The following is a 55,003-nucleotide window of genomic DNA, read 5'->3' as shown; positions in this document are numbered from 1 at the left end:
GAGCGATGACACCCTGGCCGTCCTGGCCGCGCAGGAGGAGCGCCTGGTCTTCCGCCGGTTCGACAACGAGACCGCGCTGGAGCTGGGCGCCCACCTGCTCGCGGTGGCACGGGACCGCGCCCTTCCGGTGACGGTCTCCGTGCGCCGCGGCGACCAGCGGCTGTTCCACGCGTCGCTGCCGGGCACCTCGGCCGACAACGACGCGTGGATCGACCGCAAGAGCCGCGTCGTCGACCGCTACGGGCACAGCTCGTTCCTCGTCGGCGAACGGTTCCGCGCGAAGGGCACGACGTTCGAGGCCGGCTCCCGCCTCGATCCGGACCTGTACGCCGCGCACGGCGGCGTGTTCCCGGTGATCGTCGACGGTGTCGGCCCGGTCGGCACCGTCGGCGTCTCGGGACTGCCTCAGGCCGACGATCACGCGTTCGTCGTCGAGCAGCTGGAGACCTTCCTCGCTCGATTGTCCTAAGTAGACTATCCACGGAGTTGTCCACAGGTTGTTCACGTGTGGACAACTCCGTCCGCCGACGACAAAACCGGACGAGTTCCGGTGATTTCTTGACAAACTCCCTAGTGGTCTAGTCCAATCTCTGACGTGACGTGAACCACATCCGAGGGAGTCCCCATGCGCCGGAAATCCGTCGTCGGCATCGTTTTCCTCTTACTGGGCCTGCTGATGCCCGCCACGGCCCAGGCCGCGATCCCGGCCCACGCCCTGGTCGGCTACCTGCACACGAGCTTCGCGAACGGTTCCGGCTACACGCGGATCGCCGACGTCCCCGACGACTGGGACATCATCGACCTCGCCTTCGCCGAGCCTACTTCCGTGACCTCGGGCGAACTCCGGTTCGGCCTCTGCCCGGCAGCGGAATGCCCGAACGTCGAATCCGAGGCGGAGTTCATCGCCGGGATCAAGGCGCAGCGGGAAAAGGGCAAGAAGGTGGTCGTCTCGGTCGGCGGGCAGAACGGGCAGGTGCGGCTGACCACCCCCGCCGCGCGGGACGCGTTCGTCACTTCCGCGAGCGCGATCATCGACAAGTACGGCCTGGACGGCATCGACATCGACTTCGAGGGCCACTCGCTGTCGCTGGACGCGGGCGACTCCGACTTCAAGAACCCGAAGACTCCCGTGGTGGTCAACCTGATCTCCGCGCTGAAGACGTTGAAAGCCAAGTACGGCAACGACTTCGTGCTGACGATGGCGCCGGAGACGTTCTTCGTCCAACTCGGACACCAGTTCTACGGCCCGGGTCCGAACGGGAGCGCCGACCCGCGGTCCGGGGCGTACCTGCCGGTGATCCACGCGCTGCGGGACTCGCTGACGGTGCTGCACGTCCAGGACTACAACTCCGGCCCGATCATGGGCCTCGACGGCCAGTACCACACGATGGGGACCGCGGACTTCCACACGGCGATGACCGACATGGTGCTCGCCGGCTTCCCAGTCGCGGGCGACGCGGCGAACGTCTTCCCCGCGCTGAAGCCGGAGCAGGTCGCCATCGGCCTGCCGGCGGCGCCGTCCGCGGGCAACGGGCACACGACTCCGGCCGACGTGCGCGCGTCGCTGGACTGCCTGACGAAGGGAAGCGGCTGCGGCTCCTACAAGCCGCACGGCACCTTCCCGGCGCTGCGCGGGCTGATGACGTGGTCGATCAACTGGGACAAGTACAACGGCTGGGAGTTCTCGAAGAACTTCGCTTCCTACTTCGGCTGAGCTCCACCCCGAGACCGCTGTCCGTGAAGGCCTCCTTGAGGGACTCTGGGTCCCTCAAGGAGGCCTTCACGGACTTGCGCACAGGGCGGGTGTCCTGACTTTCAGGACAAGTGGTCTGGTAACGTGCGACGTCACATCATATATCAGATCGGACATGCCAGTGAGCTCCACTTCCCGGTTCGACGAGCGGAAACGGCGGCTGTCCGGGGTCGTGGCCATCCCGGTGACGCCGTTCGACGCGGGCGGCGCCGTGGATCCGGAGACCTACGCGAAGCTCGTGGACCGGGTGATCGCGGCCGGCGTCGAGGTAGTGACGCCGAACGGCAACACCGGCGAGTTCTACGCGCTGGACGAGACCGAGACGCGGCACTGTCTCGAAGTGACGGTCGAGGCCGCGGCCGGGCGGGCGAGTGTGGTCGCCGGCGTCGGGCACGATCTCCGGACCGCGATCGGCGCGGCGCGGCACGCGCGGGAGACCGGCGCCGGGCTGATCATGATCCATCAGCCGGTGCATCCGTACGTCTCGGCGGAGGGCTGGGTCGAGTACCACCGCGCCATCGCGGCGGCGGTCCCGGAACTGGGCGTCGTGCCGTACGTGCGCGACGCGCGGATCGAGGGCGAGCAGCTGGCCAGGCTCGGCGACGCCGCGGAGAACGTCATCGGGGTGAAGTACGCGGTGCCGGATCCGGTGCGGTTCGCCTCGGTGGCGCGGGACGCGGGGCTCGATCGCTTCACGTGGATCGCCGGGCTGGCGGAGCTGTCGGCGCCGGGCTACTTCGCCGTCGGCGCGACCGGGTTCACCTCGGGGCTGGTGAACGTCGCGCCGTCGCTCTCGCTGGAGATGTTCCGCGCGCTGCGGGACGGCGATTTCGGCGCCACGATGGCCTGCTGGGAGCGCGTCCGGCCCTTCGAGGAGCTTCGTGCCGCGGACGGGAACGCCCACAACGTGAGCGTGGTGAAGGAAGCGCTGGCGCGGCTGGGGTTGTGCCGCCGCGACGTCCGTCCGCCGAGCCGTCCGCTCACCACCGAAGAGCGGGAACGGGTCGAGGGCGCGCTGTGGCCGGGGTTACTCACGCGTTAACAAGGCGTCAGCGAGCCCTCGGAACGCGTCAGGGAGGCGTTGGCGGAGCGGCCGGGCCGGGTCGATCGGAGTTGTGCTGACGGGGCACTGACCGATCGACGCGGAGGTAACCGTGACGCTCAGCGAGCTCCTGCCCAGCCTCGGTTGCGAGGCCGCCGACCACCTCGAATCCGGGGTCTGGCCACGGAGCACCCGGCTCGGACCGGGCGGTGAACTGCTGTTCGCCGGCGCGCCGGTCTCGCACCTCGCCGCGAGGTTCGGGACCCCGGCGTACCTGATCGACGAGGACGAGGTCCGGCAGAACGCCCGCGCGTACCGCCAAGCCTTGCCGGACGCCGAGGTGGCGTACGCGAGCAAGGCGCTGTGCACCCGCGCGGTGCTGCGGTGGGTCGCCGAGGAGGGGCTTTCCCTCGACACCTGTTCGGCGGGCGAGATCGCGGTGGCGCGGTCGGTCGGCTTCCCCGCCGAGCGGATCCTGCTGCACGGCAACGCGAAGACCCCCGAGGACCTCAAGGCCGCGCTCTCCTACGGCGTCCGCCGGATCGTGGTGGACTCGCTCGACGAGGTCGAGCAGCTCGGCGCGCTGGCCACCGGCGCACAGCAGGTGCTGATCCGCGTGACCCCGGACGTCTCGGCGGGCACGCACGCGGCGATCACCACCGGCACCGAAGGGCAGAAGTTCGGCTTCTCACTCCGCGAGGAGGTCCGCGACAACCTCGGCCGGGCCGTCTCGGCCGTACTCGCGCAACCGGGGCTCCGCCTGGCCGGGCTGCACTGCCACATCGGCTCGCAGGTGTCCCGCGTGGACTTCTACGAACTGGCCGCCCGCAAGATGATCGGGGTGCTCGTCGCACTCCGTGAGAGCCACGGCGTCACGTTGCGGGAATTGGACCTCGGCGGCGGGCACGCCGTCCGCTATCTGCCCGGCGACACCGGTTTCGACATCGACGGATACGTGCGGCGGCTGCGGGTCGCGCTCGCCTACGAATGCGCGTCGCACGGCTTCCCGCCGCCGAAACTGACGATCGAACCGGGCCGCGCGATCGTCGGCCCGGCCGGGATCACCGTGTACCGGGTCTGCGCGGTAAAACGCGGTTCGCGCACTTTCGTCGCCGTCGACGGCGGGATGAGCGACAACGCGCGGCCCGCGCTCTACGGGGCGGCGTACACCGCGCGCCTGATCGGCAGGCGCAGCCGGGCGGCCCGCCGGCCGATGACGGTGGTCGGACGGCACTGCGAATCGGGCGACGTCCTCGCCGACGGGCTCACGCTCCCCGACGACGTCCACCCCGGCGATCTGCTCGCCGTCCCGTGCACCGGGGCATACCATCACTCGCTCGCGTCGAATTACAATCTCGTCGGCAGGCCCCCGCTCGTCGGCGTTTCCCGCGGCACGGCGACCCTCCTCGTGCGCCGCGAAACCGAGGAAGACCTGCTCAAACGCGATCTCGGCTGACCCCGGTTCCGAAAACCTCGGCACTCTCCCTGTCGGACGACCGATTCCTTCGCGTCACAGCGCCGGGAAAGAGAATCGCGACAAACAACTTAACGGCGGTAGCATTCTGGACATTGATCGATACGCTGCGCGACAAGAATCGCATGCCGAAACAAAGGGAGGGACGGCATGGGTGACGAACCACGCGCGCAGATGGAGCAGCGCACACCTAGAGGGTTGGACAATACCGATCGCACTCTGATCGCCCTACTGCAAGTCGACGGGCGGGCCTCGTTCACGGCACTCGCCAAAGCCGTCGGCTTGTCGGAGGGCGCCGTGCGGCAGCGCGTCCAGCGCCTGCTGCGGGACGAGACGATGCAGATCGTCGCGGTCACCGATCCGGCCAATGTCGGGCTCGGCCGTCAGGCGATGGTCGGGATCAGAGTCCAAGGCGATCCGCGAGCGGTCTCCGACCAGCTCTCCGGGTTGCCGGACGTCCATTACGTCGTGCTCACCGCGGGAGGCTACGACCTGCTCGCCGAGGTGGCCTGCCGGGACGACGAGCACCTCTTGAGTGTGTTGAACGACGACATCCGGCCCATCCCGGGAGTCGTCAGCACCGAAACGCTCGTTTACCTGAAACTCGCAAAACAGACATATGCCTGGGGCAATCTGACCCGGTGATCCACAGAAGGGGGGAGTCGTGAGTGTTCGCACGGAAAGAACACTCACGACACCTTGGCCCCCTAGACGCACCGCAGATACACGTCGGGAGTCCGCCGCCCGGAATCGAGACCGCGGAGGACTTTCGGCAGCCGCCCGCCGTACAGGACCCCGAGCCGCTGCGTCGCCCGCGTCAGCGCGACGTACAGCTCCGCCGCGCCGTTCGGGCCGCCGGCGAGGATCCGCTCCGGTCCCACCACCAGGACGGCGTCGTACTCCAGGCCCTTGGCCGCGGACGGCGTGATCGCGCCCGGCACGCCGGGCGGCCCGATGACGACCGACGTCCCCTCGCGCCCTGATTCCTCGCGGACGAATTCCGCGACGGCGTCCTCGACGTCGACCGTGTCCATTTCGGACAGTCGACGGGCCCACGGTGGCACGCCGCACGAACGCACCGATTCCGGCGGCACGACGTCCGGGGCGAAACTCGCCAGCACCGAGGCCGCCACCGCCATGATCTCCGACGGCGTCCGGTAGTTGACGGTCAGCTTCCGGTACACCCACCGGTCGGCGACGTACCGGGAGAGCATCTCGTCCCACGACCGAGCGCCGGACGGCGAGCGGCGCTGCGCGAGATCCCCGACGACGGTGAAAGACCGGCTGGGGCACCGCCTCATCAGCACTCGCCAGTCCATTTCGGACAGTTCCTGTGCCTCGTCGACCACGACGTGCCCGTAGGTCCATTCCCGATCGGCGGCGGCGCGTTCGGCCAGATCCCGCTCGTCGCGTTCGGCGAACCGCTCCGCGAGGTCCTCCGCCTTCAGGACGTCCATCGGGCGAAGCGCGAACTCGTAGTCGTCGTGATCCTCTTCGACCTCGACGATTTCCAGCACGCGCTCCGCGTATTCCCGCTGCGCGAGCTGTCGCCGTTCCTCGGCCCGCCGTTCGGCCGCGCGGTCCCAGCCGAGCAGTTCGACGGCCTCGTCCAGCAGCGGCACGTCGGACACCGTCCACGCGGCGGCGTCCGCGCGGAACAGCGCCGGATCGGCCCCTGCCGCCCTCAACCGCTCCGGCGAGGCGTAGAGGTCGGCGAGGAGCCGCCGCGGCGTCAGGACCGGCCAGAGGCGGTCGAGCACCGCACCGAGCGCCACGCTGCCCTCCAGATCGCGCCGGAGGTTCTTGAGCATCTCCGGACGGGTGTGCCGGTCGTCCTTCGGCAGCCAGCCCGCGCCGATCCGGTCGACGGCGCGTTCGGCGAGCGCGACGACCACCTCGCGTTCGAAAACGGACTTCGCCTCGTTGTGCAGCAGATCGCTGTCCCTGGCCACCTCGCGCGCGGCGGCCACGACCTCGGCGTCCAGCGGCACGGTGACGTCGTCGAGCTCGATCGGCTCCGGCCCGGCGGGCAGTTCCTGCCGGTCCGCCACCGCCGCCGCGAGCACGTCGAGGATCGCCAGCGAGCCCTTGAGCCGCTGCACCTCCGGCGGATCCTCGCGTTCGGCGCGCAGCCCGGCGACGAGGCCGCCGGGCGTCGTGAAGACGGCGGCGGTCTCGCCCGGGGACGGCAGGACCCGGCCGATGTGGTCGAGGAAGCCGCTGCTCGGCCCGACCACGAGCACGCCGCGGCGTTCCATCCGCTCCCGTTTCGTGTACAGCAGGTACGCCACCCGGTGCAGCGCCACCGCCGTCTTCCCGGTGCCCGGACCGCCCTCCACGACGACGACCCCCGCGTGGTCCAGGCGGATGATCTCGTCCTGCTCGGCCTGGATCGTCGCGACGATGTCCCGCATCCCCTCGCCGCGCGGCGCGTTGACCGCGGCCAGCAGCGCGACGTCACCCCGTTCCCCCGATTCCGGACGGCCGAAGACCTCGTCGGTGAAGTCGAGGACTTCACGGCCGAGCGTGCGGAATTGGCGGCGCCTCGACATTCCTTCCGGCGACGCGCCCGTCGCGCAGTAAAAGGCTCGCGACGCCGGCGCCCGCCAATCCAGCACCAGCGGTTCGTAGTCGTTCTCTTCGTCGAAAAGGCCGATGCGGCCGACGTAGGACCGGTCGCCCGAAAGGGCGTCCAAACGGCCGAAACAAAGGCCCTCGTCGGCGATCTTCAACCTCGCGATCTCGCGGGCTTTCGTCCCGACCGAGACTTCCCGGTCGGAAAGCGCGAAGCCTTCTCCCCGCAGCGCACCCGCGTACGCTTCGCCCACCCGCACGCGTTCCGCGTCCAGCCGCCCGTAGAGCGACGCGACGTACTCCCGTTCGGACCGCAATTCCTCGTCGTACCCCTGATTTGACAAGTTCCCCTCACAGCGGTTAGACTGACAACACAATTCGGCGCGCTGATCAAAGAATATGATCAGACGCCGATTTTTTATTGTCCACCCCTTGTCAAGAGGATCCCGCATTCCCCGGGAAACGATCGTGCGCGATAATGGGGACGGACATCCGCCATTACCGCGCACGATCCGCGGCACTCAGCCGAGCATGAACTCGCGCGGGTCCAGCGCCCTTCCCACCACGCGGACGTCACCCAGCCAGCCGTGGAACGCCTGCTCGACGATCGAGTCGTAGGCGTAGGCGCCGATCAGCCAGGAGCCACCGGGGTTCGCGATCCCCGCCGCGGCCGTCTTCGGATTCCGCAGCACCGGGCAGCCGTCGACGTAGAGCGTCGTCCGCCTGCCGTCGTTGACGGCGGCGACGTGGATCCATTCCTTCAGCGCCATTTCGTGTCCCCACGCGGTCGAGATCCCGTTCTGGTTCAGCGGGAACACTGCCCACTGGAACGCCGCACCGTCCGAAAGGGACAGTGTGGCCGACGGCTCGCCGGGATCGTCGCCGGTCTTGCCCGCCTTGCCGCCGGACCCCTGCCTGCCGAAGATCGCGGCCCAGGAGTGCTTGCCGTCCTTGAAATCCTCGGGCAGTTTCACGAACGCCTCGACGGTGTAACCGCGCGCGAACGTCTCCGCGTTCATCGGCGCGGAATCCGCCGTGCGCAGATACGCGCCGCGCGCCGGCTTCTTGCCGCCCTCGAACCGGAGACTCGACCTCGACGGCTGCCGTCCGGAGAACTCCCCGGAGTACCGCAGCGTTTCGGGGGCGCTGCCCGGCAGGGTCACCCGGACCAGGTCGTTACCCCGGCCGGAAAGGTCGCGGACCCCGTCGACGGCCGCGCCGTCCCGGCCTTCGAACCGCCAGTACGCCACGGTCCCGCGGATCAGCTGCCGGTCGGCTGGCCGCGCGGGCGGGGCCGCGACCGGCGCGAACCCGGCGAACCTCGACTCGAAGTCGATCTCCAGGCTGAAGTAGTCCGAGGGACCGGTGCGCTCGATCTCCCGCCGCTGCAGCTCGTTGAGCCGGGGTGCCTGATCCGCCAGCCACGGCGAGAACGTGCGGACGTCGATCACGTTCCGCGCGAGGTCGAACCGGTAGAGCCGGATCATCGCGCTGCCGCCGTAGTAGCGGTCCTGGTAGTTGGTGATGTGCAGGTGGACGTCGTGGCCCGCGTTGTTCCGCTTCACCGCGCGCCCGGGCGGCCAGTAGTGCCCGTTGAGGGTCAGGAAGATCTGGTCGTTCCCGGCGATCAGCTCGTCCCACACCTTCTGCCCGAACTCGGAAAGCTGCGCCTGACCGGCCTCGTCGGCCCATACCAATTCGTGGATGGTCAGGATCGCCGGGAGCCGCGGATTCCGCGCGAGCACCGACCGCGCCCACTCCAGCCCGCCCGCCGAGGGCCGCCAGTCGAGCGCGAGCAGTAGCCAGTCGCGTCCGCCTGCCCGGAAGACGTGATGGCTGTTGTAGCCGTCCGGGCTCGCCCCGCGGAAGGTCTTCGAGCCGCGCTGCCGCTGCGGGCCGAACGCGTCGAGGTACGGCGTGCGGCCGCGCTGGTCGTCGGTCGAGGACTTGATGTCGTGGTTGCCCGCGAGGGTGCTGTACGGGAACCGGCGCCGGTCCAGGTGCCCGAAGGACCGGCTGATCTGGTCGAACTCGCCCAGCTGCCCGTTCTCGGTGAGGTCGCCGAGATGTGCCAGGAAGACGATGTTCTCGTCGCCGCCGGTGACGTACCGCAGCGTGGCGTCCAAGGGCGCGGGGTCGCCGCGGTCGGCGTCGAACAGGTACTGGGTGTCGGGCAGGACCGCGAGGGTGAAGCATTCGTCGTCGGCGTCCGGGCCGTGGTGGCCGAAGGACGCGGAAGCCGCGGGGGCGCCGAGAGCGGACACCGCCGCACCGGCGCCGAGCAGGCCCGCGCCGCGCAGGAAGGTCCGTCTGGAGGAGTCGTTCACGGCCGCAACCTACGGTCGCGGAGGCAACGCGTCCCGAACCGCGGATGAACACTTGCCCCGCTCGGTAGCTTCGTCACGATGGGGAACGTCAACCGCTGGCCCGTGCTCGCCGGGGCCGGTGTGGTGGTGGCCGCGGCGACCTGGTGGATCGTGATCGAGATGCCGTCGGTGGACGACAAGGTGGTGCACGAGGCGCTGCCCTCGATCGACGAACATCTGCGCACGCACGCGTGGACCGGCGTGCTCGCCGGCTCCGGCCTCGCCGACGTCCGCTGGGTGTGCACCCAGAAGGTGATCGAAACCCGGCCGGACGGTGACCGGGTCAAGGTCGGCCTGGTCGCGGGCTGCGACGAGACCGCACGGGACGGCGCCGGGCTCGTCACGGGCAGCGGCTTCCGGCAACCGATGGTCTACGTCGTCGAGCGCGGGGAGCGGGGTTACCGCGTCCTGGACCGGCAACTCGCGAAGGACGGCGCGGGCTGCTCGCCTTCGGTCAAGGCCATGTTCTCGTGGCTCGGCGCCCGTCGCGTGCTCGACGGCGCGAGCCCGGACGACCCGAAATCGGTGTCGGCCGCCGCGTTCGGCCTGCCGGACGACACCCCGGTCCGCGCCTGGCGCTGATCAGCCGCGGTTGATCAGTTTCGGCACGACGAACCACATGCCGACGAACAGCGCGGCCGACACCACGCCCAGGACCGCCATCGCGATCGGGCCGTAGACGACCTTGGCGATGAGCGCGACGGTCGTGGTGATCGCGGCCGCGAGGCAGCCGAGTCCGATCAGGACGGAACGGTTGCCGTAGGTGAGGATCCGTTCGCGGTTCCCGGTGCGGAACAGCAGCCGGTGCCACGCGGCGGGCGCCGTCAGGAGCACCGTCGAGCCGACCGTCAGCACGACCGCCGTCAGGTGGACGGACTTCTCGAATCCGCTCGCCTCGTGGAATTCGTCGGTGAACACCACCGTGAGCAGGAAACCGAAGAGGATCTGGACGCCCGCCTGCGCGACCCGGAGTTCCTGCAGGAGCTCACTGACGTTGCGGGTCAGGCGTTCGTTCTTCGTCTCGCCGGTGTGCTCGGTCATGCGGCGGCTCCAGGACCATCGGTTGACGCCTGACCTTCTCGTGCCAGCCGAGCGAGGTCACCGCGACGACCACGACGGCGAGGCCCAGCCATTGCGTTCCGGACAGATGCGCGTCCAGGAACGATACGCCGATCACGGCCGCCGTGACGGGGAACGCGAGCTCCGCCAGCGTCGCCCTGGCGGCCGGTGTCGACCGGAGACCCAGGTAGTACAGGCTCAGCGCCAGCAGCCCGGGAACCAGCGCGAGCAGCCCGAGGCCGAGCGCGTTGTCCCAGCCGACCGCGAACCGGCCGCCTTGGTACGCCACGATGCCCGCCGCGACCGGGAGCCCGACGGTGAAGCGCAGCGTGGTGACCTCCTTGGGCGCCAGCTCGGTGGAAAGCAGCCTGCCGAGTACCGTGCCCGCCGCCCACAACGCGGCCGCGCCGATCGCCAGCAACGCCGCCTTCGCCGCGGCGAGCTGGATGTTCAGCGGATCCTTGAACGCGAGCAGCCAAGCGCCCAGCAGCGCCGGGATCGCGAAAAAGGCGTAGCCCGGACGGACTCGCTCACGGAGTACGAAGTATGCCGCCAGCACGGCGAAAACCGGCTGGAGCTTCTGCAGCACCAACGGCGTCACGGGGTCGCCCAGTTTGAAGGCGGCGGTGAACATCGCCGTCGCGAGCGCGGAGGAACCGCCACCGATCGCGAGCACGGCCAGCCATTCCCGCGGTCCGCACCGCCGCAGCGCGCGGAAAGCGCCGGGGATGAAGGGGCTCAGCACGAGCACCACGAGCAGGTGCTCCCAGAAGACGACCGTGGCCGCCGGGAGTGCTTCGGCGAGCGGGAGCCGCAAAAGCCCGTCGGTGCCCCAAAGCGCTGCTGCGACCGCGACCAGCCAAGTGCGATCCGGAGGGTTGCTACTCACTTTTCCTGCCCATAGTTTGAGAATGATCGCCCGACGGAGTGACGTGTCTGGCGTGTCCGATTCGTGCGGACTAGGCAAGGGGACATGCGCCCCGTCCCCGTACTCGTCTCAGTCCTGTCCGCGGCCGCCTTGGCCATGACCTCCGGCGCCGGGCCGGCCACCGCCGCCGCCTCCGGCCCCCGCGTCCACGTGATCACCGCCAAGAGCGGCCTCACGATCTACAAACCCGACCTCGTCCCGGCCGGCTCACGCGCGCACGTCTTCGGGTTGACCTCCAAGGCTTTCGGCACCTCGACCGCGGTCCTCGTGACCGGGCTGCTGCCGAACCGCGAATACGGCGCGCACGCGCACACGAAGCCGTGCGGCGCCACCGGCGACCTCGCCGGACCGCACTACCAGAACGTCCAAGACCCGGTGCAGCCGTCGGTGGATCCGGCCTACGCCAACCCCCAGAACGAGATCTGGCTCGACCTCACCACCGACGCCACCGGCCGCGGCGCCGCCGTGTCCAAAGTGGACTGGACGTTCGCCGACCGCCGGGCGAACTCGATCGTGATCCACGAAACGCATACGCACACCGACCCCGGCCACGCCGGGACCGCGGGGGCCCGGCTGGCCTGCGTGACGGTCGGGTTCTAGAAGCCCCAGGTACGTTCGGGCCGGATCCTGATCCGGACGTGGTACTCCCGGTCGAATTTCGGGACGTCGTAGTCGATCGCCGGATAGTGCTTCTCGTACTTTTCGAGGAAGCCCGGCTGTTCCGACGGGAGACCGTCCGGCAGGATCTCGGCCCGGCCGCCGACCACCAGGATCGAGCCGCCGTGCTCGTCGCTGTTGAAGTGGAGGCTGACCTCGGGGTTGGCTTCGATGTGCCGCGTCTTCGCCGTGTCCGGCTGGCTGAAGACGAGGAAATCCTCGCCGTCGAGCACGAACCACACCGGGCGGGGCGAAGGGCGGCCCTTCGGGCTGATCGTGGTCAGCCAGGCGACGCTCTCCTTCGCCCGGTCGGCCAGCCGCGGGTCGGGTTGATAGGTCATGAACCGAGCAACCACGACCCGGCGGCTTTTCTTCCGAGTCCGCTCAGCGAGACGCGACGAGTTTCGCGTAGCGCGTCCCGGCGCCGAGCAGCACCAGACCGGCGAGGAGGAAGGCGGCGACCCGGGCCAGGCCGTCGAGCGCGGAGAGGTCGAACAGGACCAGCTTCAGCACCGCCGCGCCGACCAGCACCAGGCCGATCACCCGCAGGCCGACCACCGAGACGCCGCGGATGAGCAGCACCAGCGCGGCGACCGTCCAGGACACCGTGATCACCACGTGGCCGAGCAGGAAACCCGAACGGCCGGGGACGGCCAGCAGCGCGCCGCACAGCACCATCGCGCCGGCGCCGTAGAGCGCGGCGATCCCGGCGAAGAGCCACGGCACCAGGTTCTCCGACGGCGCCTTGAACACCCCGAGCCGGTGCGCCACCCACGGAAGCGTGATCGCGACGGCCAGGATCGCGAAGCCCACCAGCAACGCGGCGGCGAGGCGGCCCGTCGGCCGGTCCCAGATCACGTAGAAGAGCGTCGGCTGGACGTCGAAGGCCAGCGCGACCAGGCCACCGATCACGGCGAAGACCAGCCCGCCGGCGAGCGCCACGTGCTTCTTCGTCCACAGCGCGACCAGGGCGAGCAAGACACCTTCACCGATCAGGATCGCCGAGCGGGCGCTGCCGTCGAAGAGCGTCATCGTCGTCTGCAAGGCCGCGAGGAGCCCGGTGGCACCCGCGAGTTCGCCGATCCAGCCGTCGAGCCACTGCCCGGCCGCCCACACCCCGAGCAGCACCAGCGTGACCGACGCGGTGACGAGCACCGCCGGGGTCTTCGGCAGGAACAGCGCGGCGAGCAGCGACGGCGCCGGGGCGACGGCGAGCAAGGCGAACGAGGCGGTGTCACCCGGGCGTTTGAGAGTGACGATCAGGGCGAGCGCGAGACCGACGGCGCCCGCGGCCAGCGCGGCGGCGGTGTTGGCAGCGCTGCCGCCGAAACCGGTGAACGCGGTGCTGAAGACCGACGCGACCAGCGGCGGGATCCCGGCGGCGACCGCGACCGACGGCCACGACTGGCGCAGCTGCACCGGCGTCGAAGCGAGCTGGACGGCCAGCAGGAACGCGACCAGTTCCGGGGTGAACCCCTGCGTGATGATCGGCGCGCAGACCACGCAGCCGAGCACGACGGCCACCGCGAGCAGCGACGACTTCCACCGCACGGCCAGCAGCAACCCGCCGACCGCGATCAGCAGACCGAGCGCGAGCCCGGCGTAGGCCGGGAGGTACTCGTACATCGTCGTCGCGGCGATGGCGTCGAGGTACAGCGCGCCGATCCCGGTCGCGGCGAGCGCGAACGCCCCCGTGCGACCGGCCGGGTTGCGGTGCAGCCTCAGGCCGATCCCGACCAGCGCGGCCCCGAGGACGGCGCCGCCGATCACCCGGGGCATCGGGCCGAACCAGCCGCGCTGGATGGCGAGCACGAGGAACAGCACGACGCCGAGCAACGTGACCGCGCCGCCGACCCAGGCCAGCAGCCTGCTCCCGGCGCCTTCCTTGCTCAGCTTCTCCGCGAGCGTGACCTTCGGGACGGGCTGGTAGTGCGGGCGATACGGCTGCTGCTGGTACTGCTGACGCTGTTGCTGCTGCCACTGCGCGTATTGGGCTTGCTGGTACTGGGCCTGGTACTGAGGGTGCTGTGGGTGCTGTGGGTGCGTGAAGTACCGCGGCGGCTGCGGCTGGTGCTGCGGCGGTGCCTGTGGTGGCACCGGCGGAATGGGCTGCTGCTGCGGTACCTGCTGCTCAGGCAGCTCTTGGGGCGCCTGCTCGGGCGCCTCTTCCTGCTTCGGCTCCGCCACGGACCGGGCGGTCCGCAGCTCCGTGCCGACCCGCGCGAGGCGGGCCCCAAGGTCGTCGATCTCCCCGGCGAGCCTGAGGAGCACATCCCCATCGGTGGTCATGGGGACAAGCATGGTTCCCGGAGGCCGCCGCGGGATCCGTAGCACTACTCAATCGAGATGACGATGTGGTCGCGACCTGCGAGATCATCGCGATCGAGCCCACACCCGGAGTGCCCTCAAGAGGTCGATGTACCGGAATCCCGGCCAGTTGGCTTCCGTGGATCTGCCGACGCGTCTCCGGCCTGAAGACCGGTCGACGGCACAGTCGGACCCGCTCACACCGGACTTCCGTTCGTATCGACCATCCACGGCTGAACCTTGAGTCTCACGCGACGGAGACCGGCCCACCTGCGAGTGACAGACACCACAGGCGACAATGGAGGGCGTGACCGCCACCCTGAGCAAGCCCAGCCTGAAGATCGGCCCCTACGAGGTCGATCCCCCGGTCGTGCTCGCCCCGATGGCCGGCATCACCAACGTCGCCTTCCGGCAGCTGTGCCAGGAGTACGGCGCGGGCATCTACGTCTGCGAGATGATCACCGCCCGCGCGGTGGTCGAGCGCCACCCCGGCACGATGCACATGATGACCTTCGGCGAGAACGAAAAGCCCAGGTCCATGCAGCTCTACGGGGTCGACCCCAAGACGATGGCCGAGGCCGTCCGCATCATCACCGGCGAGGGTCTCGCCGACCACATCGACAGCAACTTCGGCTGCCCGGTGGCGAAGGTGACGCGCAAGGGCGGCGGCGCGGCGCTGCCGTTCAAGCGCAAGCTGTTCGCCGACATCGTGCGCGAGTCGGCGAAGGCCGCGGCCGAGGCGGGCGTGCCGTTCACGGTCAAGTTCCGGGTCGGCATCGACGACGACCACCTGACCTACCTCGACGCCGGGCGCATCGCGGAGGCCGAGGGCGCGGCGGCGGTCAGCCTGCACGCGCGCACGGCCGCGCAGCGGTACTCCGGTCAGGCGGACTGGACGAAGATCGCGGCCCTCAAGGAAGCCGTCACCGGCATCCCGGTGCTGGGCAACGGCGACATCTTCTCCGCCGAGGACGCGCTGCGCATGGTCGACGAGACCGGCTGCGACGGCGTCGTGGTCGGACGCGGCTGCCTGGGCAGGCCGTGGCTGTTCGGCGAGCTGGAAGCCGCCTTCGCCGGGCGCCCCCAGCCCACCCCGCCGAACCTCGGAGAGGTCGCGGAGGTGCTGCGCCGCCACACCGAACTGCTCGTCGAGCACGACGGCCACGACAAGGCCATGCGCGACATCCGCAAGCACATGGCCTGGTACTTCATGGGCTTCCCGGTCGGCTCCGAACTGCGCCGCGGTTTCGCGATGCTGTCCAGCATGGACCAGCTCGACGATCTCATCGCCCGGCTCGACCACGACGCGCCCTTCCCCAGCGCCGCCACCGGGCCGCGCGGGCGGCAGGGTTCACCGGGCAAGGTCACGCTGCCGCACGGCTGGCTCGACGACCCGGACGACGACTGCGTCCCCGAGGCCGAGGACATGCACTCGGGCGGCTGAACCGAAAAACGCTCCCGCCGGACGGACCGGCGGGAGCGTTTTCGTTCACGACTCAGGTGCCCCTGGTCTTGTAGGCGAACTTCCACTGATTGGTATCCACCTCGAAGCACCGCATGGTGATCGTGTAGTACCTCGCCATGTTGCTCTGCTCGATCTGGCAACTGCTCAGACTGGAATACGGCCCGAGCTGACACCCCGGATTCCCGTCACAGACTCCGGCGACCGACACCGGCGCCCCTTCGGCCACGGCGAGATTCGCCGCCGTGACGGCGATTCCGCCCGCGAGCGCGACGGAAGCGGCGCCGGCGGCGAGCCGGCGCTTCCAGCTATTCGACATGTATTACCCCAGTTTTCCCCAGTGCGGCCGAAGATCGGTCGCGGAGGTCATTAGATGCGAATCGGACACTCGGCGTCAATCCCTTGCCGTCCGCCCGAAACCGGCGGCCCGTAGAGTCGGCGTCGTGATCGAGCAGCTGAGCGTTCCCACCGCGGCCGGTTCCTTCGACGCCATCGCGGCGGGCCCCGAAGACGGCCGCCCCGTCCTGTTGCTGCACGGGTTTCCCGAGGCCGCGGTGGAATGGGAGCACCAGGTCGCGACGCTCGGCGTGCTCGGATATCGCGCGGTGGCACCGGATCAGCGCGGCTACTCGCCGGGCGTCCGGCCGGAACAGGCGTCCGAATACGGGATCGACGATCTCGTCGGCGACGTCGTCGCGATCGCGGATCGTTTGGGGTGGAACGAATTCGATCTCGTCGGACACGACTGGGGCGGCGCCGTCGCGTGGTGGACGGCCGACGCGCATCCCGGGCGGCTCCGCAGTCTCGCCGTCATTTCGACGCCGCATCCCGCGGCCCTGGCCGAGGCCATGAAGACCGACGAGGACCAGCATCTCCGCTCGGCGTACATGACCGAGTGGCGCCAGACCCGCGTCACCGAACGGCGGATGCTCGAGAACAACGCCGACGCGCTGCGCCGCATCTTCGACTGGAAGGTGCCGCCGAGCAAGGTCGAGGAGTACGTCCAGCGCCTGTCCGAGCCGGGCGCCCTGACCGCCGCGCTCAACTGGTACCGAGCCGGCCGCCCCGGCGGGAAGATCGGGCACATCGAGGTCCCGACGCTCTACGTCTGGAGCACCGAGGACGCCGCGTTCGGGTCGACGGCCGCGATCGACACGGCGAACCGCGTCACCGGCCCGTACCGCTTCGAGATGATCGAGGACGCCTCGCACTGGGTGGTGGAAGAGGCGCCCGAGGCCGTCACTTCTTTGCTCGTGGAGCACCTTTCGTCCCACTAACAGGGGTAACTCTGGTCGCGGTACCGGTTACAGACAGCCTGCTGGTTCAGTGGGTCCGATGAACGACACGACCACACTCGACACCGAACGCATCGTCTACGTCACCGAAGACGGTGAACCGACCGGCGAAACCGCGCCCAAACTGGCCGCGCACCACGAGAACACCCGGCTGCACCTGGCGTTCTCGTGCTATCTGTTGCGCAGCAGCGACCAGGCCCTGCTCATCACCAGCCGCGCCGCGTCGAAGAAGGTGTGGCCCCGGGTCTGGACCAACAGTGTCTGCGGGCACCCCGCACCGGGTGAACCGATCGAAGAGGCCGTCCGGCGCCGGGCCGCCTTCGAACTCGGACTGCCCCGGCTGGACGGGCTCCGCTGCGTCCTTCCGGCGTACCGGTACAGCACACCGCCGTTCGAAGGCGTGGTCGAGAACGAGTTCTGCCCGGTCTTCGTCGCCTGGGTCGACGACGATCCGGCCCCGCATCCGGACGAGGTCGACGACTGGCGGTGGGTGAACTGGAACGATTACGCACTGTTGCTGAATGACGATGTGACTGACGTGAGTTACTGGGCGAAGGATCAGTTTTCCCAGCTCAAAGACTTCGAGCCGTTTTCGTCCTTACAGAACGGCACTTCGGTCCGTGACAATGGCGCGGAACCGTCGTCCACTTGAGCGATATTCACTTTGGCCCGTACCGATACCTCAAGACCCGCCTCCTATACGACGAAAACCAATTCGTGGCGGAGGTGAGCGTGGTAGCCGACGACGAGGCCGCGCTCCCACCGAGCGCGCCGGCCACCGATCTGCTCAGCCTGCACGAGTCGATCGCCGGGGTGCTCGCCACCCAGGGTGACTGGCGGCGCGCCTATCACCACCTCAAATCCGCCTTCGACCTCGCCCGCGCGGGCAGCCTGCGGGACACCCTGACGTCCAGCTACAACCGCCGCTACCTCGACCAGTGGCTGCACGGCCCGGCCGTCGACCACCGCGGCCCGCCCGGGATCGCGATCGCGCTGGTCGATCTCGACCTGTTCAAGGAAGTCAACGACACTTTCGGGCATCTGGTCGGCGACCGGGTGCTGCGCGAAGTGGCCGACCTGCTGCAGCAGGGACTTCCGCCGGAAGCGTTCTGCGCCCGCTACGGCGGCGAGGAATTCGCGCTGGTCATCCCGGATGTCGACGCCGCCCGGGCGGTGCGCATCGCCGACACCGCCCGCATCCGGGTGGCCCGCCATCCGTGGCGCCGGATCCGCCCCGGCCTTTCGGTGACGATCAGCGTCGGGCTCGCGCACGAAGGCCGGACGGAACCGGAACGCACGGTCGAACCGGAACGGCAGTTGCGCCATGCCGACGCATTGTTGTATATGGCGAAACGGGCCGGCCGGAACAAAGTGGCGTATCGGGACAAGGAATCTTCACGGACGATTCCCCGGTCGATGAACGCCGCCGACTCCACGGGCGCATAGCCACTCACTCGGGTAACACCGCCATCGGTCACACTCTGCGTGACGGTTTCTTCCCTTTTAACGCAGCTTTAACCGGAACCGCTCACCCGATCGCATGGACCGTTCGGCGCTTGTCGGTACCTTGGGTGAAGAAAATTCCGGGATGGTTGTCGTCACGAACCTGAGGTGTCCGTACGATAACGAAAGAGCTTCGACGCCCGTTGTGAAAGGAGACCGAGTGCCCGACGAGCACCACACCCCGGGGACCGGTCGCCACAGCCACACCGACAGGAATGCCGGTGAGCGCGGCCGCCGGAACCGACGCCGCTCGATGGAGACCCACGGCGGGATCAGCGTTTCCGACGTCGTCGCACGTCATACGGGTGAACGCCCGATCTTCGACCCCGGCGCCGAGGCTCCCGCTCCGCGCCGTCTCCGGCAGAGCGAACCGGCGCCGGAACCTCCGAGACCCGGCTCGCGCGCGAACCGGGCGGAACCGCCGGCGCCTCGCCGGTCCCGCCCGCCCGCCCCCGCCGACAACCCTCCTCCCGCGCCTCGTGCGGCCAAACCCGCCGCGCCGCCGGCTCCGGCCACGCCGCCCGCCGAGGCCCCGCGTCCGCCGCGCGCCCGCCAGCCGCGCCGTGCCGTGCAGGCGGCGCCCGGCCCCGAGGCTCCGACGCAGCGTCGCCCGCCGGTGGTGAGCCCGGGCGCGCAGCAGCCCCCGGTCCCGGCACCGCCGCGCCGCCCCCGCCGTCCCGCTCAGCGGCCGGTCCAGCAGGCACCGGTCCCGCAGCCGCCGTCCCCGCCGTCCGCATCGCCCTCGCCGTCGGGTGTCCCGCCGCGCTCCGAGATGGACCGGCTGACGATGACCGACGAGCTCGAAGCGATCGACGACGCGACGATCACCAAGCGCAAGATCGACCACACGCTCGCCCGGTTCTCCGCCGCGCACGACGAACTCGAAGCCGAAGAGGCCAAGAAGCGCGAGCGCCGCGAACGGCTCGCTTCCCGGCCCGCCGCGTTGCTGGAGCAGACCCGCACGGCATTGCAGCGGGTGGTCACGACCACCGATGCCGAGCCCGCCGCGCAGGCGCAGGAAGCCGACGCGGAATCGTCCCCGCAGACCCGCCTGCAGGAGAAGAAGGAACGCAAGATCAGGCAGGCGGCGAAGGCGGGCCGGATCACCGCCGCCGTGGTCGCCGCGCTCGTGTTCCTCTCCATCGGTTCGGCGTGGGGCGCCCAGACCTGGTTCGACGCGAAGTTCAACAACGTCGCCTCGCTCGACGAGGACTCGGCCGACATCCAGGACGCCGCGGGCCAGACCGGCGACGAGAACTTTCTGATGGTCGGCTCCGACAGCCGTGACGGCGCGGCCGCCGAAGACGGCGTCGGCGACGCGGAGGGCACCCCGGGCGCCCGTTCGGACACGGTCATGATCGCGCACGTCCCGGCCGACCGGCAGCGTGTCGTCATGGTGTCCTTCCCACGCGACCTCGAGATCAGCCGCCCCGAATGCAAGCGGTGGGACCCGGCGACATCGTCGTACTCGGACCAGACCTCGCCGGCGCAGAAGATCGCGAAGCTGAACACCGCCTACGCGGTCGGCGGCCCGCAGTGCGTCACGAAGGTCATCCAGCAGATCACCGGCATGAAGATGAACCACTTCGTCGGGATCGACTTCAACGGCTTCAAGGCCATGGTCGACGCCGTGCAGGGCGTCACCGTGTACAACGAGAAGCCGATCGACGACACCACGCTCGGCATGGTCATCCCGCAGGCGGGCGAGGTGCGGATCTCCGGCGACCAGGCGTTGAACTACGTCCGGGCGCGGCACGTCAAGGGCGACCCGACGTCCGACTACGGCCGGATCAAACGGCAGCAGGCCTTCCTCGGCGCGCTGCTGAAGACGGTGATGTCGAAGGACGTCATCCTGGACACCGGCAAGCTCAGCGGCTTCATCGACGCGTTCGCGAAGGCCACCTTCGGCGAGAACCTCGGCATCAACCAGATGATGACGCTGGCGAAGTCGATGAAGGGCATGGGCTCGGACAAGGTCAAGTTCCTCACCGTGCCCACCACCGAAGAAGCGAACAAGCGCGGCAACGAGGTCTTGGTGCAGAGCAGGGCGAAGGCCGTGTTCGACGCGCTGATCAACAACACGCCGCTGGAAGAGAAGACCCCGGCGCCTCCCGCGAGCGACACGGCGGCCGCTCCGACCAGCTCCGCCAAGTCCGGCGGCGCCAAGAAGAGCAGCAGCTCAGGCTGAGGATACGCCGAGGGATCATTCGTTAGTCCGGGTTCACGTCAGGTTCACTCTGGGATGCGGCTTTTGGACCCTCTTCCCCGTAGGGTTGGGCCATGCGTGAGGCTTACCATGTCGAACTCGAACAGCTCGCCGAGAACCTAGCGAGCATGTCGCTCCAGGTCGCCGACGCGATGGAGCGGGCGACCCGGGCGTTGCTCGAGGTCGATCTCGGACTCGCCGAGCAGGTCATCAGCGACGACGCGAAGGTCGACGACGCGCGCGCCGAATGTGAGGAGCAGGCGTACGCCCTGCTGGCCCTGCAGGCGCCCGTCGCGACCGACCTGCGGACCGTCCTCGCCGCGATCCACGCGGCGGAAAGCCTGGAGCGGATGGGCGATCTGGCGCTGCACGTGGCCAAGGCCGCGCGCCGCCGTCACCCCGACCCCGTGCTCCCCGAGGCCGTGCGGGGCGACTTCGCCAAGATGGGCGAGGTGGCCGTCAAGCTGGCCCGGCAGGCCGAGCAGGTCATCAAGTCCAAGGACGTCGAGGCCGCCCGCACGATCGAGTCGGACGACGACGAGGTCGACGAGATCCACAAGCACCTGTTCACGGTCATCATGGACCGGAACTGGGACCACGGCGTCGCCGCGGCCGTGGACGTCACCCTGCTGGGCCGCTTCTACGAGCGCTTCGCCGACCACGCCGTCTCGGTCGCGCGCCGGATGATCTTCGTGGTCACCGGCAAGATGCCCGGCTACGGCACCGAAGACCTCTGAGACCGAAGGGGCCTTTCACCGCATCGGATGCGGTGAAAGGCCCCTTCGGCACATCGGCGGCCCGGGTACTCGTGATCACCCGCAAGTACATGAAGGCCCCCTTCCCGGCGCCCAGCGCAAGGAAGGGGGCCTTCATGTACTTTGCCGAGACTCAGCCGAACCGGCCCGAGATGTAGTCCTCGGTGGCCTTTTCGTCCGGGTTCGAGAAGATCTTCTCGGTGTCGTTCAGCTCCACCAGGCGACCCGGCTGGCCGACGCCCGCGAGGTTGAAGAACGCGGTCTGGTCCGAGACGCGCGCCGCCTGCTGCATGTTGTGCGTCACGATGACGATCGTGTACTCCTTCTTGAGCTCACCGATCAGGTCCTCGATGGCGAGGGTCGAGATCGGGTCGAGCGCGGAGCACGGTTCGTCCATCAGCAGCACGTCCGGCCGCACGGCGATCGCCCGCGCGATGCAGAGCCGCTGCTGCTGACCACCGGAGAGGCCGCCGCCGGGCTTGTTCAGCCGGTCCTTGACCTCGTTCCACAGGTTCGCGCCGCGCAGGGCGCGCTCGGCGACCTCGTCGAGCTCCTTCTTGCCCTTGGTGCCACCGAGGCGAAGGCCGGCCACGACGTTGTCGCGGATCGACATCGTCGGGAACGGGTTGGGCCGCTGGAACACCATGCCGATCGTGCGGCGGACCTGCACCGGGTCGACCCCGGCGCCGTAGATGTCCTCGCCGTCGAGCAGCACCTCACCCTCGACGCGGGCGCCGGGGATGACCTCGTGCATGCGGTTCAGCGTGCGCAGCACCGTCGACTTGCCGCAGCCCGACGGGCCGATGAACGCGGTGACGTTCCGCGGCGGCACCGAGAGGGTGACGCCGTCCACGGCGTGGAATTTGCCGTAGTAGATGTCCACGTCTTTGACGTCGATTCGTTTGGCCATCTCAAACAGCTCACTTCTTCTTCGGGGCGACAAGACGGGCAAAGAGCATGGCGAGAAGGTTCACGATCGCGATGATCAGCACCAGGGTGAGCGCCGCACCCCAGATCCGGTCGAACGCGACGGTACCTTCGTCGAACGGGTTGCTGACCCGTTCGTTGTTCATCAGAAGCGGCAGCGCGGCCTGTTCGCCACCGAAGATGTCCCAGTTCACGTAGGCGGAGTAACCCACGAGGACCAGCAGCGGCGCGGTCTCGCCCATGACCCGGGCGAGCGCCATCATGATGCCGCCGATGATGCCGGACAGCGCGGTCGGCAGGACGATCTTCATGATCGTCTTCCACTTCGGCACGCCGAGCGCGTAGGAGGCTTCGCGCAGGTCGTCCGGGACGATCCGCAGCATCTCTTCCGACGAACGCACGACCACCGGGATCATCAGCAGCACCAGGGCGAGCGACACGGCGAAACCGCTGCGCGGGAGGCCGAACGTCGTGATCCACAGCGCGTAGATGAACAGCGCCGCGACGATCGAGGGGACACCGGAAAGGATGTCCACCATGAACGTCGTGACCTTCGCGAGCTTGCCGCGGCCGTACTCGACCAGGTAGATCGCGACCAGCATGCCGATCGGGACCGCGATGATCGCGCAGACCAGGCCCTGCAGCACCGAGCCGATGACGGCGTGCAGCACGCCGCCGCCGACCTCGTCCGACAGCACCGAGCCGAAGTCCTCGGTCCACCAGTTGCTGTAGGGGATCCGCTTGACGCCGTTGATGACCACCGTGGCGAGCAGCCACACCAGCGGCACGACGGCGATCAGGAACGACAGCCAGATCAGGACCGTCGCGATGCCGTTCTTGGCCTTCCGCGCCAGGCTGACCTGCTGGAAGGCGGGGGTGGTGGCAGGGGTCTTCTCGAGCGTGGTGGACATGCTCAGTCCCCCTTCTTGGCGATGATGGATCGCGCGGCGAAGTTGACGATGAACGTCAGCAGGAACAGCACCAGCCCGGCGGCGATGTACGCGCCCGCCGAGATCTCGTTGTTGAGTTCCGCGTAGTCCGCCGCGATCTTCGAGGCGAAGGTGGCGCCACCGTCGAAGAGGCTCCAGGTGAACTCGCGGCCCACCGCGCCGGTCAGGATGATCGCGAGCGCGATCGTCTCGCCGAGCGCGCGGCCGAGGCCGAGCATCGAGGCGCCGATGTAGCCCGCCTTGCCGAACGGCAGCACCGTGGTGCGGATGACCTCCCAGCGGGTGGCGCCCAGCGCCAGCGCGCCTTCGATGTGCGGGGTCGGGGTCCGCTCGAACACCTCACGCGACAGCGAGGTGATGATCGGCAGGATCATCACGGCGAGCACGATGCCCGCGGTGAAGATCGTGCCGCGCATGTCCGGCGAGACGTTGCCCGCCGCGAAGATCGGGATCCACGAGAAGGTTTCGTTGACCCACTGGGAGACGGGCTCGATCGTCGGCGCGAAGACCATCAGGCCCCACAGGCCGTAGATGATCGAGGGGACCGCGGCGAGCAGGTCGATCACGTAGGCGAAGGGCTTCGCCAGCCGCTTCGGCGCGTACTGGGTGAGGAAGAGGGCGATGCCGAGCGAGATCGGCATCGCGATGATCAGCGCCAGCAGCGCGGAGTAGACCGTGACCAGCAGCAGGCCCATGATGCCGAACCGCATGTTGTTCGGCTCGGTCTGCCAGACCTGGCTGGTCAGGAAGTTCACGTTGTCGGCCTGGAGCGCCGGGATGGCCTGCACCAGCAGGAACAGCCCGATCAGGCCGATCAGCGAGACGACGAAGACGCCGGCTCCGGTGGTCAGGAACTGGAAGATGCGATCACCGGGTCGCACCGTCCTGGAATTGGGGCTCGCGAGTGGCACCGAGGACTTCTCGGGCGGTGACGCGGCGGGTTGCTCCGAAATCGGGTCCTCCGTGAAGGTCTCGCGGACGCCAGAACGCCCACCGGGGTCGCCGGTGGGCGTTCTGGGCGAAGACGAATCGCTCATCGACTACTTCTGTCCAGCCTGTTTACTGATCAACCTGAGTGGTCGGCGACAGGGTCAGGCGATGGCCTTGACGGCGGTCAGCACCTTGTCCTGCAGGCTCTGCGGGATCGGCACGTAGCCCTTGTCCGAAAGCGGCTTCTGACCGTCGGTGGCGGCGACGTTCAGGAACGCCTTGACGGCCTTGGCGACCTCGGCGTCGGCGTACTTCGAGCAGACGATCTCGTAGGTGGCGAGCAGCAGCGGGTAGGCGCCGGCGACGTTGCTGGAGTAGATCGAGTCCAGGTCCAGCGCGAGGTCGTTGGTGCCCTCCTTCTTGAACTTCGCCGCGTCGAGGGACTTCGCGACGTTCGCCGCGTTGAGCTCGACACCGCCGGAGCCGCTGTCGATCAGGGCGGCGTTCAGGCCGTCCTTCGCGAAGGAGGCCTCGACGTAGGTGATGGCGCCGTCGGTGGCCTTGACCGCGCTGGCCACACCGTTGGACTTCTCGGCACCGTTACCGACGCCACCGGCGAACTTCTTGCCGTCGCCCTGGGTCCAGGCGCCCTTCGAGGCCGCCTTCAGGTACTTCTGGAAGTTGTCGGTGGTACCCGACTCGTCGGTGCGGGAGATGACCTGGATGGCCTTGTCGGGCAGGTTGACGCTCTCGTTGCCCTTGACCGCCTTGATGGCCGGGTCGTTCCACTTGGTGATGCCGCCGTTGAAGATCTTGGCGGTGACCTCGGGGGTCAGGGTCAGCTTGTCGACCCCGGAAACCTTGTACGCGACGGCGACCGGGCCGATGACGAGCGGGAGGTTCCACGCGTCGGAGGCGCAGCGGGCCTTCGCCTTGTCGGCTTCCTCGCCGGACTTGAGGGGCGAGTCCGAACCGGCGAAGTCGACCTGGTTCGCGTTGAACTGCTTGATGCCGGCGCCGGAACCGCTGGGGTTGTAGTTCACCTTCTGGCCGGAGCACTTGGCGGCGTACTGCTGCACGAAGATGTCGACCGCGGTCTTCTGCGCGGACGAGCCCTCGGCCGAAAGCGGGTTCTTGCCGCCGCATTCGACGTCGGCCGCGCCGCTGGGCGCGGAAGCGGCGCCCGTGCTGCCGGGCTTCGTCGCCGCCGGGTCGGATCCACAGGCGCCGAGCACGAGGGCGGCGGTGGCCACGATGCCGATCGCGCCCGCGGGCCGCATGATCTTCACTGCATTTCCTCCACTGGGAGACTTTCGCCGGATCGGTGGAACGGGAGCGTTCCTTCCGGACCCGGACATTAAGCACCGACAGTGGACAGGCGACCGTCTAAGGGTGAACGGCAAGTGAACAAGGCGGCCGATGTGAGCAGCGCGACTACTCCGAAAGTGGTCTGTGTCCCGGCCGTGACCTGCGCGTCTGCTCTCCGTGACCGGGCAAATGCCGCACGTGTGAACGTGGTTACCGAGCGTATTGGACGTCTACCTCGTACCGGGTGAAGCCGAGCTTCGAATAGACCGCGAGCGCGGGAACGTTGTCACCCTCGACGTACAAGATCACCTGTCCCAGCCCGCGATCGCGGAGGTACCGCAGGCCGGCGAGGGTGAGCGCCTTCCCGAGGCCGCCGCCCTGCGCGTCCGGGTCGATGCCGACGACGTAGACCTCGCCCGCGGGCTCGCCGCCGAACCGGCCGGGGACCGCCTCGTGGACCTTCGTCCAGTGGAAGCCGATGACCTTCCCGTCCTCTTCCGCGAGGAAGAAGCCCTCGGGGTCGAACCAGGCCTCCTTCTCGGTCGCCCGGACCTCGTCGGCGGTCAGCGCGCCCTGCTCGGGGTGCCAGTCGAAGGCACGCGCGTTGACGCGGACCATCGCTTCCTCGTCCTGTCCGGGAACGAACGTGCGCAGCGTGACGCCTTCGCGCGTCACGGGCTCCGGCCAGTCCGCCGCTTCGGCGTCGGCGTGCAGGATCAGCAGCTCACGGGCGCGCTCGAAACCCTCGGTCCCGGCGATGTGGACGGCGGCGGGATGGTCGCCGTGCGCCCAGACGCGCAGCGGCTTGCCATCGACGTGCTCGACGAGCGCCCTGGTGGCCGCCCTGCCATGACCGGACCGGCGGTGCGCGGGATGGACGAACAGTTCGGCGACCTGGTTGCCGTGCGAATCGCCATCGGTGTCCAGATGCGCGTACACGACCAGCTCGCCGTCGACGTGCCCCAGAAGGTGCTGCCCACCGGGGAAACCGGTGTCCTCCGGGCGGCCGTCGGCCTCGCGCACGGCGAGGAGGAAGTCGTGGATCTCTTCCGTTTCCGGTTCACCGGTCCAAGCCAGATCAAGCATGAAATCGACCCTACCCGGGAACCCGGCTTCCACCCGGACGTCTTGTCAGGCAGGAGAGGAAGGGACCTCAGTGCGCGGAAAGCTCGTTCGGCTCGTAGACGCTCGCGTCCGGGGCGAGGGCCTGCTGCTTGGCCGCGGCGCCCTTGGACGGCCGCTCGAACTTGTAGCCGACGTTGCGCACGGTCCCGATCATCTGCTCGTGCTCCGGCCCCAGCTTGGCGCGCAGGCGCCGGACGTGGACGTCGACCGTGCGCGTGCCGCCGAAGAAGTCGTAACCCCAGACCTCCTGCAGCAGCTGGGCGCGGGTGAACACCCGGCCGGCGTGCTGCGCGAGGTACTTGAGGAGCTCGAACTCCTTGTAGGTGAGTTCGAGGGTGCGCTTGCGGAGCTTCGCGGTGTAGGTCGCCTCGTCGATGACCAGTTCGCCGACCCGGAGCTCGGCGTCGACCTGCGCGGCTCCGCCGTCACGGGTGGTGACCAGCCGCAGCCGGGCGTCGACCTCGGCGGGACCGGCCGTCGGGAGCAGGATGTCGTCGGTGCGCCATTCCGCGCTGACCGCGACCAGCCCGCCCTCGCCGACGACGGCGATGACCGGCGTGGAGGCCTCGTCCTCACCGGCGCCCTTGAGCAGACGGCAGAGGCTCTTCGCGGAGGCGAGATCGGTGCGGGCGTCGAGGACGATGACGTCGCGGTGACCGGCGTCGAGGAGCGCGGTCACTTCCGGAGCGCGTACGCGTACGGTGTGGGGCAGCAGATCGAGGGCGGGCAGGACCGCGGTCGCATCGGGTTCCGCAGTCAACACCAGAAGGTCCAGGCTCATCGCCGCACCGCCCTAACTCGTAGTCGCCTCGTACGTGGCTACAGCCGGTGCTTAGTGAGAATAGCGGGTGAACAGCCGGAGACCTATCCCGTGCTGGATCGATCACACCTGGCCAAAGAGGTTCACGAAGGAGATTTGAAGCGATGGTGAGCAGGCCCGTGGCGCATGACGAACGGCCTCCCGCAGGCCGGTCCGCCAAGCGACCGAAGCGGCGTGGACGGGGCTGGCTCATCGCCCTCGCGGTGCTGCTGGTGCTGCTGGTCGGAGCCGATTTCGGGGCGGCGGCGTTCGCCGAGCACACGATCTCCCAGAAGACCCGCGAACAGCTCAAGCTGAAGAACGATCCGGCGGTCACGGTGCACGGTTTCCCGTTCCTGACCCAGGCGCTCTCCGGTGACTACAGTCACATCTCCATCAACGCCCAGGGCGTCGCCGTTCCGCCGAAGCTGAACGACGTCGACTTCAACGCCGACATGAGCGACGTCACGGCGCCGCTCTCGGATCTGACGTCCGGCAACACCAAGGCGATCACCATCGGCACGCTCAAGGGCGAGGTGATCATCAAGGCCGCCGACATCGCCCGGCAGGCGCCGCTGAACAAGATCGAGAACCTGAAGATCGAGCCGGTCACCGAGGACTACGTCCGCAACGGCGACAGCGGGCAGGGCGAGACGAAGCCCACGACGGCCACCAACGAGAACGGCGAGCCGGTGGACTCCTCCAGCGCCGGGATCCGGGTTTCGGGCAACGTGCAGATCGCCGGGCAGAAGGTGGAGATCTTCTGCTTCGCGATGATCGAACTGGACGGGCAGAAGATCCGCATCGAGCCGAAGCGGCTCCAGTTCGGGAATGACAAGGAGACCACCGTCGTTCCCCAGGCGGTGCAGGACGCGCTGCTGCCGAACTTCAACGCGACCATCGACACCGGCACGATGCCGTTCTCGGTGACCCCGACGTCGGTGCGCGTGAACAGCGGTTCGGTGACCATCAAGGGCGAAGGCAAGAACGTCGCCTTCAGCGGAGCGCAGCCGCAGGGTTGACGACACAGAGGTGAGAGCGCATGACCGGGGTGTGGGTGCTGCTGGGCGTCCTGGTGCTCGGCGGGGTGGCGGGCGCGCTGTTGCAGGCGCGCAACGGCCGCATCAGGGCCGCGAAGGCGTCTGACGTGGCCAAGTTGCCGGAGCGCGTCTCCGCCACCCTCGCGCCCGAAGGCGTCACCCTGGTCCAGATCTCCACCACGTTCTGCGCGCCGTGCCGCCACACCCGCGTGATCCTGTCGGCGCTCGCGGAGAAGACCGACGGCCTCACGCACGTCGATCTGGACGTCACCGAGACCCCCGAGGTCGCCCAGGCACTTTCGGTATTGCGGACTCCGACGACGCTCGCCTTGACGCCGGACGGCCGGGAGGTCTTCCGCGTCGGCGGCGTTCCCCGAGGTCAGGAGCTTCTCGAAGCCCTGAAACCCCATCTGGCGAAAGCCTGATCCCGAATTTTGGGAAGCGTCCCAAGGTGTGAACACGGTTCCCAACCTGAGGGAGCTCTGCGTACCCTCGCACCCGTGAACAGGCTGCCCCGAACCTTGCTGACCCAGCGCCGCGCAGTGGATCTGTGCCGCGTTCGCAGCAGCCTGTGTCCGGCCTGCTGATCGCGCCTTCGATGCCGCCGCGCGTGCCCTGTCCGGCACGTGTCTCTCTTCCCTCTCGTTCGCAGGAGGATCCATGTCCGCAGGACCGGCCGTCGACCCCCGTGGTCCGCGTTTCGCCGCCATCCTGACGACGATCGTGCTCGCGGTCGTGCTCATCACCCAGTGGTGGCCACTGCTCGCGGCGCAGGCGGTGGTGTTCGCGATCGGCGCCTTCGTCGGCCTGAAGCCGGCGCCGTATTCCCTGGTCTACCGCTACCTGGTGGCGCCGCGGCTGGGACCGGCGACCGAACGCGAAGACGCCGCCCCGCTGCGATTCGCGCAGGCCGTCGGTTTCGTGTTCGCCGTCATCGGCACCGTCGGCTTCGCGGCGGATCTGACCGCGCTCGGGTTCGTCGCGACGGCGTTCGCGCTGTTCGCGGCCTTCCTCAACGCGGCGTTCAACTTCTGTCTCGGTTGCGAGATGTACCTGCTCATCAAGCGTTTCAGCCCCAGCCCTCGCGCGTCCTAACCCAGAAAGAGAGTCAGCTCCATGAGCCGTGAAGACGTCCTGGTCACCACCCAGTGGGCCGAGGAGAACCTGGACACCCCGGGTGTCGTGTTCATCGAGGTCGACGAGGACACGACCGCGTACGACAACGGACACATCCGCGGTGCGGTGAAGTTCGACTGGCGCAAGGACCTGCAGGACGGCGTCCGCCGCGACTTCGTCAACAAGGAGGGCTTCGAGAAGCTGCTCTCCGAGAAGGGCGTCTCGAACGACGACCGCGTCGTCCTCTACGGCGGCAACAACAACTGGTTCGCGGCGTACGCGTACTGGTACTTCAAGCTCTACGGCCACGAGAACGTGCAGCTGCTCGACGGCGGCCGCAAGAAGTGGGAGCTCGACGGCCGCGAGCTGAACTCGGAAGAGGTCAAGCGCGAGGCCACCACGTACAAGGCCAAGGAGCAGGACCTGTCGATCCGCGCGTTCCGCGACGAGGTCGTCCAGGCCATCGGCGGCAGCAACTTCGTCGACGTGCGCTCGCCCGACGAGTTCTCCGGCAAGCTGCTCGCCCCGGCGCACCTGCCGCAGGAGCAGTCGCAGGTCCCGGGCCACATCCCGGGCGCGCTGAACGTCCCGTGGGCGAAGGTCGCCAACGAGGACGGCACCTTCAAGACCGAGGAAGAGATCAAGGAGCTGTACTCCGACGAGGGCCTCGACGAGTCGAAGTCCACGATCGCGTACTGCCGGATCGGTGAGCGTTCGTCCATCGCGTGGTTCGCGCTGCACGAGCTCCTCGGCTACGACGCCGTGAAGAACTACGACGGTTCATGGACGGAATACGGCTCGCTCGTCGGCGTGCCGGTCGAGTTGGGAGCTAAGTGATGGCTGACGACAGCTGCGGCGCACCGGTCCAGGAGGCCACGCCCGCCGATTACGACACCCGCGGCCAGGTCGTGCTGGCCGGCAAGGTGACCGGCGCGGAAGGGCCCGTCGGCGGCGCCTTCGTGCGGTTGCTGGACGGCGGCGGCGACTTCACCGGCGAGGTCGTCTCGTCGGCGGACGGCGACTTCCGCTTCTACGCGGCCCCCGGCGACTGGACGGTGCGCGCGCTGCACCGCTCCGGCAACGGCGAAGCGTCCGTGACCGCTCAGGGTCCCGGCGTCCACCAGCTCGCCATCTCGGTCGCCTGACGACCACAAGTACAGGAAGGCCCCCTTCATTGCGCCTAGCGCCGTGAAGGGGGCCTTCCTGTACTTGTGGGCACTGCCACGGACCCTCAGCGGGCCCGTCCGGGCAGGTAGCGACTAAAGTGCGTGGCGTGGAGATCCTGTTTACGACCCTGCTGGTGCTCGCCGGCGTCGCGATCACCTGGTTCGCCGTGTACGTCGTCTACCGGCTTTACGCGGACCAGCGCTGACCGATGACGGCTAGCGGCGACGAGGCCATCCAGGCCGCGGAAAAGCGCGCGGAAACCACGCGCGACCGGAACCTTCCCCAGTTCGACGACATGCCCATCCCGGGCGACACCGCGAACCTGCGCGAAGGCCCGAACCTCAACGACGCCTGCCTGGCGCTGCTGCCGCTCGTCGGCGTGTGGCGCGGCGAGGGCGAGGTCGACTACCCGACCATCGACGGCCCGTACCGGTTCGGCATGCAGCTGACCATCGCGCACGACGGCCGCCCCTTCCTCACGCACGAGGCCCGCGCCTGGCTCCTCGACGAAGAGGGCAAGGTCATCCGTCCCGCCGCGCGGGAGTCCGGTTTCTGGCGTCCGCAGGCCGACGACACGATCGAGCTGCTGCTGACCCACAACACCGGCATCGTCGAACTCTTCTACGGCAAGCCCCGCGGCAAGGCCTCGGTTCCGGCCTGGGAGCTGGGCACCGACGCGGTCGTCCGCACTTCGACGGCCAAGGACGTCACGGCCTCGCAGCGGCTCTACGGCATCGTCAACGGCGAACTCGGCTACGTCGAGGAGCGCGCCATGATGGGCCAGGAACTCCAGCCGCACACGTCGGCGCTGCTGCGTCGCGTGGTGGGCTGACCTTCTCCCGTGCGGTGGCGTGCCTACGGCGAGCACGCCGCCCTGCTCGACTGTGATTCCCTGGCGCAGACGATCGCCGCGCACGCCGCTGTCTCGTCGGCACGCCCGTCCGGGATCGCCGAACTCGTGCCCGGCGCCCGCAGCCTGCTCGTGGTGGAAACCCCGGGCTCGGGCGCCCTCGCCGCCGTCCGCGATCTTCTGTCCGACGCGGACCTGGAACATCCTCCCGAAAGCGAATCCCGCGAGATCACCCTCGACGTCACCTACGACGGCGAAGACCTCGAACTCGTCGCGCGGGACGCCGGACTGTCCACTGAGGACGTCGTCCGGTCGCACACCGGCGCCGTCTACACCGTGGCCTTCACCGGGTTCGCGCCCGGTTTCGGTTATCTGACAGGGCTTCCCGAACCGCTCCAGCAGCCAAGACTGCCGTCTCCGCGCACTCGCGTTCCCCCGGGTTCGGTCGGGATCGCGGGCGAGTTCACCGGCGTGTACCCGCGCGTCTCGCCCGGTGGCTGGCGGCTGATCGGCCACACCCGGACCGTCCTGTTCGATCCCCGAGCCGAACCACCCGCGCTGCTCGCGCCCGGCGACCGCGTGCGGTTCCGGAGCGCCGGATGAGGGCACTCGAAGTGGTCCGGCCGGGTCCGCTCGCGCTGGTCCAGGACCTCGGCAGGCCCGGCTACGCGCATCTCGGCGTCCCGCCGTCCGGCGCGCTGGACGTCCCGGCGCTGCGGCTGGCCAACCGGCTCGCCGGCAACGACGAGGACGCCGCGGGCGTCGAGTGCCTGCTCGGCGGGCTGAGCCTGCGAGCGACGGCTTCCTGCACGATCGCGGTGACCGGCCCCGCCGTCGACGTCGAAGTCGACGGGCGCGCGGTCGGCTCGCACGTGCCGGTGTGGCTGGCAGGCGGCCAGGTCGTGACGATCGGCGCGCCCGCCACCGGTTTGCGGTGCTATCTGGCGGTTTCCGGCGGGATCGCGGTGGACGCCGAACTCGGCAGCCGGTCGCGGGACGTCCTTTCGGAGATCGGACCCGCTCCGCTGCGAGCGGGCGACGTCCTCCCGCTCGGCACGCCGTCCCCGCCCGGAGGCGCCGATGTCGTCCTGCCCACGGTCGCTCCGGCGTCGTTGGTCGTGCAGGTCGATCCGGGCCCGCGGGCGCACTGGTTCGAGAACCTGGCGGCCGGGCTCGCGAAGACGTGGACGGTGACGGCGGAATCGAACCGGGTCGGCCTCCGGCTCGACGGACCAGCGTTGACTCGCGACGCCGGATACGCCGAGCAGGAGCTGCCGAGCGAAGGCCTGCTGACCGGCGCCGTCCAGGTTCCGCCGAACGGGTTGCCGGTGGTTTTCCTGGCGGATCATCCGACTACCGGTGGTTATCCGGTGGCGGCGGTGGTGAGACGGGCGTCACTCCCGGCGCTCGCGCAGGCCCGTCCCGGAACCCTTCTCCGCTTTCACTCGTCCACGAGGATGTGGAACAGGTAAAGGTCGACGGTGGCACAGGTGTCATCGACACGAATTCGGTCCCTTCGCAGCCCGAACTCCCGCAGTCGCTGCGGATCGCGCTGGCCACCGGCCAGATGCGGCGCCCGCTCGGCGACACGCTCCGCCCGCTTCTCGCGCTGTTCGCCGACGGCGAGTACCAGGTCTCGGGCCCCGAACGGCTGGCCGAAGACCGCTACCTGACCCCGAGCGCCGACTGGCCGCCCGCCGACGTCTCGCGGGTCGGCTACTACCGGACGGCGATCAAGAGCGGGCACCGTCCGGTCGCGGTCGTGCTGGAGACCGCCGACGGGGCGGTGATCCTCGACGGGCACCACAAGATCGCGGCCTATCGCGAAGAAGCGATCCTGCCGCACCTGCTGATCATCAGTCAGCTCAACTGATCGCGTATTCGCTCTCGTACGCGGCTGCCAGTTCTGCGTGGATCGCGCTGGAGTCGGCGAGCGTGACGCCGTCGAGCGTGTGCACCCTGGTCAGCTTGCGGACCGACGAGGCGAGGAACAGCCCTTCACCCGCGGTGAGGTCCGAGACCTTCAGCGGCTCGACCTTGACCGACCAGCCCGCCCGCTCGGCGCCGCGGAACAGCGCCGCCTGCGTGGTCCCCGGCAGGATGCCGATGGTCGCCGGAGGCGTGTAGAGCGTCTTGTCCTTGGCGAGGACGACCGTCGAAGTCGGCCCTTCGAAGACGGAACCGTCGGCGGCGGTGAAAATCACATCGCTCGCGCCGCGGCGGCCCGCCTCCCGCAGCGCGGCCATGTTGACGCCGTACGAAATCGACTTCGCGCCGAGCAGCAGCCACGGCGCGCGCTCGGCGAGATCGGGCTCGATACCGCGTTCGAGGGTGACAGCCGCGACGCCTTCGACGCGGGCCCGCAGGACCTTCTCGTCGATCTCCACACCGAGCGCGAACCCGAACGGCTTCGCCTCGGGGTCACCGTCGATTCCCCTGGTGTACACCAGTTTCAGCGCGATTTCGGCGGTGCCGGACCAGTTGTCGATGACGACCTGCGCGGCGCGTTCCCAGTCCGCGAGGACCGGCTCCGGCAGGTCGAGCATGGCCGCGGAACGGGCCAGCCGCTCGAGGTGCGGGCGAAGTTCGCGGGGGCGTCCGTCGACGACGAGAATCGTCTCGAACACGCCGTCACCGCGAAGCAATCCGAGGTCGTCCACCCGCAGGTGAGCGGCTTCGGGGTCGGCCAGGGTCCCGTCGAGGAAGGCAAGCACGCGCATGGGGACACGGTACTCACTAGCATGGGTTTCATGCCCTACCGCTCCCCCTTGCTCGACCTTCCCGGACCGATCGCGGCACCCGACGGGCATCCGGAGGAGGGGGTCCCTTGGCATTGGGGAGACCCCTTCGCCGAGCAACGGACGGCGGCGCGCGGCGCGGTCGTGATCGACCGTTCGCACCGCGAGATCCTGGCCGTGACCGGGGAAGAACGGTTGTCCTGGCTGCATTTGGTGATCTCGCAGCACGTCACCGGACTCGCCGACGGCACCGGTACCGAGGCGCTCGTGCTGGACAGCCAAGGCCGCGTCGACACCCACATGGTCGTCGCACATTCCGGCGGCACGGTGTGGCTGGACAGCGACAAGGGCGCGATGGCCTCCAGCGCGTTGCCTTCCGGCGGCAAGCAGACGTTGCGCGAGTACCTCGAAGCGATGAAATTCTGGTCCAAAGTGGACATCCGCGATGTGTCGGGGGACCTGGCGCTGCTGACCGTCCTCGGCCCCGACGCGGACCGGGTGCTGGACTCCGTGGGTGTGTCGCTGGGCTCGGACGCGTACTCCGTCGCGCCGATCCCCGGCGGTTTCGCGCGGCGGATGCCGTGGCCGGGGCGGCACAGCGTCGACCTCGCCGTGCCCCGCGCCGAGCTCGCCGACTGGTGGCGCCGCCTGACCGACGCGGGCGCGCGCCCGGCGGGCAGCTGGACCTTCGACGCGCTGCGGGTCGAGTCGCTGCGGCCGCGGGTCGGGATCGACACCGACGAGCGCACGATCCCGCACGAGGTGAACTGGGTCGACTCCGCCGCGCACGTGGCGAAGGGCTGCTACCGGGGACAAGAGACCGTCGCGAAGGTCCACAACGTCGGACGGCCGCCGAGGTACATGGCGCTGCTGCATCTGGACGGTTCGCCGGAGATCACGCCGGAAACCGGCGACCCGGTGGTCCTCGGCGGCCGCACGGTCGGGCGCGTGGGCAGCGTGGTGCAGCACCACGAGCTGGGACCGATCGCGCTGGCACTGGTCAAACGCTCGACGCGACCGGGCGCGGAACTGCTGGTCGGCGCCGAGGACCGCGTCGTGCAGGCGGCCATCGACCCGGACTCGGTGCCGGGTGAGGCTCCCGCTCCGGGCCGGGAGGCCGCACAACGACTGCGGGGCTGACCTGGGTTTTCTTGTGGCATGGCCGCTGCCTGGTCCGTGAAGGCCTCCTTGAGGGACTCTGGGTCCCTCAAGGAGGCCTTCACGGACTTCGGGGGCGTCACTTTCGCCTCGGCTGCCTCGGCTGTCACAACGGCGTCGCGTGAAGGCCCCCTTGCCTCGGCTAAGCGCTGGAAACTCGGCCCTCACTCCTCACCAAGTACATGAAGGCCCCCTTCCCCACGTCACATGCGGCGAAAAGTCCCCTTCACCCCGCACTACAGTTGTCCACAACCCCGCCCACCTGTGGACAACCCCGCCGACCAGCACTTTTCCACCCCCACCCCCGGTAGACTGGACTTGGGGCCGCCCCCGGGACGGGTGGGGGGCGCGCTCTGGAAGGGACCGAAAGTGCGGTAGCGCGGCGGAGGGTGTCGGTAGGGGCAGAGATCCTTGTGGTATCGCTCCCTGCGGAACATTTCGGCGTGAGCGCGATAAGCTACGCGCGTGATCGAAGTCCGGCCCGGTGGTCGCCGTCGTATCGACCGCGTGCTCGGCCCTGGGTATCTCAGCGACCTCGGCGAGCTGACTCTCTCCGTGCTGCGCGAGCGCCGTGACGAGGCCGCGCAGGAGGAGACAGACCTGTCGTACCTGCGGCGTCTGCTGCACGCGCGGATCGACATCGTGCGGGCCGAGCAGGAGCGCCGGAGTTCGGGCGGCGAGAGCAGTGTCGTCGAGCGGCTGGCCGCGATCCTGGCGGACAACGCGATCGGCCCGGCCACGGGTTCCGGCAGGCATCAGCGGCTGGAGCCGTCCCGCGCGGGCGAGCACCGGCGCTTCGCCGAGGCGCTCATCGGCGACACGGATCTTTCCGACGTCAGCACCCTCTCGGACGAGAAGCTGCTCAACGCGCTCAACCGGTACGCCGACGAAGAGGTCTCGGTCTCCTCGTACCGCCGCGAGGTGCAGGGCGTGATGGACACGATCAACGCCGAGATCGCGACCCGCTACCGCAAGGGCACGGCGTCCGTCGACGACCTGCTCGACACCGAACGCGGCGGATCCGAGTGACGAATCCCGTCCTGGTCGAGGTCGTCCGATCCGGCTTCGTCGAAAGCACGCACCGCGGCGCGCTCGTGATCACGGCCCCGGACGGGTCGGTCCGGTTCTCCGCGGGCGACATCGAGCGCCCGGTCTACCCGCGCTCGTCCAACAAACCGCTCCAGGCCGTCGGGATGCTGCGCGCCGGCCTCACGATCGACGACGAGGACCTCGCGCTGGGCTGCGGATCGCACAACGGCGAGCCCGGCCACGTCGACGGCGCCTTGTCGATGCTTTCCCGCGCGGGCCTGACCGAGGACGCGCTGGCCTGCCCGCCCGCCTTCCCGCTGCACGAGCCGAGCATGCTGGCCGTCGCCGCGGCGGGGAAACGCCGCGCCGCGATGAACTGCTCCGGCAAGCACGCCGCGATGCTCACGACCTGCGCCCAGCTCGGCTGGCCGACCGAGGACTACGTGTCCACGGCGCATCCGCTGCAGAAGATGATCGAAGCCACCGTCGCCGACCTCACCAGCGAGAAGATCGAGACGGTCGGAGTCGACGGCTGCGGAGCCCCGCTGTTCGCGTTCTCCCTCACCGGCCTCGCCCGTTCCTTCGGCAGGCTGGTCACCGCGATGGGCGGACCGGATCGCCGGGTCGCGGACGCCGTCCGCGCGCATCCCTGGCAGGTCGCGGGCACCGGCCGCGAGGACACCGTGCTGATGCGGAGTGTGGAAGGCCTGCTCTCGAAGGGCGGCGCCGAGGGCGTGCACGCGTTCGCCCTCCCGGACGGCACCGCGCTCGCGCTGAAGATCGACGACGGCGCCGCGCGGGCACGGATCCCGTTGCTGCTCGCGACCCTGCGTCATCTCGGCATCGACCCGGGTGACGAGGCGGGCGGCCTCGCGCGCGACGCGGTCTCGGGCGGCGGGAAACCGGTCGGCGAGCTGCGGGTCACCGCGGGACTCTTCGGCTAGTTCGCGCGTTCCCGCGCGGCCAGGTCTCCCCAGAAGTCCCGCAGGTCGGCGAACAGTTCCGCCAGCTCGTCGACGTTGCCGGTGCGGAGCGCGTCGAGGATGTCGTGCACCTCTTCAGCGGTCGTGTCGGCCTGCAGGATCGAGTCGGCGAAGAGCTGGACGAGTCCGCCGTAGTCGAGTTCGACCGCGGAGCCGGGGTGGAAGCTGTCGAGCCAGCGTCGCGTTTCGAGCAGCACCCGGCCGGGTGCTGAGTCACCGAAGGTCGCTTCGAGCAGGTCACCGACCTCGCGGGCGCGATGCCGCGCGTCGGCGATGGAGACCCGCCAAGACACCTCGCGCTCGGGGTCGTGGCGCCCCTTGCCGAGTTTGACCCGGCGCATCCCGGGGTCGAACAGCACGAACCACGGAAGCGGGACGGTCCACGTCGTCGAGAGCGTGTGCGACGCCGAAGCGGACAGATCGCCGATGGCGGACTTCGCCCGCGAGCGGATCATGTCGAGCGAAGCGCCCCCGGCGTCGAGCACCGCGTTCTTCAACGCCGGATGCGCGTCGCCGAGGAAGGTCACCAGCGCGGCGGCCGAGCGGGCGCGGATCTCCATCGGGCAGATCAGCGGTCCCGGACCGGCGTCGCCGTGCTCACCCTCCGACACGTCTTCGGGGTCCAGGACGAGCACGTCGGTGACGAGGCTGGGCGCGGCCCTGCCGTCCGCGAGTTCGGCGGGCAACAGCCGTCCGACGTGCTGTGACTTGAGCCACAGTGCCTGCTCGCGCGTCCCCGCGGCCGAACGATCGAGCCGGGCCGCTTCGACGGCCTCGAGCAGGCGTTCGTCCGGCGGGTCCCCCAGCGCGAGCAGGGGCTCATAGACGCGGAGATAAGCCGCGAACGGACGGGGCACAGGAGCATCGTGGCACGCCGACCTGCGACTATCGCCACCGACCGGCCGGTAACCGGCGTTCGGTGAACACTGTCGCCACCGGCACACCGTGCCACGTCGCATCCAACCCCCCAGACACGGTACGGTGTCAGCAGGAAATAATTGTCGAGACGATGCGGGGCCGCCGATTCCCCCGGCCGCCCCGCCCCTGTGCGAGGGGGTCGAGCCATGGGGCGCGGCCGGGCTAAGGCCAAGCAGACGAAGGTGGCGCGCGAGCTCAAGTACAGCTCGCACGAAACCGACTTCGATGCTTTGCAGCGCGAGCTGTCCAGTAGTTCCTCGGAAGACAGGCACGAGGACGACAAGCGGTACGACGACGACCCGTACGACGGGTACGACGAATACCGCCGCTGAGCAACGCGTGACACGCGAGGGTGGATCCGGGTTCTTCCCGGTGACCACCCTCGCGTGTCGCGTGCTGCCCAAAATATGGAGAGAGGTGCCATGTCTGACGTAGCGCGAGTAGGTGTCATCGGAGCCGGGCTCATGGGCTCGGGCATCGCCGAGGTGCACGCACGAGCCGGTCTGGACGTGATCGTCACCGAGGTGAATCAGCCCGCGCTGGATTCCGGGCGGGCGCGGATCGAGAAGTCGCTGCAACGCGGCGTCAAGAACGGGAAGCTCTCGCAGGAAGACGCCGACGCGGCGCTCGGTCGGCTCCGCTTCACCACCGAGATCGGCGAGTTCGCCGACCGCGACCTCGTCATCGAGGCCATCCTGGAACAGGAGCAGGCCAAGGTCGAGGTGTTCCGGTCGCTGGACAAGATCGTCGAGCGTGAGGACGCGGTGTTCGCGTCCAACACCTCGTCGATCCCGATCATGAAGCTCGGGATGGCGACCGACCGCCCGCAGCAGGTGGTCGGCATCCACTTCTTCAACCCGGTCCCGGTGCTGCCGCTCGTCGAGCTGGTGCCCTCGCTGCTGACCAGCGAAGACACCGCCCGCCGTGCGGAAGAGCACGCGACGACGGCGTTGAGCAAGACGGTGATCCGGTCGCAGGACCGCGCCGGGTTCATCGTGAACTCGCTGCTCGTGCCGTATCTGCTTTCGGCGATCCGGATGATCGAGTCGGGCTTCGCGTCGGCGGAGGACATCGACCGCGGCATGGAGCTGGGCACCGCGCACCCGATGGGCCCGCTGCGGCTGTCGGACTTGATCGGCCTGGACACCATCAAGGCGATCGCGGACTCGATGTACGCCGAGTTCAAGGAGCCGCTGTACTCCTCGCCGCCGCTGCTGCTGCGCATGGTCGACGCCGGCCTGCTCGGCAAGAAGACCGGCCGCGGGTTCTACAGCTACTCCTGACCCACCCTTTTCCTGCGCGTTCAGTCCTCTGGCAATGGCGGATCGCGGATCTTCGGTGGCGCGTTCAGCCGGCGAAGCGGCACACCTAGACTTGGAGGCGTGGGACAGGGGCAGCTGCGCGCGGGTCTGGTCGGGGCGGGTCCATGGGCGAAGACGGTGCACGCACCGGGTCTCGCCGATCACCCCGGAACCACGTTGAGCACGGTCTGGACCAGGCGTCCCGAAGCCGCGAAAGAGCTGGCTGACGCACACGGCGCCCAGGCCGTCGACAGCTTCGAGGAGCTGCTCGACCAGGTCGACGCTGTCGCGTTCGCCGTGCCGCCCGCCATTCAGGCGGAGCTGGCGGTCAAGGCGGCCGAAGCGGGCAAGCACCTGATCCTGGAGAAGCCGATCGCCGCGGATCTCGACGGCGCGAAGCGGCTCGCGGACGCTGTCGAAGCCGCCGGCGTAGCCGCGCTCGTGGTCCTGACCTTGCGTTTCTCACCGATGACCCGCGAATGGCTCGACGGCATCAAGGAGACCGGCGGCTGGCGGGGCGGCGGGGCGCGGTGGCTTTCGGGCGCGCTGCTCGGCGGGCAGTACCAGTCCTCGGCGTGGCGGCACGACTCCGGAGCGCTCGCCGACATCGGCCCGCACGCTTTCGACTTGCTGGACGCGGCGCTCGGTGAGATCACCGAGGTGCTCGCCGCCGACCGGACCGATGACGATCTGTGGCAGTTCCTGTTCGCCCACGCGGGTGGCGCGACCAGTACGGCGACCCTGTCGCTGCGGCTGCCGATCCAGCCGACGGTCGTCGAAGTGGCCGTTTACGGCGAGCACGGCTATCGCACTCTGGGCCGGAAACCGGGGTCGGCCGGAGAGTCGTACACCGCGCTCCTGGACGATTTCGCCGCGATGGCGGCGAGCGGGACGACGTCCCACCCGTGTGACGTGCGTCGCGGGCTGCACCTCCAGAAGCTGATCGAACGCGCACGCGAGCTCGCCGGACACGGCAAGTAGTACACAGGTCACTCACAAGGCTTTTCCTTGTGCGATAACGCCTTCTTCCGGTTACTTCGCGGCCATCCACAGAGTTGTCCACAGGTTCCTTTGTGGACGGTCCCCAGCATGGGAAACCCTTTTCCGCTACCGGAAAAGATCACCTCTTAGAGAGCTCGCTCCGCCATGCCGAGCCGATCTTGTGATGCGAAGGTGATCTTGGGCGCTCCGGAAAGGAAGGCCATGGGTGAGCTGCTCCGCGCTTTCGGCGCGATGATCCCGTTGGCGATCACCGCGTTTCCGTACGCATTGCTCGGCTGGCCGCTGCTCGCGGCGCACCGGTGGCGAAGACAAGCCGACCGCTTCACCGCGTCCGCGACCGCCGCCGTGGACATGACCCTCGCGTTGACCTGCTTCCTGGTGTTGTGCCTGGTCACGATGCCGGTGACCGGCGCACAGGGCAGCAGGCTGAACCTCTTGCCCGGCACCGACCTGCGCCTCGCGCTGAACGACGGCGCCAATCTCTGGCAGGCACTGGGCAACTTGCTCCTGCTGAGCCCGCTCGGCGCCCTGCTCCCGGTGCGTTCCCGCCGTCTGCGGTCGCTGATCCGGATCGCGCTGGGCGCGCTGGCCCTCTCGGTGCTGGTGGAGGGTACGCAATATCTGATACAAGCGGGCCGGGTCACCTCCGCCGACGACGTCCTGCTGAACACGCTGGGCGCGGTGGCGGGAGCCGCGTTGAGCAAACGGCTTTGGCACCGCCTGGACGTCCGGCCGCCGGTGAAGATCCCGGCGCAGGTCCGGCGGGTGTGCGACGCGCCCGTCCGGATGCGGGTCCCGAGGTCGGTGTGGGACGAGCGGTATTCGAGCATCGCGCATCCGCAGCGGCGGTAAACCGCTTGCCCCTCGTGCGAAGGTAGGTGCGAAAGCCCTTCCGACAGAGAAGAGGGATGCCTCATGCCTGACGCCTTCAGCGGCGTCGGCACGAGCTAGCCGGCGCCTACGCCAGCTCCAGCACGCACGCGGGTCTTCCCGTGTGTCTCTTCTTCTTGCCCGAAAGGCTTTCCACCAGTGCATTCCGAGACCATTCGTGCTCTCCAGTCCTACATCCGCACCACCGCGGCCAAGTTCCGCGAGACCGAGCGGATCGGGCCGTTCCTGGCCACGTACTACGTCGAGGCCGCCAGCCCGTTCCTCAACTACGCGATCCCCGACGACGGCGCCGTCCCCACGCACGACGACATCGCCGGACTCACGAAGGCGTTCCGCGAGCGCGGGCTCGTGCCTCGTCTGGAGTTCCTGACCGAAGCCGTTCCCGCGGCCGAAGCCGTGCTCGTCGAGTGCGGTTACACGCTGGAACGCCGGGTTCCGCTGATGATCTGCACGCCGGAGCAGGTCGTCGCCCAGCCGGACCCGGCCGGGATCAGCCTGGTCGCCCCGAAGACCGCCGGCGAGCTCCGGAAGATGATCCGGGCGCAGAACCTGGCGTTCGGGGAAACCGACCCCGATCAGCACCTCGACCCTTCGCCGGATCAGCTGAGCGGCGAGACCATGTCGGTGATGGCTGTCGACGAAAACGGCGACGTCGTCGGCGGCGGGGTCGCGACCGCGATCGTCGACGGCGCGACCGAGGTCGCGGGCATCGGCGTGCTGGAGCGGTACCGGAGCCGCGGGATCGCGGCGGCGATGACGGAGTACCTGACGCGGGAGGCTCACTCCCGCGGCGGCCGGTCGGTGTTCCTGACACCGGGCGCCGGGCAGGCGGAACGCGTCTACGGCCGGGTCGGTTTCAAGACCGCGGCCGAATGCGTGCACCTGTCAGTCGTCTGAATAGCCGCCGCGGCGTGACTTCTTGACCTCGCCGCGGCGCTTCTTCGAGGCCAGGCGGCGTTCCTTCGAACCTCGTGACGGTTTGGTGGGACGCCGCTTGGCGGCGGGTGGCGCCGACGCGTCCAGCAGCAACATCACCAGCCGGGCCCGCGCGGCTTCCCGGTTCATCAGCTGGGATCGGTGTTCGGACGCGGCGATCGTGACGACGCCTTCGACCAGACGCGACGAAAGCCGGTCCAGCATCCGGGCCCGGAGATGGTCCGGGACGGACGCCGAACCGGCCACGTCGAAGGACAGTTCGACCCGCGAGTCCGTGGTGTTCACGCCCTGCCCACCCGGACCCGACGACCGGGAGAACCGTTCGCTCAATTCGGCGCCCGGGATCACGAACCGGGTGCCGACCACCACGTCATCAGCCACGGATCCAGTGTGACATCCGGGCCCAAGCCGTTAAATCAGAAGCGAGGGTGGTCGCCCGACAGCACGGCACGCGGGCCGTCCGGGTCCTCCGCGGGCTGCACGTCGCCGAGGATCCACGCCGGCACGTGCCGCGCGGTCAGCATCGCGAGCGCGCGGTCGACGTCGTCGGGGCCGACGATCGCGACCATGCCGACGCCCATGTTGAACGTCTTCTCCAGTTCGGCGCGCTCGACCTTGCCGCGGTGACCGACCAGCGCGAACACCGGCGCCGGGGTCCAGGTGCCGCGTTCGAGCCGCGCGACCAGGCCGCGCGGCATGACCCGGGCGAGGTTCTGCTCCAGCCCGCCGCCCGTGACGTGCGCGAACGTGCGGACTTCGGCCTCGGCGGCCAGCGCGAGGCAGTCCTTCGCGTAGATCCTGGTCGGCTCCAGCAGCTCCTCGCCCAGCGAGCGGCCGAACTCCTCGACGTGCCCGTCGAGCGGCATGCGCGCGATGTCCAGCAGCACGTGCCGGGCGAGCGAGTAGCCGTTGGAGTGCAGGCCGGACGAACCGAGCGCGAGGACGACGTCGCCGGGGCGGACCCGCTCCGGGCCGAGCACCTTCGACGCTTCGACGACGCCGATGCCGGTGCCGGAGAGGTCGTAGTCGTGCTCGCCCATCAGGCCGGGGTGCTCCGCGGTCTCGCCGCCGAGCAGCGCGCAACCCGCCTGGACGCAGCCTTCGGCGATGCCGCCGACCAGCGCCGCGATCTTCTCCGGCACGACCTTGCCGACGGCGATGTAGTCCTGCATGAACAGCGGCTCGGCGCCGGTGACGACCAGGTCGTCGACGACCATCGCGACCAGGTCGATGCCGACGGTGTCGTGCTTGTCGAGCGCCTGCGCGACGGCGATCTTGGTGCCGACCCCGTCGGTCGACGAGGCCAGCACCGGCTCTTTCCACTTGTCCAGCTTCAGGGAGAACAGCCCGGCGAAACCGCCGACCCCACCCATCACCTCGGGCCTGGTGGCCCTCTCGGCGTGTGGTTTGAGCAGCTCGACGGCTTTGTCACCGGCGTCGATGCTGACGCCGGCGGCGGCGTACGTGGCGCTCGTGGACTCGCTCACGGAAGCGGACTCCAACTCTTGGAAGAAAGGACTAGGGACGCCGGATGGCGTCTTCAGCACCGTACCCGGCAGGGCTGACGGGCTTCGCCGCGCCATTGACCGAGTCCAGGCTCTCCAGCAGGTGCTTCCCGATCAGCGCGTCCTCGGGGAGCGCGATCGGGTACTCGCCGGAGAAGCAGGCGGTGCACAACCGCGACTTCGGCTGCTCCGAAGCCGCGACCAGTCCGTCCAGGGAGATGTAGCCCAAGGTGTCCGCGCCGATCGAGCGGCGGATGCCGTCGAGGTCGACGCCGTTGGCCACCAGTTCGGCGCGGGACGCGAAGTCGATCCCGTAGAAACACGGCCAGCGGACGGGCGGCGAGGCGATCCGGACGTGCACTTCGAGCGCGCCCGCCTCCCGCAGCATGCGGACCAGCGCGCGCTGGGTGTTGCCGCGGACGATGGAATCGTCGACCACGACCAGCCGCTTGCCGCGGATGACGTCGCGCAGCGGGTTCAGCTTCAGCCGGATGCCCAGCTGGCGGATGGTCTGCGACGGCTGGATGAAGGTGCGCCCGACGTAGGCGTTCTTCACCAGGCCGGTGCCGTAGGGAATGCCGGAACCCTGCGCGTAACCGATGGCGGCCGGGGTGCCGGATTCGGGCACCGGCATGACCAGGTCGGCGTCGGCCGGATGTTCGGCGGCGAGTTTGCGGCCGATCTCGACGCGGGTCGCGTGCACGCTGCGCCCGGCGATCGAGGTGTCGGGGCGCGCGAGGTAGACGTACTCGAAGACACAGCCCTTGGGCTCGGGGTTCGCGAACCGTGAGGAGCGCAGGCCCTCGGCGTCGATCGCGATGAGCTCGCCGGGCTCGACCTCGCGGACGAACGACGCGCCGCAGATGTCCAGCGCGGCCGTCTCGCTCGCGACCACCCAGCCGCGTTCGAGCCTGCCGAGCACCAGCGGGTGGACGCCGTGCGGGTCGCGCGCGGCGTACAAGGTGGACTCGTCGGCGAAGACCAGGCAGAACGCGCCCTTGAGGGTGGGCAGCAGTTCGAGCGCGGCGGCTTCGATGCCCTTGTCGGCGGCGTTGGCCGCGAGCAGCCCGCACACCAGGTCGGAGTCGCTGGAAGAACCGGTCAGGCCGGCGTGCGGCTTGAGACCGGCTTCGACCGTGCGATCACGCAGCTCGGCGGTGTTGACCAGGTTGCCGTTGTGCGCGAAGGACAGTCCGCTGCCGGTGGCGGTGGTGCGGAAGATCGGCTGCGCGTTCTCCCAGATGGTCGCGCCGGTGGTCGAGTAGCGGCAGTGCCCGACGGCGATGTGTCCCTGCAGTGACTGCAGGACCTGCTCGTCGAACACCTGGCTGACCAGGCCGAGATCCTTGAAGACGACGATCTGCGAACCGTCGGAGACCGAGATTCCGGCCGCTTCCTGGCCGCGGTGCTGAAGTGCGTAGAGCCCGTAGTAGGTCAGCTTCGCGACCTCTTCTCCGGGCGCCCAGACACCGAAGACACCGCATTCCTCGCGGGGTTCCGGATCGGGCTGGTCGGTCACGGGCTGTCCGGCGGGGGACGGGTCGGAAACCACCGAGGTGCTCCCAGGGAGGAAAGAGGGCAGGCCGCCACCAGTGTAAACGGTGAGCCGGAGATCAACGCGCCGCGCGACGTGGCACTGGACACGCTTCGAGCTGGGGTTGCAACGTGACCGTGAGTGACGGGCAGGTGTCAAGGCCCGGCACTCACGACCCCCGACCAGCCGACCGCTCCCCCTCGACAGAGGCGGTCGACTGTGCTTAGGAGGATTTCAGCTCGCAGCGAGCCACTTGGAGGTGCCGCCGCGGCCGGGAACCCAGCATCCCTTGGACGCGGTCTCCGGAAGGTACAGCGAGCCGGGTGTCCGCTCGTCCGGCAGCGCGAGCAGTGCCGTCAGCACCGTCGCGGCGTCGCCGGCGGACCGCCACAGCCAGACGTCGGGTTCGAGGATGTCCTCCTCGGTACCCGGCATGCGGGTCGCGACGACGTCGTCCTCGGCGTTGAGCCGGACCACGTCCACCACGTTGTCGTGGACCCGGACGCCGACCACGGCGATGACCTCGCCGTTCGCGTCGCACGGGTGCACGAACTGGTATCCGCGGTGGATCAGTTCCTGCAGGCCGCTTTCGATGTCGGTGATTTCCGCGGTGATGGTGTCACCTGAGAACGTCATCGAATTCGCCGTCCTTGGCGCCCGCGAGGAACGCGGCCATCTCGGCCTGCGTGTAGATCAGCGCCGGCCCGGCCGGGAAGCGCGAGTTGCGCATCGCGATCTCGCCGGAGGCGAGCGGTGCCACCTCGACGCAGTTGCCGATGGCGTTGCTGTAGCTCGCTTTGCGCCACTGCGCACCGGTAAGACGATCGGCCGGGATGCCGTTGTCGAACTGTTCAGCCATGGTCCCCACCTTCCCCGACGAGAGAACTTCGGGCGATGCATCTGCATGTGCATTTGCCTGTGATCCCAAAGTTAGCACGTGTGACTGCAACGGTAAATGCACGTGCAGAAGTTTCTGCAGAATTCGCGTGCAGTGATGACTCAGGCCCTCTTTCGTACCACCAAAGCGTGATCGCCACAGCCACCATCGAGTGACCAACTACTGTTCGTGGCGGGATTTTCGGGCGCACACAAGAAAAACCCAGCCGTCACCGGGACGGCGGGTAACCCCACAACGGTGAGTGACTCAGATTTCCGCGCGGCGCTTCATCAGCATCTGGCGGCTGCGGTCCGGCGTCTCCGCGTCGACCGCGAGCATGTCCAGCGCCCGGCTGTACCGCTCGATCTCGTCGCGCTTGTCGATGTAGTGCGCGCCGGTCAGGTACTCGGTGTAGGCGATGTTCGGCAATTCCTCTTCCGCGAACCTGAGCAGCGAGAACGCGCTGTCGGCGGAATACCCGCTCCGGTCGAACGGGAGGATCTGCACCGAGATGTTCGGCTGCTGGATCATCTCCAGCAGGTAGTCGAGCTGGCCCTTGAGGATCTCGCGGTCGCCGATCGGCCGGTGGAGCACCGACTCGTCGAGCACCAGCCACAACCGCGGCGCGTCCGGCCGCGAGAGCATCTTCTGCCGCCGCATCCGCAGCGCGACCCGGCGGTCGATCTGCTCGTTGACCATGTCCTTGCGGCCGTGGCTCATGATCGCCCGCGCGTAGTCCTCGGTCTGCAGCAGGCCCGTGACGTACAGCGGCTCCCAGACCTGGATCCGGGCCGCGGCCTCTTCGAGCCCGACGAGGTCGTTGAACCAGCTCGGCATCAGGTCGCCGTAGCGGCGCCACCAACCCGGCTCGTTCGACTCCTTGACCATGTCGAGGAACTGTTGCCGCTCACCGGGATCGGTCATCCCGTACATCGTCAGCAGATCGGCGACGTCGCGTTCCTTGAAGCCGACGCGGCCGAGTTCGAGACGGCTGATCTTCGACTCGGAGCCGCGGATGCTGTAGCCGGCCTCCTGGCGCGTGATGCCCGCGTCCTCGCGCATCCGCCGGAGCTGGGACCCCAGGATCATCCGCCGCGCGGTGGGACCCAGGGACTGCTCACCGCCGGACGGGGTGACCGCGTTCATCGACCGGGGACCTTTCGTACGACAACACTCGCCAGGGGAACAAGCCGATTACTGAAAGTACACGTTTGGGCCTCGACACGACAGGCATGGCTCGGTTTACCGGTCGCGTACGTGGTTCTACTCTACGTAGAGCCCGAGACTTCCGACACAGTTTTGTGAGGTTCAAGATGCCCGACGCCCCGACGCGGACGGAACGAGTGCCAGTGGGTGTCGACCCGACCCGGGCCAGCATCGCCCGGGTGTACGACGCCTTCCTGCTCGGCAAGGACAACTACGAGATCGACCGGGAGGTCCTGCACAAGGTCCAGCAGGCCGCTCCCGAAGCGCAGGATCTGGCGACCGAGAACCGCGGCTTCCTGATCCGGGCGTGCCGGTTCATCGCCAGCCAGACGGGCATCACCCAGTTCCTCGACCTGGGATCCGGCCTGCCGACGGCGGAGAACACGCACCAGGTGGTCCAGCGGATCAACCCGGAGATCAAGGTCGTCTACGTCGACAACGACCCGGTCGTCCTCGCGCACGGGCGCGCGCTGCTCGAGGAGAACGAGAACACCCACTTCGTCTCGGACGACATCTTCGAGCCGGAGCGGATCCTGGAGAACCCGGACATCCTCAGGCACATCGACTTCACCCAGCCGATCGCGTTGCTGCAGCTGGGCACCCTGCACCACTTCAGCGGGGACAAGGACCAGCCCGCCAAGATCATGAAGAAGTACATCGACGCGCTGCCGTCGGGTTCGTACGTGGCGATCTCGCACTTCTCCGACCCGGAGGACGAGTTGTCCCAGGTCGCCCGCAAGATGGAGGACTTCTTCATCCACAGCCCGATGGGCTCGGGCACCTTCCGCACCAAGGCCGAGATCGAGGAGCTGTTCCACGACCTCGAGATGGTCGAGCCCGGCGTCGAGCTGTGCGTCGACTGGTGGCCGGACGGCCCGCGGATCAAGGAGCTCAACGCGGCTCAGCGGACCATCTCGGGTGGCATCGGCCGCAAGGCTTAAGACCGCCCTCCGGCGTGTCATGAAAGGGTCTTTCAGGACGTTTCTTGTCCTGAAAGACCCTTTCATGACATCCGAAAACACCTTCAGAGGCGAACCAGCGGCAGCCAGCGGGCCAGATCGGCCCTGCTCCCGGAGGCGGTGACCCGCCCCGACCCGACGGCGTCGGCCCAGCCGAGCCGCCCGGTCGCCAGTTCCAGCCACGTGCGCGGATCCGTCTCGACGACGTTCGGCGGCGTCCCGCGCGTATGGCGCAATCCTTCGACACACTGCACAGCCGCGAACGGCGGCACCCGCACTTCGACACTCTTCCCCGGGGCGTCCGAGGCCAGCGTCCGCAGGCTCAGCCGCACCGCCGCGGCCAGCTCGGACCTGGCCGGATCCGGACCGGATCCGCTCAACCAGGGGGAAATCGCCGTGATCGCGGCACGTAACTCAGCGGGGTCGACCGAACGCGAAGAGGCCATGGGAGAACAGTAGAGTGAGCGCGAACAAACCTTCAGGCACCCGGAACGTGGGGATGGCGATGGCGCAGCGGGACGAGGCGGATCGGTTGGCGTCGAGCCCGGCGGGCAAGCGGAAACCGGGCAAGCCGAAGATCACCGAAGAGATGCGCGCGAACGCCAAGGCCAACCCCAACAGCTGGCTTTATGTCATCGACGAGGCCTTCGACCCCGACGGCCCGGTGCCGTCCTGGGCGGTCGTCGGCGCGTACCCGGTGAACGGCGGCGGCGAGATCGTCGAGGACTTCCATCCCAACGACCGCTACCGGCCCTCGCCCAAGGCGCTCGGCTTCCCGGAGCCCCGCAACGAGCTCGAACAGCTCCTCCAGCTGGTGCGCACGAACCACCGCCCGGCCGCCGACCTGCCGCGCGTCTTCCTCGACTCGACGCTGTTCGTCTACGCCCTTTCGCCGGTCCAGCGCACGGTGATCGGCTTCCACAACATCGACGGCCAGGTGCTGGTGCCGGCGTACACGGCCAAGACGCTGGTCCCGCGCGAATGGCCGCACGCCCGCGCGGTGCTGGGCCGGGACATGGTCCCGCTGCTCGCCGGGCACCCCGTGACGCTCAATCCCCACGATCGGCTCACCGCGATCATCCCCTCGGAGCACCTCGACAAAGCCCTTTCGGACGAGCGTCGTTAGGACCCGATTAACCCACTCGGCCCAATTTATTCAGGCCGAAAGCAACTCTTTCGGGTGATGTTCGAGTCGCTGATTCCCTTTTCCCGAGGGATCGTGACGACGTGATGAGTCGCAGAGTGTGTTCGAAAGGCTGGGGGGCCGTCCTCGCGGCGGGGGTTCTGCTGCTCGCGCAGACCCCCGCCGTCGCACGTGAAAGCGGGCCCAGATACGACGGGGCCGAGGAGCATTACGCCGGTTCTCAGATCGCGCTGAACGAAGGTGCCGGCGTGTCGGCGGGGCCGCTGTACGGCGGCGAAGCCCAGACACTCGGCCACGACGTCAGCGGGCATCAAGGCGACGTCGACTGGCCCGCCGCGGCCCGGACCGGCGCGAAGTTCGCCTACGTGAAGGCGACCGAGGGAACCGGCTTCGTCAATCCGCGGTTTCCCCAGCAGTACAACGGTTCCTACGACGTAGGCATGATCCGCGGCGCGTACCACTTCGCGCGTCCCGACGTCTCGGACGGCGCCTCGCAGGCGCACTATTTCGTCGACCACGGCGGCGGCTGGTCCGGCGACGGCAAGACGCTGCCGGGCGCGCTCGACGTCGAGTACAACCCGTACGGCGAAACCTGTTACGGCAAGACGCCCGGGCAGATGGTGGAGTGGATGGCGTCGTTCGCCACGGCCTATCTGCACCGCACCGGGCGGCATCCGGCGATCTACACGTCGACGAGCTGGTGGAAGCGCTGCACCGGAAACAGCAACGTGTTCTCGCAGAACCCGCTCTGGATCGCGCGCTACAACACGGAGATCGGGGAGCTGCCCGCGAGCTGGAAGACGCAGACCATCTGGCAGTTCTCGAACAAGGGTGACCTGCCCGGCGATCAGAACTGGTTCAACGGCGCGCAAGATCGCGTGCGCGCCTTGTCGCTTGGCTGACACCCGGCGCCGGCCGGGGGTTACAAGATCACAGAACACCGTCAACATGGAAATGAAAATCACCCACGCGTAGTACCAATTTCACGGAAGTTAGTGACAAACCCGGCACCCGTCGTCAACAATCGTGCCCGGACGGCTACCACCTGCAAGTTAGCCGTCCTCAGCGAGGGTTATCCGTGAAGGGATTGTCGTATGCGCACTTCCCGAAGAATCGCCATCGCCGTCGGCTCCGCGCTGCTCCTGCTCAGCAGCGCGGTCCAGGCGTCGGCCGCCCCGTCCCCCGAGGTCATGTCGATCGAACAGGACCTTCAGCAGAACGACCACACGATCGGATCGCAGATCCGGCGCGTGGAAGGCGACACCTCCACCCCCGAGTCCAAGGAGAAGGCGGCCCGGCCGCAGCCCGAGGCCGGCGTGCTCGCGACGGTCGCGGGCATGGACGTCGCCAGCTACCAGGGCAATGTCGACTGGGCCAGCTGGTGGAACCAGGGCAAGCGCTTCGTGTGGACGAAGGCCACCGAAGGCACGAGCTACAAGAACCCGTACTTCGCGCAGCAGTACAACGGTTCGTACAACCAGGGCTTCATCCGCGGCGCGTACCACTTCGCCCTGCCGAACGTCTCCGGCGGCGCGGCGCAGGCGGACTACTTCGTCAACAACGGCGGAGGCTGGTCCAAGGACGGCAAGACACTGCCGGGCGCGCTGGACATCGAGTACAACCCGTACGGCGCCACCTGCTACGGCCTGAGCCAGTCGGCCATGGGGGCGTGGATCCGGGCGTTCCACGACCGCTACCAGCAGCGCACCGGCCGCTGGCCCGTCATCTACACCTCGACGAACTGGTGGAGCACCTGCGTCGGCTCGACGCAGAACTTCGGCGGCACGGTCCCGCTGTGGATCGCGCGGTACGCGTCTTCCGTGGGCGCGCTGCCCTACGGCTGGGGTTTCTACACCGTGTGGCAGTACACCTCCAGCCCGCTCGACCAGAACACCTTCAACGGCGCCTACGACCGCTTGCAGGCACTGGCCAACGGCTGAGCTGCGCATTCCGTGAAGAAGCGGCTCCCCGCCTCGGCGGGGAGCCGCTTCGGCGCGCGGGGTACCTTCCGGGGCAGAATGCCCCGAAACCCCTGGCACGGGCGGATCCGGAACCAGCGCTGACCGCCGGTCGTCTGATCTGAAGCCTCAGGCCCCAGTACGGAAGGCGAGACCGATGACCTACCCACCCCAGCCAGGCCAGCCCTACGGCCAGGACCCCCAGGGACAGCAGCCCGGTGGCTGGGACCAGACCCAGCAGTACGGTCAGCCTCAGCAGTACGGACAGCAGCCGCAGCAGGGCTGGGATCAGACCCAGCAGTACCAGCAGCAGCCGCAACAGCAGGGCTGGGACCAGACCCAGCAATACCCGCAGCAGCCGCAGCAAGGCTGGGACCCCAACGCGCAGCAGCAGGGCTGGGACCCGAACAACCCGGGCTACCCGCAGGGTTACGGCGGCCCGCCCACGCCGCCGAAGAAGAGCAAGACCGGCCTGATCATCGGGATCGTGATCGGCGTGGTCGTGCTGATCGCCTTCGGTGTCACCGGGTTCGTCGCGCCGGGCTTCCTGCTCTCCAAGGACGAAGGCAACAACACGGCCGCGCCGCCGCCCTCGTCCGCGCCCGAGCAGGCGCCGACCTCCGCTCCGAAGAGCAGCCCGAAGTCGAGCGCGCCCAAGAGCAGCCCGAAGAGCACCGAAAGCGGTGGCACGGGCTCCGAAGGCAACCCGAAGGGCGTCCAGAACCTCAAGGACTTCCTGGCGAAGGTGAGCGCGGGCGACAAGGCCGGCGCGATCTCGCTGGTCTGCGAGGACATGAAGGCGACCATGGGCGACTCGATCGACATCATGGCCCCGGCGCCGTCGCAGCTGGAGGTCACCTCGACCGCAGGCATCGGCGACGGGTTCGTCACCGGCGACATCGAGGGCACGGTCAAGGGCAAGAAGGTCAGCGGGTCGGGGATCTCCAAGGACGACAACCCGGACAAGTCCTTCTGCGTCCGCAACTTCTTCGTATTCTGAGCGAATGAAGCGGTTGCTCCGGTCCCCGACGCTCCGCTCCCCGTTGCTCTGGACGTTCGTCGCTTCGCTCGTCCTCCTGCTGGCCGTGGGCGGCTGGTTGCTGACCGATCCGGCGACCAGCCGCAGCGAGGCGCTGAAGACCGGCGGTATCGCCGGCGGCGCCATCGTCGCGCTCTACGCGTTGTGGCTCAACGACCGGCGGCGCCGGGTCGAGGAGCGACGGCAGGAGGTCGAGCGGCAGCGGCAGGAACTCGAACTGCGGCGAGCCGACCAGGACCGGGACCGGATCTCGGACGAACGGTTCGCGAAGGCCGTCGAACTGCTCGGGCACGACGCCGACCAGGTGCGGGTGGGGGCGATGCACGCGCTGGCGGGGCTGGCCCGCGGGCGGGCGGTCTACCGGCAGACCGTGCTGGACATCCTGTGCTCGTACCTGCGGCGGCCGTTCGAACATCCGCGGTACGACGAAACCGCGAAACCGGGCAGGGACGATTCGGCGGTGAAGGCGACCGCGGAGCAGGACCAGGAACTCCAAGTGCGGCAGACCGCGCAGCGGTTGATCGGCGAACTGCTCCCGGCCGCGGATTCCGAGGACACGCCCGCGTACGACCTCGATCTGACCGGCGCGGTGCTGGAGTATTTCGACCTGTCGGAGCGGAAGGTCGGCAAGCTGCTGCTCCGGTACGCCGGTCTGTACAGCAGCACCAACCTATCCGGTTGCGTGTTCCGCGGACCGGTGTACCTGACCGGAGCGGGAGCGGTCACGAAGAAGCGGATCGGCTTCTTCCGGTGCAACGAAGCCAAGTTCGAGCAGCGCGCGTGGTTCAGCGGGGTGCGGTTCTCCGAAGACGCCGAGTTGCGCGGGACGGTGTTCGCGGGCGAGACCTCCTTCAAGGACAGCGTCTTCGCGAAGAACGCCGTGTTCGCCGGCGCGAAATTCGGGAAGACGCTGGATCTGCATCGCGCGCGGTTCGAGAGCTTCGCGGATCTGGGTTTTGGTGAGCCGCCCGGCACGGTGTCGCTGTACAACACGATGGTGGAACCGTCGAGGGACCACGCGCTCCCGGCGGGCTGGTCCGTCGAGACCCTGCCCGACGGCCGGACCCGGCTCGTGATGAAGGACTGATGAGACGACTGATCAGGTCACCGCTGCTGTGGACGTTGCTGTCCTCGGTCGCGGTGCTCGTCGGGGTCACCGCCTGGCTGCTCACGGATCGCGCGACGAGCCGCGGGGACGCGCTCAAGACCGGCGCCCTCGCCGGGGGCGCGATCGCCGCGCTCTACGGACTTTGGCTCAACGACAGGCGGAGGCGCACCGAGGAGGACCGGCACGAGATCGAACGCAGCCGGATCTCCGACGAACGTTTCGCCAAGTCGATCGAACTGCTGGGCAACGAAGCCGACCAGGTCCGGGTCGGGGCGATGCATTCGCTCGCGGGGCTGGCGAGGACGCGTCCGGAGTACCGGCAGACGGTGCTCGACGTGTTGTGCGCCTACCTGCGGCGGCCGTTCGAGCACCCGAAATTCGACATCGCAGCGGGCAAGCAGATCGAATGGAGCGACGAGGAGAAGGCGGCTGCGGAACGCGAGCGGCTGGTCCGGCGCGCGGCCGAACGGCTGATCCGAGACATCCTTCCCCACGCCGGGACCACCGGGCCGACGCTTTCGCTCAACCTCAGCGACGCCCGGCTCGACAAGCTCGGGCTGCTCGGCAGGCGGGTCGGCTGGTTCGGCGCGGACCGCTGCGAGGTGCTGACGTATCTCGACCTCACCGACGCCCAGCTCTCCGGGAAGTTCCTGCTGGAGAACGTGACGATCCACGGCGAATTCGAGCTCACGAGGGCGCGGTTCGAACGGAAGGTGTCGCTGGCCGGCACGGTCGTCGAAACCGCTGTCGACTTCAGTCTCGCTACTTTCGCGGAGCCGCCGTCGCTGGAGGGCGCGAAGTTCGCGGAGGGGACGACTTTGCCGCTTGTGAGTGGTAAGGACGGTTAGGGCCAGCCGTGGCGTCCAACCAGACACCCGTGTCGTCCGTCTGATCACAGGTGCCGTCCACCCAGTCACGCGAAAGCACCGAGCCGGCTCCGGCCTCATCGCAAGTCCGTGAAGGTGGCCTTCACGGCAGCGGCACCGCGGGGCACAAGGTGGTCGTGAGTGGTAAGCGACGTCAGAACGACATGTCTGAGTTCAGGACATCGTGAACAGTTGATGTTTCAGGACATCGTGAACACTTGACCGGCCTGTCGGCGTGGTGACCAGGGGGTTCGTGGT

General features: G+C 68.7%; 59 protein-coding genes (1 of these 59 cut by a window edge). 37 read left to right on the top strand and 22 right to left on the bottom strand.

The window, feature by feature from the left end:
* The 5 genes from AB0N89_RS30215 to AB0N89_RS30195 all read left to right on the top strand — a co-directional run.
* Positions 1 to 469, top strand: the 3' portion of a protein-coding gene (locus AB0N89_RS30215) for a heme-degrading domain-containing protein (protein ID WP_364211309.1). The gene continues 2 nt to the left of window position 1, outside the view; the window shows 469 of its 471 coding nt (coding positions 3–471); its start codon straddles the left edge of the window (only 1 of its three bases is visible, at position 1); it ends in the stop codon at positions 467 to 469.
* 156 nt (positions 470 to 625) lie between these two features.
* The gene (locus tag AB0N89_RS30210) at positions 626 to 1,714 is read left to right on the top strand and encodes a chitinase (RefSeq protein ID WP_364211306.1); all 1,089 of its coding nucleotides are present in this window, start codon (positions 626 to 628) and stop codon (positions 1,712 to 1,714) included.
* A 160-nt stretch (positions 1,715 to 1,874) separates the two neighbouring features.
* Complete coding sequence (locus AB0N89_RS30205; RefSeq protein ID WP_364211303.1) at positions 1,875 to 2,795, top strand: dihydrodipicolinate synthase family protein; 921 nt, start codon at positions 1,875 to 1,877, stop codon at positions 2,793 to 2,795.
* 112 nt (positions 2,796 to 2,907) lie between these two features.
* Complete coding sequence (gene lysA, locus AB0N89_RS30200) at positions 2,908 to 4,251, top strand: diaminopimelate decarboxylase (protein ID WP_364211300.1); 1,344 nt, start codon at positions 2,908 to 2,910, stop codon at positions 4,249 to 4,251.
* Positions 4,252 to 4,419: 168 nt separating this feature from the next.
* Positions 4,420 to 4,914, top strand: a complete 495-nt coding sequence (locus tag AB0N89_RS30195; protein ID WP_005167158.1) for an Lrp/AsnC family transcriptional regulator — start codon at positions 4,420 to 4,422, stop codon at positions 4,912 to 4,914.
* A 62-nt stretch (positions 4,915 to 4,976) separates the two neighbouring features.
* On the opposite strand, the gene helR is transcribed toward AB0N89_RS30195, so the two are convergent.
* Entirely contained in the window at positions 4,977 to 7,187 is a 2,211-nt protein-coding gene (helR, locus tag AB0N89_RS30190; RefSeq protein ID WP_364211297.1) for an RNA polymerase recycling motor ATPase HelR, read from the bottom strand.
* Between the two features lie 177 nt (positions 7,188 to 7,364).
* Positions 7,365 to 9,170, bottom strand: a complete 1,806-nt coding sequence (locus tag AB0N89_RS30185; protein ID WP_364211294.1) for a LamG-like jellyroll fold domain-containing protein — start codon at positions 9,168 to 9,170, stop codon at positions 7,365 to 7,367.
* Positions 9,171 to 9,248: 78 nt separating this feature from the next.
* Between AB0N89_RS30185 and AB0N89_RS30180 the strand changes: the two genes are divergently transcribed.
* A complete protein-coding gene (locus AB0N89_RS30180) occupies positions 9,249 to 9,791 on the top strand; it encodes a hypothetical protein (protein ID WP_364211291.1) in 543 nt (180 codons plus the stop codon).
* On the opposite strand, the gene AB0N89_RS30175 is transcribed toward AB0N89_RS30180, so the two are convergent.
* Both AB0N89_RS30175 and AB0N89_RS30170 read right to left on the bottom strand, forming a co-directional pair.
* A complete protein-coding gene (locus tag AB0N89_RS30175; protein ID WP_364211288.1) occupies positions 9,792 to 10,250 on the bottom strand; it encodes a DUF6328 family protein in 459 nt (152 codons plus the stop codon).
* Positions 10,195 to 11,157: an EamA family transporter gene (locus tag AB0N89_RS30170; protein WP_364211285.1), complete on the bottom strand. Its 963-nt coding sequence runs from the start codon at positions 11,155 to 11,157 to the stop codon at positions 10,195 to 10,197. Before AB0N89_RS30170 ends, AB0N89_RS30175 begins: the two co-directional genes overlap by 56 nt.
* Before the next feature lie 84 nt (positions 11,158 to 11,241).
* Between AB0N89_RS30170 and AB0N89_RS30165 the strand changes: the two genes are divergently transcribed.
* Positions 11,242 to 11,796 (top strand): superoxide dismutase, encoded by a 555-nt coding sequence (locus tag AB0N89_RS30165; protein ID WP_364211282.1) that lies wholly within the window; start codon positions 11,242 to 11,244, stop codon positions 11,794 to 11,796.
* Here the strand turns inward: AB0N89_RS30165 and AB0N89_RS30160 are convergent.
* Positions 11,793 to 12,194, bottom strand: coding sequence for a TIGR03667 family PPOX class F420-dependent oxidoreductase (locus AB0N89_RS30160; RefSeq protein WP_364211279.1), 402 nt, complete (start codon positions 12,192 to 12,194; stop codon positions 11,793 to 11,795). The genes AB0N89_RS30165 and AB0N89_RS30160 overlap by 4 nt on opposite strands.
* 43 nt (positions 12,195 to 12,237) lie before the next feature.
* Positions 12,238 to 14,154 carry a DUF2339 domain-containing protein gene (locus AB0N89_RS30155; RefSeq protein ID WP_364211276.1) on the bottom strand — a complete coding sequence of 639 codons (1,917 nt, stop codon included), beginning with the start codon at positions 14,152 to 14,154 and terminating at the stop codon, positions 12,238 to 12,240.
* 304 nt (positions 14,155 to 14,458) lie between these two features.
* On the opposite strand from AB0N89_RS30155, the gene dusB reads away from it, so the two are divergent.
* The gene (gene dusB / locus AB0N89_RS30150) at positions 14,459 to 15,604 is read left to right on the top strand and encodes a tRNA dihydrouridine synthase DusB (RefSeq protein WP_364211273.1); all 1,146 of its coding nucleotides are present in this window, start codon (positions 14,459 to 14,461) and stop codon (positions 15,602 to 15,604) included.
* Positions 15,605 to 15,656: 52 nt separating this feature from the next.
* Here dusB and AB0N89_RS30145 read toward each other — a convergent pair whose 3' ends face one another.
* Positions 15,657 to 15,941, bottom strand: coding sequence for a hypothetical protein (locus tag AB0N89_RS30145; protein WP_364211270.1), 285 nt, complete (start codon positions 15,939 to 15,941; stop codon positions 15,657 to 15,659).
* A gap of 124 nt (positions 15,942 to 16,065) precedes the next feature.
* Between AB0N89_RS30145 and AB0N89_RS30140 the strand changes: the two genes are divergently transcribed.
* From AB0N89_RS30140 to phoU, 5 genes are all read left to right on the top strand, one after another.
* A complete protein-coding gene (locus tag AB0N89_RS30140; protein ID WP_364211267.1) occupies positions 16,066 to 16,899 on the top strand; it encodes an alpha/beta hydrolase in 834 nt (277 codons plus the stop codon).
* A 58-nt stretch (positions 16,900 to 16,957) separates the two neighbouring features.
* The gene (gene idi / locus AB0N89_RS30135) at positions 16,958 to 17,569 is read left to right on the top strand and encodes an isopentenyl-diphosphate Delta-isomerase (RefSeq protein WP_364211264.1); all 612 of its coding nucleotides are present in this window, start codon (positions 16,958 to 16,960) and stop codon (positions 17,567 to 17,569) included.
* Positions 17,570 to 17,634: 65 nt separating this feature from the next.
* Positions 17,635 to 18,363, top strand: a complete 729-nt coding sequence (locus tag AB0N89_RS30130) for a GGDEF domain-containing protein (protein ID WP_364211261.1) — start codon at positions 17,635 to 17,637, stop codon at positions 18,361 to 18,363.
* An 829-nt stretch (positions 18,364 to 19,192) separates the two neighbouring features.
* Positions 19,193 to 20,608: an LCP family protein gene (locus AB0N89_RS30125; RefSeq protein WP_364211326.1), complete on the top strand. Its 1,416-nt coding sequence runs from the start codon at positions 19,193 to 19,195 to the stop codon at positions 20,606 to 20,608.
* 92 nt (positions 20,609 to 20,700) lie between these two features.
* The gene (gene phoU, locus AB0N89_RS30120; protein WP_364211258.1) at positions 20,701 to 21,363 is read left to right on the top strand and encodes a phosphate signaling complex protein PhoU; all 663 of its coding nucleotides are present in this window, start codon (positions 20,701 to 20,703) and stop codon (positions 21,361 to 21,363) included.
* 151 nt (positions 21,364 to 21,514) lie between these two features.
* On the opposite strand, the gene pstB is transcribed toward phoU, so the two are convergent.
* The 6 genes from pstB to AB0N89_RS30090 form a co-directional block, all read right to left on the bottom strand.
* Positions 21,515 to 22,291 (bottom strand): phosphate ABC transporter ATP-binding protein PstB, encoded by a 777-nt coding sequence (gene pstB, locus AB0N89_RS30115; RefSeq protein WP_005152681.1) that lies wholly within the window; start codon positions 22,289 to 22,291, stop codon positions 21,515 to 21,517.
* Between the two features lie 10 nt (positions 22,292 to 22,301).
* Positions 22,302 to 23,219, bottom strand: a complete 918-nt coding sequence (pstA, locus tag AB0N89_RS30110) for a phosphate ABC transporter permease PstA (RefSeq protein ID WP_005152680.1) — start codon at positions 23,217 to 23,219, stop codon at positions 22,302 to 22,304.
* Positions 23,220 to 23,221: 2 nt separating this feature from the next.
* On the bottom strand, positions 23,222 to 24,139 hold the full coding sequence (gene pstC, locus AB0N89_RS30105; protein ID WP_364211323.1) for a phosphate ABC transporter permease subunit PstC: 918 nt from the start codon (positions 24,137 to 24,139) through the stop codon (positions 23,222 to 23,224).
* A gap of 210 nt (positions 24,140 to 24,349) precedes the next feature.
* Positions 24,350 to 25,477 (bottom strand): phosphate ABC transporter substrate-binding protein PstS, encoded by a 1,128-nt coding sequence (pstS, locus tag AB0N89_RS30100; RefSeq protein WP_364211254.1) that lies wholly within the window; start codon positions 25,475 to 25,477, stop codon positions 24,350 to 24,352.
* 229 nt (positions 25,478 to 25,706) lie between these two features.
* Complete coding sequence (gene mshD / locus AB0N89_RS30095) at positions 25,707 to 26,582, bottom strand: mycothiol synthase (RefSeq protein WP_364211251.1); 876 nt, start codon at positions 26,580 to 26,582, stop codon at positions 25,707 to 25,709.
* A 67-nt stretch (positions 26,583 to 26,649) separates the two neighbouring features.
* A complete protein-coding gene (locus AB0N89_RS30090; RefSeq protein WP_364211248.1) occupies positions 26,650 to 27,402 on the bottom strand; it encodes a response regulator transcription factor in 753 nt (250 codons plus the stop codon).
* Between the two features lie 143 nt (positions 27,403 to 27,545).
* On the opposite strand from AB0N89_RS30090, the gene AB0N89_RS30085 reads away from it, so the two are divergent.
* The 9 genes from AB0N89_RS30085 (at position 27,546) to AB0N89_RS30045 (ending at position 33,466) form a co-directional block, all read left to right on the top strand.
* On the top strand, positions 27,546 to 28,442 hold the full coding sequence (locus AB0N89_RS30085; RefSeq protein ID WP_364211245.1) for a DUF2993 domain-containing protein: 897 nt from the start codon (positions 27,546 to 27,548) through the stop codon (positions 28,440 to 28,442).
* A 20-nt stretch (positions 28,443 to 28,462) separates the two neighbouring features.
* Positions 28,463 to 28,885, top strand: coding sequence for a thioredoxin family protein (locus AB0N89_RS30080; protein ID WP_364211242.1), 423 nt, complete (start codon positions 28,463 to 28,465; stop codon positions 28,883 to 28,885).
* Between the two features lie 235 nt (positions 28,886 to 29,120).
* Positions 29,121 to 29,555: a DUF4395 domain-containing protein gene (locus tag AB0N89_RS30075; protein WP_364211239.1), complete on the top strand. Its 435-nt coding sequence runs from the start codon at positions 29,121 to 29,123 to the stop codon at positions 29,553 to 29,555.
* Between the two features lie 21 nt (positions 29,556 to 29,576).
* Positions 29,577 to 30,413, top strand: a complete 837-nt coding sequence (locus AB0N89_RS30070) for a sulfurtransferase (RefSeq protein ID WP_364211236.1) — start codon at positions 29,577 to 29,579, stop codon at positions 30,411 to 30,413.
* Positions 30,413 to 30,721 carry a DUF1416 domain-containing protein gene (locus AB0N89_RS30065; RefSeq protein ID WP_167406447.1) on the top strand — a complete coding sequence of 103 codons (309 nt, stop codon included), beginning with the start codon at positions 30,413 to 30,415 and terminating at the stop codon, positions 30,719 to 30,721. The genes AB0N89_RS30070 and AB0N89_RS30065 overlap by 1 nt, the downstream gene beginning before the upstream one ends.
* Positions 30,722 to 30,951: 230 nt before the next feature.
* Positions 30,952 to 31,575 (top strand): FABP family protein, encoded by a 624-nt coding sequence (locus tag AB0N89_RS30060; RefSeq protein WP_364211233.1) that lies wholly within the window; start codon positions 30,952 to 30,954, stop codon positions 31,573 to 31,575.
* Positions 31,576 to 31,584: 9 nt separating this feature from the next.
* Entirely contained in the window at positions 31,585 to 32,196 is a 612-nt protein-coding gene (pxpB, locus tag AB0N89_RS30055) for a 5-oxoprolinase subunit PxpB (protein ID WP_364211230.1), read from the top strand.
* The gene (locus tag AB0N89_RS30050; RefSeq protein WP_364211227.1) at positions 32,193 to 33,065 is read left to right on the top strand and encodes a biotin-dependent carboxyltransferase family protein; all 873 of its coding nucleotides are present in this window, start codon (positions 32,193 to 32,195) and stop codon (positions 33,063 to 33,065) included. The genes pxpB and AB0N89_RS30050 overlap by 4 nt, the downstream gene beginning before the upstream one ends.
* Positions 33,053 to 33,466 carry a hypothetical protein gene (locus AB0N89_RS30045; RefSeq protein WP_364211224.1) on the top strand — a complete coding sequence of 138 codons (414 nt, stop codon included), beginning with the start codon at positions 33,053 to 33,055 and terminating at the stop codon, positions 33,464 to 33,466. The genes AB0N89_RS30050 and AB0N89_RS30045 overlap by 13 nt, the downstream gene beginning before the upstream one ends.
* Here the strand turns inward: AB0N89_RS30045 and AB0N89_RS30040 are convergent.
* Positions 33,459 to 34,313: an aminodeoxychorismate lyase gene (locus AB0N89_RS30040; protein WP_364211221.1), complete on the bottom strand. Its 855-nt coding sequence runs from the start codon at positions 34,311 to 34,313 to the stop codon at positions 33,459 to 33,461. The two genes, AB0N89_RS30045 and AB0N89_RS30040, sit on opposite strands and share 8 nt — an antisense overlap.
* A 30-nt stretch (positions 34,314 to 34,343) precedes the next feature.
* Between AB0N89_RS30040 and AB0N89_RS30035 the strand changes: the two genes are divergently transcribed.
* The 3 genes from AB0N89_RS30035 to AB0N89_RS30025 all read left to right on the top strand — a co-directional run bounded on the left by AB0N89_RS30035 (position 34,344) and on the right by AB0N89_RS30025 (position 37,462).
* Positions 34,344 to 35,471 (top strand): folate-binding protein, encoded by a 1,128-nt coding sequence (locus AB0N89_RS30035; protein ID WP_364211218.1) that lies wholly within the window; start codon positions 34,344 to 34,346, stop codon positions 35,469 to 35,471.
* A 483-nt stretch (positions 35,472 to 35,954) separates the two neighbouring features.
* Complete coding sequence (locus tag AB0N89_RS30030) at positions 35,955 to 36,518, top strand: hypothetical protein (protein WP_005152640.1); 564 nt, start codon at positions 35,955 to 35,957, stop codon at positions 36,516 to 36,518.
* A complete protein-coding gene (locus AB0N89_RS30025; protein ID WP_364211216.1) occupies positions 36,515 to 37,462 on the top strand; it encodes an asparaginase in 948 nt (315 codons plus the stop codon). The genes AB0N89_RS30030 and AB0N89_RS30025 overlap by 4 nt, the downstream gene beginning before the upstream one ends.
* On the opposite strand, the gene AB0N89_RS30020 is transcribed toward AB0N89_RS30025, so the two are convergent.
* Positions 37,459 to 38,358, bottom strand: coding sequence for a hypothetical protein (locus AB0N89_RS30020; RefSeq protein WP_364211213.1), 900 nt, complete (start codon positions 38,356 to 38,358; stop codon positions 37,459 to 37,461). The two genes, AB0N89_RS30025 and AB0N89_RS30020, sit on opposite strands and share 4 nt — an antisense overlap.
* 207 nt (positions 38,359 to 38,565) lie before the next feature.
* On the opposite strand from AB0N89_RS30020, the gene AB0N89_RS30015 reads away from it, so the two are divergent.
* From AB0N89_RS30015 to AB0N89_RS29995, 5 genes are all read left to right on the top strand, one after another.
* Positions 38,566 to 38,751 carry a DUF3073 domain-containing protein gene (locus tag AB0N89_RS30015; protein ID WP_007032561.1) on the top strand — a complete coding sequence of 62 codons (186 nt, stop codon included), beginning with the start codon at positions 38,566 to 38,568 and terminating at the stop codon, positions 38,749 to 38,751.
* Between the two features lie 90 nt (positions 38,752 to 38,841).
* Positions 38,842 to 39,702: a 3-hydroxybutyryl-CoA dehydrogenase gene (locus AB0N89_RS30010; protein WP_364211210.1), complete on the top strand. Its 861-nt coding sequence runs from the start codon at positions 38,842 to 38,844 to the stop codon at positions 39,700 to 39,702.
* A 99-nt stretch (positions 39,703 to 39,801) separates the two neighbouring features.
* Positions 39,802 to 40,701, top strand: coding sequence for a Gfo/Idh/MocA family oxidoreductase (locus AB0N89_RS30005; protein ID WP_364211207.1), 900 nt, complete (start codon positions 39,802 to 39,804; stop codon positions 40,699 to 40,701).
* 222 nt (positions 40,702 to 40,923) lie between these two features.
* Entirely contained in the window at positions 40,924 to 41,574 is a 651-nt protein-coding gene (locus AB0N89_RS30000) for a VanZ family protein (protein ID WP_364211204.1), read from the top strand.
* A 177-nt stretch (positions 41,575 to 41,751) separates the two neighbouring features.
* Entirely contained in the window at positions 41,752 to 42,510 is a 759-nt protein-coding gene (locus AB0N89_RS29995; RefSeq protein WP_364211201.1) for a GNAT family N-acetyltransferase, read from the top strand.
* Here the strand turns inward: AB0N89_RS29995 and arfB are convergent.
* The 6 genes from arfB to AB0N89_RS29965 form a co-directional block, all read right to left on the bottom strand.
* Positions 42,499 to 42,930 (bottom strand): alternative ribosome rescue aminoacyl-tRNA hydrolase ArfB, encoded by a 432-nt coding sequence (arfB, locus tag AB0N89_RS29990; RefSeq protein WP_364211198.1) that lies wholly within the window; start codon positions 42,928 to 42,930, stop codon positions 42,499 to 42,501. The two genes, AB0N89_RS29995 and arfB, sit on opposite strands and share 12 nt — an antisense overlap.
* A 35-nt stretch (positions 42,931 to 42,965) precedes the next feature.
* Positions 42,966 to 44,036, bottom strand: coding sequence for a phosphoribosylformylglycinamidine cyclo-ligase (purM, locus tag AB0N89_RS29985; RefSeq protein WP_364211195.1), 1,071 nt, complete (start codon positions 44,034 to 44,036; stop codon positions 42,966 to 42,968).
* A 31-nt stretch (positions 44,037 to 44,067) separates the two neighbouring features.
* A complete protein-coding gene (gene purF / locus AB0N89_RS29980; RefSeq protein ID WP_191256498.1) occupies positions 44,068 to 45,606 on the bottom strand; it encodes an amidophosphoribosyltransferase in 1,539 nt (512 codons plus the stop codon).
* Positions 45,607 to 45,822: 216 nt separating this feature from the next.
* The gene (locus AB0N89_RS29975; protein WP_364211192.1) at positions 45,823 to 46,224 is read right to left on the bottom strand and encodes a hypothetical protein; all 402 of its coding nucleotides are present in this window, start codon (positions 46,222 to 46,224) and stop codon (positions 45,823 to 45,825) included.
* Positions 46,208 to 46,447: a DUF397 domain-containing protein gene (locus AB0N89_RS29970; RefSeq protein ID WP_276365122.1), complete on the bottom strand. Its 240-nt coding sequence runs from the start codon at positions 46,445 to 46,447 to the stop codon at positions 46,208 to 46,210. Before AB0N89_RS29970 ends, AB0N89_RS29975 begins: the two co-directional genes overlap by 17 nt.
* A gap of 285 nt (positions 46,448 to 46,732) precedes the next feature.
* Entirely contained in the window at positions 46,733 to 47,611 is an 879-nt protein-coding gene (locus AB0N89_RS29965; RefSeq protein ID WP_364211189.1) for a helix-turn-helix transcriptional regulator, read from the bottom strand.
* Positions 47,612 to 47,814: 203 nt separating this feature from the next.
* On the opposite strand from AB0N89_RS29965, the gene AB0N89_RS29960 reads away from it, so the two are divergent.
* Positions 47,815 to 48,612 carry an SAM-dependent methyltransferase gene (locus AB0N89_RS29960; protein WP_364211186.1) on the top strand — a complete coding sequence of 266 codons (798 nt, stop codon included), beginning with the start codon at positions 47,815 to 47,817 and terminating at the stop codon, positions 48,610 to 48,612.
* 83 nt (positions 48,613 to 48,695) lie between these two features.
* On the opposite strand, the gene AB0N89_RS29955 is transcribed toward AB0N89_RS29960, so the two are convergent.
* The gene (locus AB0N89_RS29955) at positions 48,696 to 49,076 is read right to left on the bottom strand and encodes a sterol carrier family protein (protein WP_364211183.1); all 381 of its coding nucleotides are present in this window, start codon (positions 49,074 to 49,076) and stop codon (positions 48,696 to 48,698) included.
* Positions 49,077 to 49,129: 53 nt separating this feature from the next.
* Between AB0N89_RS29955 and AB0N89_RS29950 the strand changes: the two genes are divergently transcribed.
* From AB0N89_RS29950 to AB0N89_RS29925, 6 genes are all read left to right on the top strand, one after another.
* On the top strand, positions 49,130 to 49,756 hold the full coding sequence (locus tag AB0N89_RS29950) for a type VII secretion system-associated protein (RefSeq protein ID WP_364211320.1): 627 nt from the start codon (positions 49,130 to 49,132) through the stop codon (positions 49,754 to 49,756).
* A gap of 104 nt (positions 49,757 to 49,860) precedes the next feature.
* Positions 49,861 to 50,676, top strand: a complete 816-nt coding sequence (locus AB0N89_RS29945) for a lysozyme (protein WP_364211317.1) — start codon at positions 49,861 to 49,863, stop codon at positions 50,674 to 50,676.
* A 192-nt stretch (positions 50,677 to 50,868) separates the two neighbouring features.
* A complete protein-coding gene (locus tag AB0N89_RS29940; RefSeq protein ID WP_364211180.1) occupies positions 50,869 to 51,714 on the top strand; it encodes a lysozyme in 846 nt (281 codons plus the stop codon).
* Positions 51,715 to 51,889: 175 nt separating this feature from the next.
* On the top strand, positions 51,890 to 52,732 hold the full coding sequence (locus AB0N89_RS29935; protein WP_364211177.1) for a Twin-arginine translocation protein TatA: 843 nt from the start codon (positions 51,890 to 51,892) through the stop codon (positions 52,730 to 52,732).
* Between the two features lie 4 nt (positions 52,733 to 52,736).
* Positions 52,737 to 53,858 (top strand): pentapeptide repeat-containing protein, encoded by a 1,122-nt coding sequence (locus AB0N89_RS29930; RefSeq protein WP_364211174.1) that lies wholly within the window; start codon positions 52,737 to 52,739, stop codon positions 53,856 to 53,858.
* Complete coding sequence (locus tag AB0N89_RS29925; protein ID WP_364211171.1) at positions 53,858 to 54,727, top strand: hypothetical protein; 870 nt, start codon at positions 53,858 to 53,860, stop codon at positions 54,725 to 54,727. The genes AB0N89_RS29930 and AB0N89_RS29925 overlap by 1 nt, the downstream gene beginning before the upstream one ends.
* Positions 54,728 to 55,003 lie beyond the last annotated feature (276 nt).

It is taken from the genome of Amycolatopsis sp. NPDC089917 (assembly GCF_040684635.1).
GTDB lineage: Bacteria > Actinomycetota > Actinomycetes > Mycobacteriales > Pseudonocardiaceae > Amycolatopsis.
This window is presented reverse-complemented; position numbering and strand designations above follow the sequence as displayed.

Coding starts and splice junctions, on each gene's coding strand:
- AB0N89_RS30210 (WP_364211306.1), top strand. CDS start 626: ATGCGCCGGAAATCCGTCGTCGGCATCGTTTTCCTCTTACTGGGCCTG.
- AB0N89_RS30195 (WP_005167158.1), top strand. CDS start 4,420: ATGGGTGACGAACCACGCGCGCAGATGGAGCAGCGCACACCTAGAGGG.
- AB0N89_RS30180 (WP_364211291.1), top strand. CDS start 9,249: ATGGGGAACGTCAACCGCTGGCCCGTGCTCGCCGGGGCCGGTGTGGTG.
- AB0N89_RS30175 (WP_364211288.1), bottom strand. CDS start 10,250: ATGACCGAGCACACCGGCGAGACGAAGAACGAACGCCTGACCCGCAAC.
- AB0N89_RS30165 (WP_364211282.1), top strand. CDS start 11,242: ATGCGCCCCGTCCCCGTACTCGTCTCAGTCCTGTCCGCGGCCGCCTTG.
- AB0N89_RS30160 (WP_364211279.1), bottom strand. CDS start 12,194: ATGACCTATCAACCCGACCCGCGGCTGGCCGACCGGGCGAAGGAGAGC.
- AB0N89_RS30155 (WP_364211276.1), bottom strand. CDS start 14,154: ATGCTTGTCCCCATGACCACCGATGGGGATGTGCTCCTCAGGCTCGCC.
- dusB (WP_364211273.1), top strand. CDS start 14,459: ATGGAGGGCGTGACCGCCACCCTGAGCAAGCCCAGCCTGAAGATCGGC.
- AB0N89_RS30145 (WP_364211270.1), bottom strand. CDS start 15,941: ATGTCGAATAGCTGGAAGCGCCGGCTCGCCGCCGGCGCCGCTTCCGTC.
- idi (WP_364211264.1), top strand. CDS start 16,958: ATGAACGACACGACCACACTCGACACCGAACGCATCGTCTACGTCACC.
- AB0N89_RS30125 (WP_364211326.1), top strand. CDS start 19,193: ATGGACCGGCTGACGATGACCGACGAGCTCGAAGCGATCGACGACGCG.
- phoU (WP_364211258.1), top strand. CDS start 20,701: ATGCGTGAGGCTTACCATGTCGAACTCGAACAGCTCGCCGAGAACCTA.
- pstB (WP_005152681.1), bottom strand. CDS start 22,291: ATGGCCAAACGAATCGACGTCAAAGACGTGGACATCTACTACGGCAAA.
- pstA (WP_005152680.1), bottom strand. CDS start 23,219: ATGTCCACCACGCTCGAGAAGACCCCTGCCACCACCCCCGCCTTCCAG.
- mshD (WP_364211251.1), bottom strand. CDS start 26,582: ATGCTTGATCTGGCTTGGACCGGTGAACCGGAAACGGAAGAGATCCAC.
- AB0N89_RS30090 (WP_364211248.1), bottom strand. CDS start 27,402: ATGAGCCTGGACCTTCTGGTGTTGACTGCGGAACCCGATGCGACCGCG.
- AB0N89_RS30085 (WP_364211245.1), top strand. CDS start 27,546: ATGGTGAGCAGGCCCGTGGCGCATGACGAACGGCCTCCCGCAGGCCGG.
- AB0N89_RS30080 (WP_364211242.1), top strand. CDS start 28,463: ATGACCGGGGTGTGGGTGCTGCTGGGCGTCCTGGTGCTCGGCGGGGTG.
- AB0N89_RS30075 (WP_364211239.1), top strand. CDS start 29,121: ATGTCCGCAGGACCGGCCGTCGACCCCCGTGGTCCGCGTTTCGCCGCC.
- AB0N89_RS30070 (WP_364211236.1), top strand. CDS start 29,577: ATGAGCCGTGAAGACGTCCTGGTCACCACCCAGTGGGCCGAGGAGAAC.
- AB0N89_RS30065 (WP_167406447.1), top strand. CDS start 30,413: ATGGCTGACGACAGCTGCGGCGCACCGGTCCAGGAGGCCACGCCCGCC.
- AB0N89_RS30060 (WP_364211233.1), top strand. CDS start 30,952: ATGACGGCTAGCGGCGACGAGGCCATCCAGGCCGCGGAAAAGCGCGCG.
- AB0N89_RS30050 (WP_364211227.1), top strand. CDS start 32,193: ATGAGGGCACTCGAAGTGGTCCGGCCGGGTCCGCTCGCGCTGGTCCAG.
- AB0N89_RS30040 (WP_364211221.1), bottom strand. CDS start 34,313: ATGCGCGTGCTTGCCTTCCTCGACGGGACCCTGGCCGACCCCGAAGCC.
- AB0N89_RS30035 (WP_364211218.1), top strand. CDS start 34,344: ATGCCCTACCGCTCCCCCTTGCTCGACCTTCCCGGACCGATCGCGGCA.
- AB0N89_RS30015 (WP_007032561.1), top strand. CDS start 38,566: ATGGGGCGCGGCCGGGCTAAGGCCAAGCAGACGAAGGTGGCGCGCGAG.
- AB0N89_RS30010 (WP_364211210.1), top strand. CDS start 38,842: ATGTCTGACGTAGCGCGAGTAGGTGTCATCGGAGCCGGGCTCATGGGC.
- AB0N89_RS30000 (WP_364211204.1), top strand. CDS start 40,924: ATGGGTGAGCTGCTCCGCGCTTTCGGCGCGATGATCCCGTTGGCGATC.
- AB0N89_RS29975 (WP_364211192.1), bottom strand. CDS start 46,224: ATGACGTTCTCAGGTGACACCATCACCGCGGAAATCACCGACATCGAA.
- AB0N89_RS29970 (WP_276365122.1), bottom strand. CDS start 46,447: ATGGCTGAACAGTTCGACAACGGCATCCCGGCCGATCGTCTTACCGGT.
- AB0N89_RS29965 (WP_364211189.1), bottom strand. CDS start 47,611: ATGAACGCGGTCACCCCGTCCGGCGGTGAGCAGTCCCTGGGTCCCACC.
- AB0N89_RS29955 (WP_364211183.1), bottom strand. CDS start 49,076: ATGGCCTCTTCGCGTTCGGTCGACCCCGCTGAGTTACGTGCCGCGATC.
- AB0N89_RS29950 (WP_364211320.1), top strand. CDS start 49,130: ATGGCGATGGCGCAGCGGGACGAGGCGGATCGGTTGGCGTCGAGCCCG.
- AB0N89_RS29945 (WP_364211317.1), top strand. CDS start 49,861: ATGAGTCGCAGAGTGTGTTCGAAAGGCTGGGGGGCCGTCCTCGCGGCG.
- AB0N89_RS29940 (WP_364211180.1), top strand. CDS start 50,869: ATGCGCACTTCCCGAAGAATCGCCATCGCCGTCGGCTCCGCGCTGCTC.
- AB0N89_RS29935 (WP_364211177.1), top strand. CDS start 51,890: ATGACCTACCCACCCCAGCCAGGCCAGCCCTACGGCCAGGACCCCCAG.
- AB0N89_RS29930 (WP_364211174.1), top strand. CDS start 52,737: ATGAAGCGGTTGCTCCGGTCCCCGACGCTCCGCTCCCCGTTGCTCTGG.
- AB0N89_RS29925 (WP_364211171.1), top strand. CDS start 53,858: ATGAGACGACTGATCAGGTCACCGCTGCTGTGGACGTTGCTGTCCTCG.